This is a genomic window from Cupriavidus sp. 01L45 (assembly GCF_056399885.1).
In genome coordinates, this window is record NZ_JBFTSG010000072.1 from 1 (window position 1) to 40,587 (window position 40,587).

The 40,587-nt window shown below is 64.0% G+C and carries 25 protein-coding genes and 1 pseudogene; 19 read left to right on the forward strand and 7 right to left on the reverse strand.

From position 1 onward, the window contains the following. A pseudogene (locus tag AC1DT6_RS35390) lies at window positions 1-300 on the forward strand (L-asparaginase); the annotation flags it as partial. A 59-nt stretch (window positions 301-359) separates the two neighbouring features. On the opposite strand, the gene AC1DT6_RS35395 reads toward AC1DT6_RS35390, so the two are convergent. Beyond that, a complete protein-coding gene (locus AC1DT6_RS35395; RefSeq protein WP_441633492.1) occupies window positions 360-1,316 on the reverse strand; it encodes a LysR substrate-binding domain-containing protein in 957 nt (318 codons plus the stop codon). A gap of 315 nt (window positions 1,317-1,631) precedes the next feature. On the opposite strand from AC1DT6_RS35395, the gene aspA reads away from it, so the two are divergent. From aspA to AC1DT6_RS35470, 15 genes are all read left to right on the forward strand, one after another. Beyond that, the gene (gene aspA / locus AC1DT6_RS35400; RefSeq protein WP_441633447.1) at window positions 1,632-3,059 is read left to right on the forward strand and encodes an aspartate ammonia-lyase; all 1,428 of its coding nucleotides are present in this window, start codon (window positions 1,632-1,634) and stop codon (window positions 3,057-3,059) included. A 102-nt stretch (window positions 3,060-3,161) separates the two neighbouring features. Next, entirely contained in the window at window positions 3,162-4,490 is a 1,329-nt protein-coding gene (locus tag AC1DT6_RS35405; protein ID WP_441633449.1) for a dicarboxylate/amino acid:cation symporter, read from the forward strand. 202 nt (window positions 4,491-4,692) lie between these two features. After that, window positions 4,693-7,380, forward strand: a complete 2,688-nt coding sequence (gene aceE / locus AC1DT6_RS35410) for a pyruvate dehydrogenase (acetyl-transferring), homodimeric type (protein WP_441633451.1) — start codon at window positions 4,693-4,695, stop codon at window positions 7,378-7,380. Window positions 7,381-7,400: 20 nt separating this feature from the next. Beyond that, window positions 7,401-8,969 (forward strand): dihydrolipoyllysine-residue acetyltransferase, encoded by a 1,569-nt coding sequence (locus AC1DT6_RS35415; protein WP_441633453.1) that lies wholly within the window; start codon window positions 7,401-7,403, stop codon window positions 8,967-8,969. Between the two features lie 13 nt (window positions 8,970-8,982). Further along, window positions 8,983-10,725: a dihydrolipoyl dehydrogenase gene (gene lpdA / locus AC1DT6_RS35420; RefSeq protein WP_441633455.1), complete on the forward strand. Its 1,743-nt coding sequence runs from the start codon at window positions 8,983-8,985 to the stop codon at window positions 10,723-10,725. Between the two features lie 114 nt (window positions 10,726-10,839). Continuing rightward, window positions 10,840-13,137: an NADP-dependent malic enzyme gene (locus AC1DT6_RS35425; RefSeq protein WP_441633457.1), complete on the forward strand. Its 2,298-nt coding sequence runs from the start codon at window positions 10,840-10,842 to the stop codon at window positions 13,135-13,137. A 46-nt stretch (window positions 13,138-13,183) separates the two neighbouring features. Beyond that, entirely contained in the window at window positions 13,184-14,536 is a 1,353-nt protein-coding gene (locus tag AC1DT6_RS35430; protein ID WP_441633459.1) for a dicarboxylate/amino acid:cation symporter, read from the forward strand. 13 nt (window positions 14,537-14,549) lie between these two features. Then, on the forward strand, window positions 14,550-15,908 hold the full coding sequence (locus tag AC1DT6_RS35435; RefSeq protein WP_441633461.1) for an NAD(P)/FAD-dependent oxidoreductase: 1,359 nt from the start codon (window positions 14,550-14,552) through the stop codon (window positions 15,906-15,908). 72 nt (window positions 15,909-15,980) lie between these two features. Continuing rightward, the gene (locus AC1DT6_RS35440; RefSeq protein ID WP_441633463.1) at window positions 15,981-17,156 is read left to right on the forward strand and encodes an acetyl-CoA C-acetyltransferase; all 1,176 of its coding nucleotides are present in this window, start codon (window positions 15,981-15,983) and stop codon (window positions 17,154-17,156) included. A 28-nt stretch (window positions 17,157-17,184) separates the two neighbouring features. After that, a complete protein-coding gene (phbB, locus tag AC1DT6_RS35445; protein WP_441633465.1) occupies window positions 17,185-17,931 on the forward strand; it encodes an acetoacetyl-CoA reductase in 747 nt (248 codons plus the stop codon). A gap of 66 nt (window positions 17,932-17,997) precedes the next feature. Beyond that, window positions 17,998-19,398: a cytochrome ubiquinol oxidase subunit I gene (locus AC1DT6_RS35450; RefSeq protein ID WP_441633467.1), complete on the forward strand. Its 1,401-nt coding sequence runs from the start codon at window positions 17,998-18,000 to the stop codon at window positions 19,396-19,398. Between the two features lie 5 nt (window positions 19,399-19,403). Further along, window positions 19,404-20,399, forward strand: coding sequence for a cytochrome d ubiquinol oxidase subunit II (locus AC1DT6_RS35455; RefSeq protein WP_441633494.1), 996 nt, complete (start codon window positions 19,404-19,406; stop codon window positions 20,397-20,399). Window positions 20,400-20,616: 217 nt separating this feature from the next. Then, window positions 20,617-22,389, forward strand: a complete 1,773-nt coding sequence (locus tag AC1DT6_RS35460; protein ID WP_441633469.1) for an ATP-binding protein — start codon at window positions 20,617-20,619, stop codon at window positions 22,387-22,389. Beyond that, window positions 22,386-23,744, forward strand: a complete 1,359-nt coding sequence (locus tag AC1DT6_RS35465; protein WP_441633471.1) for a sigma-54-dependent transcriptional regulator — start codon at window positions 22,386-22,388, stop codon at window positions 23,742-23,744. Before AC1DT6_RS35460 ends, AC1DT6_RS35465 begins: the two co-directional genes overlap by 4 nt. Before the next feature lie 100 nt (window positions 23,745-23,844). Beyond that, window positions 23,845-25,086 (forward strand): polyhydroxyalkanoate depolymerase, encoded by a 1,242-nt coding sequence (locus tag AC1DT6_RS35470; RefSeq protein WP_441633473.1) that lies wholly within the window; start codon window positions 23,845-23,847, stop codon window positions 25,084-25,086. Between the two features lie 339 nt (window positions 25,087-25,425). On the opposite strand, the gene AC1DT6_RS35475 is transcribed toward AC1DT6_RS35470, so the two are convergent. The 6 genes from AC1DT6_RS35475 to AC1DT6_RS35500 all read right to left on the reverse strand — a co-directional run bounded on the left by AC1DT6_RS35475 (window position 25,426) and on the right by AC1DT6_RS35500 (window position 34,697). Further along, window positions 25,426-26,358, reverse strand: a complete 933-nt coding sequence (locus AC1DT6_RS35475; RefSeq protein ID WP_441633475.1) for an amino acid ABC transporter substrate-binding protein — start codon at window positions 26,356-26,358, stop codon at window positions 25,426-25,428. A 97-nt stretch (window positions 26,359-26,455) separates the two neighbouring features. Then, window positions 26,456-27,769 (reverse strand): dicarboxylate/amino acid:cation symporter, encoded by a 1,314-nt coding sequence (locus AC1DT6_RS35480; protein ID WP_477104347.1) that lies wholly within the window; start codon window positions 27,767-27,769, stop codon window positions 26,456-26,458. Window positions 27,770-27,984: 215 nt separating this feature from the next. Next, on the reverse strand, window positions 27,985-29,049 hold the full coding sequence (locus tag AC1DT6_RS35485) for a C45 family autoproteolytic acyltransferase/hydolase (protein WP_477104348.1): 1,065 nt from the start codon (window positions 29,047-29,049) through the stop codon (window positions 27,985-27,987). Between the two features lie 27 nt (window positions 29,050-29,076). Further along, window positions 29,077-30,531 carry a biotin carboxylase gene (locus AC1DT6_RS35490; RefSeq protein ID WP_441633481.1) on the reverse strand — a complete coding sequence of 485 codons (1,455 nt, stop codon included), beginning with the start codon at window positions 30,529-30,531 and terminating at the stop codon, window positions 29,077-29,079. Window positions 30,532-30,671: 140 nt separating this feature from the next. Then, window positions 30,672-33,572, reverse strand: a complete 2,901-nt coding sequence (locus tag AC1DT6_RS35495; protein ID WP_477115349.1) for an aminotransferase class I/II-fold pyridoxal phosphate-dependent enzyme — start codon at window positions 33,570-33,572, stop codon at window positions 30,672-30,674. 228 nt (window positions 33,573-33,800) lie between these two features. Then, window positions 33,801-34,697, reverse strand: a complete 897-nt coding sequence (locus AC1DT6_RS35500) for a carbon-nitrogen hydrolase family protein (RefSeq protein ID WP_477104349.1) — start codon at window positions 34,695-34,697, stop codon at window positions 33,801-33,803. A 249-nt stretch (window positions 34,698-34,946) separates the two neighbouring features. Here AC1DT6_RS35500 and pdxR point away from each other — a divergent pair, with 249 nt between their 5' ends. The 3 genes from pdxR (at window position 34,947) to AC1DT6_RS35515 (ending at window position 40,226) form a co-directional block, all read left to right on the forward strand. Then, window positions 34,947-36,461, forward strand: a complete 1,515-nt coding sequence (gene pdxR, locus AC1DT6_RS35505) for a MocR-like pyridoxine biosynthesis transcription factor PdxR (RefSeq protein ID WP_441633486.1) — start codon at window positions 34,947-34,949, stop codon at window positions 36,459-36,461. A 480-nt stretch (window positions 36,462-36,941) separates the two neighbouring features. Next, window positions 36,942-37,994, forward strand: coding sequence for a linear amide C-N hydrolase (locus AC1DT6_RS35510; RefSeq protein ID WP_477115350.1), 1,053 nt, complete (start codon window positions 36,942-36,944; stop codon window positions 37,992-37,994). A 648-nt stretch (window positions 37,995-38,642) separates the two neighbouring features. Next, window positions 38,643-40,226: an AMP-binding protein gene (locus AC1DT6_RS35515; RefSeq protein WP_441633490.1), complete on the forward strand. Its 1,584-nt coding sequence runs from the start codon at window positions 38,643-38,645 to the stop codon at window positions 40,224-40,226. Window positions 40,227-40,587 lie beyond the last annotated feature (361 nt).

Genomic DNA, 40,587 nt, shown 5'->3' on the forward strand with positions numbered 1-40,587 from the left:
GTGGATGCCGCCGTGAAGAACGGTGCCAAGGCCATCGTCTATGCCGCCACCGGCAACGGCAGCGTGGGCGACTACATGGTCGAGCCGCTCAAGGCGGCACGCGCCAAGGGCGTGCAGATCGTGCGCGCCTCGCGCACCGGCAGCGGCGCCGTGATCCGCAACGCCGAGCAGCCGGACGACAAGTACAACTGGCTGGTGACCGACGACCAACTGCCGCAGAAGGCGCGCATCCTGATGGCGTTGGCGCTGACCAAGACCAACGACACCCAGGAACTGCAGAAGATCCTGTGGAAGTATTGAGTTGAGCGCGGACGGGGCCGGGTACGACGGTGTCGTGCCTGGCCCTTTCCCATCCTGCCCTACAAGCCGCAGTCGCTCGATTCCGCCAGGCGTCCCATCGCTTGCGCGTCCGGTACATGGCTGATAAAGGCCCAAAGTTCATCGACCAGGGGCTTCGGATTGGTCGCCGAACGATACAGCCGGATATCCAGGCTCGTCGACCACGCCCCCGGGCCGGCCAGCACCAGCCGCCCCTCTCTCACCTCGTCGCTGACGCAGCTCTCCGGCAACCAGCCGACGCCATGCCCGGCCACGACCATGGCCTTCAAGGCCTCCGACATGTGCGTCTCGAAGCACCGTTGCAGCCCGTAAGGCTCCGGTGAATTGAGCAGGATCATCTCCACCACATTGCCCAGGAAGGCACCGGATGAATAGGCCATGAACGGCAACGGTCTGGCGCTCGTGCCGGGCAGGCGGAAAATCGGCTGCCCGTCCTTATCCGGCGCCGAGTACGGCTGGATGCGCTCAACGCCCAGCTTCAGGAACGGGAAGCCGTTAGGGTCCAGCAGGATCGGCAACTGCTGATGGTGGTAGCCCAGCAGGATGTCGCAATCGTCGTCGACCAGTTGCTGGACGCCTTCGGGCACATTCACTGCATGCACGCAGGCACTCAGCGCCCCGAAACTGCGGTGCAGGTACTTGAGCCAGGCCGGAAAAAAAGTGAACACCAGCGTGTGCGCCACCGAAAACCGGATGACCTTGTCGCTCTCGGCAAGGGGCTGCCGGCTGCTCAGCAGTGCGCGTGCCGCATAGGCGTCACGCAGCAGGTCGGCCGCCAGGCGGCGGAACAGCCAGCCGGCGGTCGTCAAGGTTGCCGGATGCACGCTGCGATCGACCAGGCTGACACCCAGCCACTCTTCAAGCGCCATGATGCGGCGGCTGAACGCTGACTGGGTGATATGGCGGTCGCCTGCCGCGCGTGAAAAGCTCCGCGTTTCCGCCAAGCACAGGAAGTCTTCAAGCCACTTGGTTTCCATGATGGAATCTACTCGGCATCGGGGTGGAAGGCGAAAGGTCTGAGTCACATCATACGGCAAGGCGATCACGGAATAATTGGTGGAACCCCGATACCGTGATGCAAATTTCGCGGCGCCGTATTCCAAATTTGCAACATCCCTCCACGTGCATCCGGGTTGTCTCGTAGAACCAGCAGGCACCGCTAATGGCGCAGCATCGCCGGCATGCATATCTCAATGCGCGTCATGACAAATTCGCATCAAGGTCGCAACGCGCCGGTGGCTTCCATAAGCTTGCACTCCTCTCATTCATCAAAACCTGCGAGGAGCACACCGATGACGAATGGATCTTTTAGAACCGAACATGACCTGCTGGGCGATCGCGAAGTCCCGGCCGATGTCTATTACGGTGTGCACACGCTGCGTGCAGTGGAAAATTTTCCGATCACGGGCACTCCCATCTCTATCTATCCGGATCTGATCAAGGCCCTGGCTTATATCAAGCAAGCAGCCGCATTGGCAAACCATGAACTCGGCCTGCTCGATGAAACCCGTTGCGATGCCATCGTCAAGGCCTGCGCGGAGTTGCTCGGCGGCAAGTTGCACGACCAATTCGTCGTCGACGTGATCCAGGGCGGTGCCGGCACCTCGACGAACATGAACGCGAACGAGGTGATCGCCAACCGCGCGCTGGAGCTGCTGGGCCACAAAAAAGGCGAATACCAGTACCTGCATCCGAACGAGCAGGTCAATATCGGCCAGAGCACCAACGACGTCTACCCGACGGCCCTCAAGGTCGCAACCTGGTTCGGCATCCTCGGGCTGGTGGACGCCATGTCGGTGTTGCGGCGGGCGTTCGAGCGCAAGGCCGAGGAATTCAAGCATGTGCTGAAGATGGGCCGCACCCAGTTGCAGGATGCCGTGCCGATGACGCTGGGGCAGGAGTTCAGCACCTATGCCGTGATGCTCGGCGAGGACGAGCAGCGGCTGCGCGAAGCGGCGCTGCTGATCTGCGAGATCAATATGGGCGCCACTGCGATCGGCACCGGCATTACCGCGCACCCGGACTATGCACCGCTGATCCTGAAGCGCCTGAAGGAGATCACCGGCATTCCGCTGATGACCGCGCCGAACCTGATCGAGGCCACGCAGGACTGCGGCGCCTTCGTGCAGTTGTCGGGCGTCCTCAAGCGCGTGGCGGTCAAGCTCTCCAAGACCTGCAACGACCTGCGCCTGCTCTCCAGCGGCCCGCGCGCCGGCCTGGGCGAGATCAACCTGCCGCCCATGCAGGCCGGATCGAGCATCATGCCCGGCAAGGTGAATCCCGTGATCCCCGAGGTGGTCAACCAGATCGCATTCGAGGTCATCGGCAACGACATCACCGTCAGCTTCGCCGCCGAAGCCGGGCAACTGCAACTGAATGCCTTCGAGCCGATCATTGCGCACAGCCTGTTCAAGAGCGTCAGCCATCTGCGCAATGGCTGCCTGACACTGGCCGAGCGTTGCGTCAATGGCATCACCGCCAACGAGGAACGCCTGCGCGCCACGGTGGAAAACTCCATCGGCATCGTCACCGCCCTGAACCCGTATATCGGCTACGCCAACGCCACGGCGGTAGCGCAAGAGGCCCACGCCACCGGCGGCAGCGTGTACGAGATCGTGCTGCAAAAGGGGCTGCTGTCCAGGGAGGAACTCGACCAGATCCTGCGGCCGGAAGTGCTGACGCAGCCCACTCCGCTGAGCCTGGCGCCGCGCGCCCGGTGAACTGAGTCACGGCGTCCCCAGCGCCGCAAGAAGCAGCGGGCCCCCGCCCCGCAAATCGACGGCCAGACAACGATCTGCCGCAATCCCCGGAGACACCGCAACATGAAAGCCAACAAGTTAACCACCCAGATCATGGTCGCCATGGTCCTGGGCATCGGGACCGGCTATCTCTGCAACACCCTCGCGCCCAATGCGGGGATGGCGAAAGAGATTGCCGGCTACTTTTCGATCGTCACCGACATCTTCCTGCGCATGATCAAGATGATCATCGCGCCGCTGGTATTCGGCACGCTGGTGGCGGGCATCGCCGGCATGAAGGACGCGAGCGCGGTGGGCCGCATCGGCATCAAGGCTTTGGGCTGGTTCATCACCGCATCGCTGATCTCGCTGCTGCTCGGCATGCTCTTTGTGAACCTGCTGCAGCCCGGCCATGCGCTGAACCTGCCATTGCCGGAGATCGGCACCGCCACCAATCTCAAGACTTCGTCGCTGAACCTGAAGGACTTCATTACGCACGTGTTTCCCAAGAGCGTGTTCGAAGCCATGGCGCAGAACGAGATCCTGCAGATCCTGGTGTTCTCGCTGTTCTTCGGCTTCGCCATTGCATCGTTCAAGGGCAAGGTGGGGCATCACCTGGTCGCGTCGATCGAGGAACTGGTGGCGATCATGCTGCGCGTCACGGACTTCGTGATGCGCTTTGCGCCGCTCGGCGTCTTTGCCGCCGTCGCCGCCGCCATTACCGTACAGGGTATTGGCGTGCTGTTCACCTACGGCAAGTTTATCGGCGGTTTCTACCTGGGACTGGTTGTACTGTGGCTGGTGCTGACGGGCGCGGGCTACCTGTTCCTCGGCGGGCGGGTCTTCACCCTGCTCAAGCTGATCCGCGAGCCGACCATCCTCGCCTTCTCCACCGCCAGCAGCGAGGCCGCCTATCCGAAGACCATGGAGCAGATGGAGAAGTTCGGCGTCCCCGACAAGGTGACCGGCTTCGTGCTGCCGCTGGGCTACTCGTTCAACCTCGATGGCTCGATGATGTACCAGGCCTTCGCCGCGTTGTTCATCGCGCAGGCCTACAACATCGAACTCAGCCTGACGCAGCAGATCACCATGTTGCTGGTCCTGATGGTCACCAGCAAGGGCATCGCCGGCGTGCCCCGCGCCTCCATCGTGGTGGTGGCGGCCACCCTGCCGATGTTCAACCTGCCCGAAGCCGGCCTGCTGCTGATCCTGGGCATCGACCAGTTCCTCGACATGGGCCGGACCGCGACCAACGTCATCGGCAACAGCATCGCCACGGCAGTGGTCGCCAAATGGGAAGGCGAACTGAGCCCGACGCAGTTGCCGGACACCGAAGACACCGAAGACATCGCCGAAGCACCCGCGCGGCAGCCCGGAGCAACTGGCCCCCGCGCAGACTGGGGTAATCCCTGATGCCCTCACATGAAATCTCATAACGATCCAGGCGCCGCAATATGGAATCACAACCGGGCCGCCCGGCCGGCACAAACAGTTTCCCGTTTAATCAACGACTTGCGATCCGTCCGCGGCCATCCCGGCAATGGCACGGCGATTGCTATATCCCTCTGCCGCAGCATCATCTGACGCACCTCAAAACAAAACACGTGGAGACAATATGAGCGCACGAGAAGCGGGCGATCTCGATCCTGTCGAGACCGCCGAATGGCTGGAGTCCCTGCAGGCGGTCACGCAGCATCGCGGCACCGAGCGGGCCAACCAACTGGTCAATGCGCTGGTCGATGAAGCGCGGCGCGACGGCCTCTATGTGCCGCGCTCGCTGACCACGGGCTACCGGAACACCATCGCCCCCAAGGACGAAGCGCAATCGACCGGCGACCGCGCCATCGAGCATCGCCTGCGCTCGATCATCCGCTGGAACGCGATGGCCATCATCCTGCGCGCCAACAAGGAGTCGTCGGAACTCGGTGGCCACATCGCGAGCTTCCAGTCGGCGGCGACGCTCTACGACATCGGTTTCGGCCACTTCTGGCACGCGCCCACCGACCAGCACGGCGGTGACCTGCTGTACATCCAGGGCCACAGCGCACCGGGCATCTACGCGCGCGCCTTTGTCGAAGGCCGGCTCACGGAGCAGCAGTTGCTCGGGTACCGGCAGGAAACCGGCGGCACCGGGCTTTCCTCCTACCCCCACCCCTGGCTGATGCCGGACTTCTGGCAGTTCCCCACCGTGTCGATGGGGCTGGGCCCACTGATGTCGATCTACCAGGCGCGTTTCCTCAAGTACCTGCAAGGCCGAGGGCTGGCGGACACCTCGGCGCGCAAGGTCTGGGCCTTCATGGGCGACGGCGAGATGGACGAGCCCGAATCCCTGGGCGCAATCTCGCTGGCCGGCCGCGAGCGGCTCGACAATCTGATCTTCGTCATCAACTGCAACCTGCAGCGGCTGGACGGCCCGGTGCGCGGCAACGGCAAGATCATCCAGGAACTGGAATCCGTCTTCCGCGGCGCCGGCTGGAACGTGATCAAGGTGGTCTGGGGCGGCGGCTGGGACAAGCTGCTTGCCAGGGACAAGAGCGGCCTGCTGCTAAAGCGCATGGAGGAATGCGTCGACGGCGAATACCAGGATTTCAAGAGCAAGAGCGGCGCTTATGTACGCGAGCACTTCTTCGGCAAGTACGAAGAACTCAAGGCGCTGGTCGCCGACATGAGCGACGACGAGATCTGGGGCCTGACGCGCGGCGGCCATGATCCCGAGAAGGTGTTCGCGGCTTACGCTGCCGCCGTGAAGCACACCGGGGAGCCCACGCTGATCCTGGCCAAGACGGTCAAGGGCTATGGCATGGGCGAATCCGGCGAAGGCCAGATGATCGCCCACCAGGCCAAGAAGATGACCCAGGACGCGTTGCGCGGTTTCCGCGACCGCTTCCAGATTCCGGTCAGCGACGCGCAACTGGCCGACATCCCCTTTATCAAGCCGCCCGAGGACAGCCCCGAGATGCAGTACCTGCGCGCGCGGCGCGCGGCGCTGGGCGGCTACCTGCCGGCCCGCCGCAGCAAGTCGCATGCGCTGGAAATTCCGCCGCTGTCCACGTTCCAGCGCCTGCTCGACAGCACCGGCGAGCGCGAGATCTCCACCACCATGGCCTTCGTGCAGATGCTGGGGACCCTGGTGCGCGACAAGGCCATCGGCAAGCATGTGGTGCCCATCGTGCCCGACGAATCGCGCACCTTCGGCATGGAGGGCATGTTCCGCCAGCTAGGCATCTACTCATCGGTCGGGCAGCTCTACAAGCCGCAGGACGCCGATCAGCTCATGTACTACCGGGAGTCCAAGGACGGCCAGGTGCTGCAGGAGGGGATCAACGAGGGCGGCGCGATGTCGAGCTGGATTGTTGCTGCGACTTCGTACAGCACGAGCAACGTGCCGATGATCCCGTTCTACATCTACTACTCGATGTTCGGGCTCCAGCGGGTCGGCGACCTGGCCTGGCTGGCGGGCGACATCCGAGCACGCGGCTTCCTGCTCGGCGGCACCGCCGGGCGCACCACGCTCAACGGGGAAGGCCTGCAGCACGAGGACGGCCACAGCCACATCATCGCCGGCACCATCCCAAACTGCGTTTCCTACGATCCCACCTTCGCCTACGAGGTGGTGACCATCGTGCGCGACGGCATGCGCCGGATGTACCAGGACCAGGAGGATGTGTACTACTACATCACCCTGATGAACGAGAACTACCCGCACCCCGGCCTCGCGGACGCGGGCGAAGGCGCGGAGGCCGGCATCCTCAAGGGCCTCTACAAGCTCAAGGACGGCGGCAAGGCCGGCAAGGGCGGGCTGCGCGTGCAGCTCATGGGCTGCGGCACCATCCTGCGCGAGGTCATCGCCGCCGCCGAGCTGCTGAAGGCGGACTTCAACGTCACCGCCGACATCTGGAGCGCCACCAGCTACAACGAGCTGCGCCGCGACGGCATGGCCGCCGAGCGCTGGAACCTGCTGCACCCCACCGAGCCCCGGCGCAAGAGCTGGGTCGAGTCCAGCCTGGAAGGCCATGAAGGCCCGGTGATCGCCTCCACCGACTACATGCGCAACTACGCCGACCAGGTACGCGAATACGTGCAGGCCGCGGGACGGCGCTACGTCGTGCTGGGTACCGACGGCTTTGGCCGCAGCGACTACCGCGCCAGGCTGCGCAGCTTCTTCGAGGTCGACCGCTACCACGTTGCCATCGCCGCGCTCAAGGCGCTGAGCGATGACGGCGCGATCAAGCCGGCGGTGGTGGCCGAGGCCATTGCCAAGTATGCGGTGGACACCGAGCGCGCAGCGCCGTGGACGGTCTGACACGCCAAGGATTGAAGACTATGAACCAAGCCATTGATATCAAGGTGCCCGACATCGGCGATTTCAAGGACGTGCCGGTGATCGAGTTGTTCGTCAAGGTGGGCGACCTGGTCAAGCCCGAGGACCCGCTCGTTTCGCTGGAATCCGACAAGGCCACCATGGACGTGCCGGCCCCGCAAGGCGGCGTGGTCAGGCAGATCCACGTCAAGCTGGGCGATGCCGTCAGCGAGGGCAGCCTGCTGATGCAGTTCGAGGGCATGGGCTTGGCGGTGCCGGCCGGCACCGCCAAGCCCAGCGTAAGCGCGCCGCCCTCGCCGCTCAGCGCGCCTGCGGGGCTGGCCGAAGTGCGCATCCCCGACATCGGCGACTACAAGGATGTGCCGGTGATCGAAGTCTTCGTCAAGGTCGGCGACACGGTGAAGGCGGAGGATCCGCTGGTGTCGCTGGAGTCCGACAAGGCCACCATGGACGTGCCGGCTCCGCTGGGCGGCGTGGTCAGGGAGATCCACGTCAAGGTGGGCGACACCGTCAGCGAAGGCAGCATCATCATGGCACTGGCTACCGGCGACGCACCGGCGGTGGCATCCGCGGCGCCGGCTCCGGTCCTCGCGGCGACGCCTGCGCCCATTACGCCAGCTTCGAGTGGCGTGGACGAACCCGCTTTCGCGCTCGCCTACGCCGGACCGGCGGTGCGCAAGCTCGCCCGGGAGACCGGCGTGGGCCTGGGCAAGGTGCGCGGCAGTGGCGAGCATGGCCGCATCCTGCGAGCCGATGTCGAGGCGTTCGCCCGCTCGGGAGGCGCCATAACGCCCGCCGCCAGGCCTGCCGCCGCGCCCGCTGGTGGCGGCGCGGGCCTGGACCTGCTGCCGTGGCCCAAGGTGGACTTTGCCAGGTTCGGCCCGGTCGAGCGGAGGGAACTTAGCCGCATCAAGAAGATTTCCGGCGCCAACCTGCACCGCAACTGGGTCGTGATCCCGCACGTCACCACGCATGACGAGGCGGATATCACCGATCTCGAGCAGTTCCGCGTGCAGATGAACAAGGAGCTGGAAAAGAGCGGCATCAAGATCAGCATGCTGCCTTTCATGATGAAGGCAGCGGTGGCCACGCTCAGGAAATTCCCGGAATTCAACGCGAGTCTGGACGGCGACACCCTGGTGCTCAAGCAGTACTACCACATCGGCTTTGCCGCCGACACGCCCAACGGCCTGATGGTGCCGGTGATCCGCGACGTCGACAAGAAGTCCATCCCCGACATCGCGCGGGAGATGGGCGAACTGGCCAAGCTGGCGCGGGAAGGCAAGCTCAAGCCCGACCAGATGTCGGGCGGCACCTTCACGATCAGCTCGCTCGGCGGCATCGGCGGGATCAACTTCACGCCCATCATCAACGCACCCGAGGTTGCCATCATGGGTGTCTGCAAGAGCTTCTGGAAGCAGCACTCCGGCGATGGCAAGAACTGGGCCTCGCGCCTGACCCTGCCGCTGTCGTTGTCATGGGACCACCGCGTCATCGACGGGGCCGCGGCTGCCCGCTTCAACGTCTATTTTGCCAACCTGCTCGCCGATCTGCGGCGTGTGCTGTTCTGAGGGGCGCGCTGCAATGACCCAACGTGTCGAAGTCAAGGTGCCGGATATCGGCGAGTTCAAGGACGTCACGGTGATCGAGGTCATGGTCCGGCCCGGCGAGACCATCGCCGTGGACACCAGCCTGATTGCCGTCGAATCCGACAAGGCATCGATGGAGATCCCCTCCTCGCATGCCGGCGTGGTGAAAGAGATCCTGGTCAAGGTCAACGACAAGGTCAGCGAAGGCTCGGTGATCCTGATAGTAGAGGCCACGGGTGTGGCGGCCGGCGCGGCGCCGACTGCCGCACCGCCGAAGGCTGCGCCCTCCGTGCCGGTGCCTAACGCCGCGAGCTATAGCGGCACGGCAGACCTGGAATGCGAGATGCTGGTGCTAGGCGCCGGCCCCGGTGGCTACTCGGCCGCGTTTCGCAGCGCCGACCTGGGCTTGAAAACGGTGCTGGTCGAGCGCTACGAGACGCTCGGTGGCGTCTGTCTCAACGTCGGCTGTATTCCCTCCAAGGCGCTGCTGCACACAGCCTCGGTGATGGATGAGGTTGCGCATCTGCCCGACCACGGCATCAAGTACGGTGCGCCCGAGGTCGACCTGGACAAGTTGCGCGCGTTCAAGGACAGCGTTATCAAGAAGCTCACGGGCGGCCTGGCCGGCATGGCCAAGGCACGCAAGGTCGAGGTGGTCACCGGCGTGGGCAGCTTCCTCGACCCACATCACCTCGAAGTCGTGGCAGCCGATGGCGCAAAGCGCGTCGTCAAGTTTGCAAAGGCCATCATCGCTGCGGGCAGCCAGGCGGTGAAGCTGCCGTTCATGCCCGACGACGAACGCGTCGTCGACTCCACCGGGGCGCTGCAGCTGAAGTCGATCCCGAAGCGCATGCTGGTGGTGGGCGGCGGCATCATCGGCCTGGAAATGGCTACGGTGTATTCCACGCTGGGCACCCGCATCGATGTCGTGGAAATGCTCGATGGCCTGATGCAGGGTGCCGACCGCGACCTGGTCAAGGTCTGGGAGAAGAAAAACGCTCACCGCTTCGACCACGTCATGCTGAAGACCAAGACGGTTGGCGCCAAGGCCACGCCGGCAGGCATCGAAGTCAGCTTCGAGGGTAAGGAGGCGCCCGCGCCGCAGGTATACGACGTGGTGCTGGTCGCCGTGGGCCGCAGCCCCAACGGCAAGTCCATTGCCGCGGAGAAGGCCGGGGTGGCCGTCACCGAGCGTGGCTACATCGAAGTCGACAAGCAGATGCGGACCAACGTCTCGCACATTCACGCCATCGGCGACATCGTCGGCCAGCCGATGCTGGCGCACAAAGCCGTACACGAAGCGCACGTGGCGGCGGAGGCGGCGCACGGCGAGCCCGCCTTCTTTGACGCGCGCCAGATCCCGTCGGTTGCCTACACCGACCCCGAAGTGGCCTGGGCCGGCAAGACCGAAGAGCAATGCAAGGCCGAAGGGATCCAGTTCGGCAAGGCGGTGTTCCCGTGGGCCGCCTCCGGGCGCGCCATTGCCAACGGACGCGACGAGGGCTTCACCAAGCTGCTCGTCGACAGCACCACGAATCGCGTGATCGGCGGTGGCATCGTCGGCACCCATGCGGGCGACCTGATCAGCGAGATCTGCCTGGCCGTGGAGATGGGCTGCGAGCCCGCCGATATCGGCAAGACGATCCACCCGCACCCGACGCTGGGTGAATCGATCGGGATGGCCGCCGAGGTGTTTGAGGGCCATTGCACCGACCTGCCGCCGGTGAAGAAGAAATAAAAGGAAATTGACACGGGCACACGACGCAGCGCTTTGCGTCGTGCCGCCACACACAAGAGATTGCACGAACGTCTGCCGCCGTTCCGGCGCCCCGACCGAGCCACAGAGACAACCATGACCGACAACCTTCGCGAAGCCGCACTCGACTACCACCGCTATCCCACGCCCGGCAAGATCTCCGTGACGCCCACCAAGGCGATGGCCACACAGCGCGATCTCGCTCTGGCCTACTCGCCCGGCGTCGCCGACGCCTGCATGGAGATCGTGCGCGATCCGGCCGAGGCGATGAACCTCACGTCGCGCGCCAACCTCGTCGCGGTGATTACCAACGGCACCGCGGTGCTGGGTCTGGGCAACATCGGCCCGCTGGCCGGCAAGCCGGTGATGGAGGGCAAAGGTTGCCTGTTCAAGAAGTTCGCGGGCATCGATGTCTTCGACATCGAGCTGGCGGAAGACGACCCCGATGCGCTGATCGAAACCATCGCCCGCATGGAGCCGACCTTCGGCGGCATCAACCTCGAGGACATCAAGGCGCCCGAGTGCTTCTATATCGAGAAGAAGCTGAGAGAGCGCATGAAGATCCCGGTCTTCCATGACGATCAGCACGGTACCGCCATCGTGGCCGCCGCCGCCATCCTCAACGCGCTGAAGCATGTCGGCAAGGATATCAGCGAGGTCAAGCTGGTAGCGTCGGGCGCAGGCGCGGCCGCCCTCGCCTGCCTGGACCTGATCGTGAGCCTGGGCCTGCCCATGGGCAATGTGTTCGTCTCCGACAGCAACGGCGTGGTCTATCTCGGCCGCAAGGAGCAGATGGACCCGAACAAGGCGCGTTATGCGCAGGACACTTCCGCGCGCACGCTGGCCGACATCATCGGCGGCGCGGACATCTTTCTCGGCCTGTCGGCCGGTGGCGTGCTCAAGCCAGAGATGGTCAAGACCATGGCGCGCGACCCGATCATCCTGGCCATGGCCAACCCGACGCCAGAGATCGCGCCGGAGGATGCGCTGGCCGTGCGCCCCGATGCCATCCTTGGCACCGGGCGCTCGGATTATCCGAACCAGGTCAACAATGTCCTCTGTTTCCCGTTCATCTTCCGCGGGGCACTGGACGTCGGGGCCACCACCATCAATGAAGAGATGAAGCTGGCCGCCGTGCGCGCCATTGCCGAACTCGCCCATGCGGAGATTCCGGAGGTGGTGGCCCAGGCGTACGGCGCGGTCGGCCTGCGCTTCGGTGCCGAATACCTGATTCCCAAGCCGTTCGACCCTCGCCTGATCGAAGCCGTCGCGCCCGCCGTCGCCCAGGCGGCAATGGACAGCGGCGTGGCCACGCGCCCGATCGCGGACATGGAGGCGTATCGCCAGCGGCTCGGCCAGTTCGTCTACCAGTCGCGCAGCGCCATGCAGCCGGTATTCGCCGCCGCCAAGCGCGCGCCGAAGCGGGTGATTTACGCGGAAGGCGAGGACGAGCGCGTGCTGCGCGCCGCGCAGGTGGTCATCGACGAGGGCATCGCGCGCCCGATGCTGGTGGGCCGTCCCGACGTGATTGTCCAGCTCATCGCGCAATTCGGCCTGCGCTTGCAACCGGGCGAGGATTGCGAATGCATCGATCCGCTCGATCCTGCCGTCTACCGCGACGCTGCCGAGGCGTACTATCAGATTAGCCGCCGCGACGGCGTCTCGCGCGCGCTGGCACAGGCGGAGGTGCGCAGCCGCGGTACGCTGCTGGGCGCCATGCTGGTTCGGCAAGGCCAGGCCGACGCGATGCTGTGCGGCACCGTGGGCCGTTTCCAGGACCACCTGGCTTATGTGCGGGACACGATCGGGCTGAAGCCCGGCAGCGAGACGCTTGCCGCCATGCAGATGTTGATGCTGCCCGGCCGCCAGCTGTTCATTTGCGACACGCACGTGAACCTCGACCCGACGGCGCAACAGATCGCCGACATCGCGCTGCTGGCCGCCGAAGCCGTCCGCCGCTTCGGCATCACGCCGAGCGTGGCCTTGCTCTCGCACTCCAACTTCGGCGGCTCCACCGCCCCGGCCGCGGTGAAGATGCGCGAGGCGCTGGCGCTGGCGAAATCGCGCGCCCCGTCGCTGGCCATGGAAGGCGAGATGCGCGGCGATGCGGCGCTGTCCAAGCCCATCCTGGACCAAGAGTTCCCCGACTCCGGCCTGGTCACGGAAGCCAACGTGCTGGTGATGCCCAACGTCGACGCCGCCAATATCTCCTACAACCTGATGCGCATCGCGGCGGGCGGCGGCATCACGGTTGGCGGCATTCTGCTTGGCGCCGCGCGCCCCGTGCACATCCTGACCTCATCCTCGACCGTTCGCCGCATCGTCAACATGACGGCGGTGGCGACGGTCGATGCCGGCTCCCAGCGCGCCACGGCGCAGGCGGCAGGGATCTAGCATCTGAACGCCGACAGCGATCGCGAACCAAAAACAGGAGACCACCATGGACAAAGACAATCATCCGAAGCCGTTCTACAGATCCCTCTATTTCCAGGTCATCACCGCGATCGTCATCGGCGTCATCCTGGGCCACTTCTACCCGCAGACCGGCGAGGCGATGAAGCCGCTGGGCGATGGTTTTATCAAGCTGATCAAGATGATCATCGCACCGATCATCTTCTGCACGGTCGTGGTGGGTATCGCCGGGATGGAGGACATGAAGAAGGTCGGCAAGACCGGCGGGCTGGCGCTGCTGTACTTCGAGATCGTCAGCGGCGTCGCGCTGGTGGTGGGCCTGGTGATCATCAACATCGTCAAGCCGGGCGCCGGCATGAACGTGGACGTCAGCACCCTCGACACCAAGAGCATCGCCGCCTATACCGAGCCCGGCAAGATGCAGGGCACGGTGGACTTCCTGCTGCACGTGATCCCGAACACCGTGGTGGACGCCTTCGCCAAGGGTGAGATTCTCCAGGTGCTGCTGTTCGCGGTGATGTTCGGTTTCGCCCTGCATAAGTTCGGCGGGCGCGGCACGCTGGTGTTCGACTTCATCGAGAAGTTCTCGCACGTGCTGTTCACCATCGTCGGATACATCATGAAGGTCGCGCCCATCGGGGCGTTCGGTGCCATGGCCTTCACCATCGGCAAGTATGGCGTGGGTTCGCTGCTGCAACTGGGCCAGTTGATGGCGACGTTCTATGCGACCTGCCTGTTCTTCATCTTTATCGTGCTTGGCGGGATCGCACGAGCCCACGGCTTCTCGATCTGGAAATTCATCAGGTACATCAAGGAAGAACTGCTGATCGTGCTGGGCACGTCTTCGTCGGAATCGGTGCTGCCGCGCATGATGGCCAAGCTCGAGAACCTGGGTGCCCGCAAGTCTGTCGTCGGGCTGGTGATCCCGACCGGCTACTCCTTCAACCTGGATGGCACCTCCATCTACCTGACCATGGCGGCGGTGTTCATCGCCCAGGCAACCAACACCGACATGAGCCTGACGCAGCAACTCACGCTGCTGGCGGTGCTGCTGCTCACGTCCAAGGGCGCTGCCGGCGTCACCGGCAGCGGCTTCATCGTGCTGGCGGCCACGCTGTCGGCGGTCGGGCATGTCCCGGTAGCAGGCCTTGCCCTGATCCTCGGCATCGACCGCTTCATGTCGGAGGCGCGCGCCCTGACCAACCTGATCGGCAACGGCGTGGCCACGGTGGTGGTGGCTAAATGGACCGGCGACCTAGATGTCGAACGGATGCATCGCACGCTGGACAACGAGTCGGACAGCGAGGCCGACGACCCCGAGGTGGTGCTCGACCAGGCCGCGACGCACATGCCGGTTGCCAGTACCACATTGAACCGGTGAACGGCGGACCGTGATGACATCAGCCCCCAACCATCGGAGCCCGTCCACGGCGTGGCCCCATCGCATCGTCATCGTCGGCGGCGGCGCGGGCGGACTTGAACTGGCCACGCGGCTGGGCGACACGCTCGGCCGGCGCGGACACGCCGAAGTCACCCTGATCGAGAAGACCCGCACCCATGTGTGGAAGCCCAAGCTGCACGAGATCGCCGCCGGCAGCATGGACATGAGTGCCCACGAGGTGGGCTACCTGGCGCAATCGCATTGGCATCACTTCCGCTACCGCGTCGGGGAAATGGTGGGCCTGGACCGGGAACGCCGCGAGGTGCTCGTGGCGCCCTACGTCGACCATGAAGGACACCAGATCACACCGCAACGCACCTTTGGCTACGACACCCTGGTCATCTCCGTCGGCAGCCAAAGCAATGACTTCGGCACGCCCGGCGTCTATGAGCACGCCATGCGGCTGGAATGTCCCGCCGACGCGCTGCGCTTTCACTCGCGCATGGTCAATGCCTGCATCCGCGCGCACGCGCAGGCCACGCCCCTGCTGGCCCAGCAACTCCACGTCGCCATCATCGGCGCCGGCGCGACGGGGGTAGAACTGGCGGCGGAACTGCACCGCACCACGCGCGAGGTTGTGGCCTTCGGCCTGGACCGCGTCGATGCGGACAAGGACATCCGGGTCACCCTGATCGAGGCCGCGCCCCGCGTGCTGCCGGCCTTGCCCCCGCGCTTGTCGAGCGCCACGGAAGCCCTGCTGCGCAAGCTCGGCGTGGAGGTGCTGACCGGCGCCAAGGTCGCCGAGGTGCTGTCCGATGGCGTACTGCTCGGCGATGGCCAGCGCCTCGCGGCGGAACTGGTCGTGTGGGCGGCGGGCGTGAAAGCGCCTGATTTCCTCAGGGATATCGCGGGCCTGGAGACCAATCGCGTCAACCAGTTGATGGTCCGGCCGACGCTGCAGACCAGCCGCGACGACAACATCTTCGCCATCGGGGATTGCGCTGCCTGCGCCTGGCCCGAGGCCAATCAAGGCAAGGGGGGCTTCGTGCCGCCGCGCGCGCAAGCCGCGCACCAGCAGGCTTCGCACATGGTCAAGCAGATCCGCCGCCGCATGGCCGGCAAGCCGCTGACGGACTACCGCTACCGCGACTTCGGTTCCCTGGTATCCCTGGGCGGGTTCAGCACGGTGGGCAGCATGATGGGGGGGCCCATCGGCGGCAGCATGATGGTCGAGGGCCGCTTCGCCAGGCTGATGTACCTGTCGCTCTACAAGATGCACGAGCTGGCACTGCATGGGTTCGCCAAGGTCGCGCTCGACACGCTGGCCCGCTCGATCGTCCGGCGCACGGAACCCCATGTGAAGCTGCACTGAGTTCCATTCCAGGATCGGGCGGCGACATCCGGCCGGTCCGTCAGTCCCTCTTTTTCTACGCAGGAGAATCGTATGGAAGACGTCGTTATCGTTGCCGCCGCCAGAACCGCGGTCGGCAAGTTTGGCGGTTCGCTGTCCAAGGTCCCGGCCCCGGAACTCGGTGCTACCGTGATCAAGGCCTTGCTGGAGCGAAGCGGCCTGAAGCCGGAACTGGTCGACGAGGTCCTGCTCGGCCAGGTGCTGACCGCAGGCAGTGGGCAAAATCCCGCACGGCAGGCTGGGGTCAAGGCGGGGCTGCCGGTCGGCGTGCCCGCCATGACCATCGGCAAGGTCTGCGGCTCCGGCCTGAAGGCGGTACACCTGGCGGCCCAGGCCATCAAATGCGGCGATGCCGACATCGTCATCGCCGGCGGCCAGGAGAACATGAGCGCTTCGCCGCACGTGCTCCTGGGTTCTCGCGACGGCCAGCGCATGGGCGACTGGAAGCTGACGGACTCGATGATCGTCGATGGCCTGTGGGACGTGTACAACCAGTATCACATGGGCACCACGGCCGAGAACGTGGCCAAGGCCTACAACATCTCGCGCACCCAGCAGGACGAGTTCGCGGCCGCATCGCAGCAGAAGGCCGAGGCCGCGCAGAAGGCCGGCAAGTTCAAGGACGAGATCGTGCCCGTCTCCATCGTCTCAAAGAAAGGCACGGTGGTATTCGATAGCGACGAGTTCATCAAGCACGGCACCACGGCCGAAGCCCTGGCGGGCCTGCGGCCTGCCTTCGACAAGGCGGGCACCGTCACCGCCGGCAACGCGTCCGGGCTGAACGACGGCGCGGCGGCGGTGTTGCTGATGTCGGCGAGCAAGGCGCGCGAACTGGGCCTGACCCCGCTGGCGCGCATCGCGGCCTACGCGTCGGCAGGGATCGATCCCACCATCATGGGCATGGGTCCGGTGCCGGCTTCGCAGCGCTGTTTGCACAAAGCGGGCTGGATCGTCAACGACCTCGACCTGATGGAAATCAACGAGGCCTTCGCGGCGCAAGCCTGCGCGGTCAACCAGGAAATGGACTGGGACACCCGCAAGATCAACGTCAACGGCGGCGCCATCGCCATCGGGCACCCCATCGGCGCTTCCGGCTGCCGCATCCTGGTCACGCTGCTTCATGAAATGGTCCGCCGCGACGCCAAACGCGGCCTGGCCTCGCTCTGCATCGGCGGCGGCATGGGCGTGGCGCTGGCCATCGAGCGCTAAGACAGCATCCCACAACAAGGAGAAAAACATGAGCAAGCAACACGTAGTACTGATCACGGGCGGCATGGGCGGCCTTGGCGAAACCATTTCGACCAAGATGGCCGATGCCGGCTACAGGGTCGCGGTGACCTATTCGCCCGGCAATACCACGCATGGCGAATGGGTTCAGCAGATGAAGGCACGCGGGTACGACATCCTTGCGGTCCCCTGCGACGTGGCCGACATCGACTCATGCGCGCAAGCTGTGGCAGCGGTCGTGGAGCAGGCCGGCCCGGTCGACGTGCTCATCAACAACGCCGGCATCACGCGCGACATGACCTTCAAGAAGATGGACAAGGTCAACTGGGACACCGTACTGCGCACCAACCTGGACAGCCTGTTCAATATGAGCAAGCAAGTGGCCGATGGCATGGTGGAGCGCGGCTGGGGCCGTATCGTCAACGTGTCGTCGGTCAACGGCTCCAAAGGCGCCTTCGGCCAGACCAACTACTCGGCGGCGAAAGCCGGCGTGCATGGTTTCACCAAGGCCCTGGCATTGGAAGTGGCCAGGAAGGGCGTCACGGTCAACACCATTTCCCCGGGCTATATCGGCACCAAGATGGTCACCGCCATTCCCGAGGACATCCTGAACACGAAGATCCTGCCGCAAATTCCGGTGGGCCGGCTGGGCAAGCCGGAGGAAGTGGCGGGCCTGATCATCTACCTGGCCTCCGAGGAAGCCGCCTTCGTGACCGGCGCCAATATCGCCATCAACGGTGGGCAGCATATGCAGTGACGCGCAACGGGACGCCGCGCCTTTCGCAGCGTCCCCATCATCCCCCCACGGAGGAGACCCGGACACATGGATCCCATCCTGCTGGCACGCACGCAGTTCGCGGCCAACATCACCTTCCATATCCTGTTCCCGACCATCAGCATCGGGCTGGGCTGGCTGTTGCTGTTCTTCCGCTGGCGCTACCTCGCCAGCGACAAGCCACAGGTCCGCCATGCATGGCTGAATGCCTATCGCTTCTGGACCAAGGTGTTCGCCCTGACCTTTGCGCTGGGCGTGGTCAGCGGCATCACCATGAGCTTCCAGTTCGGCACCAACTGGCCGGGTTTCATGGAAACGGTGGGCAACATTGCCGGGCCCCTGCTTGCCTACGAGGTGCTGACCGCGTTCTTTCTCGAAGCCGGCTTTCTCGGCGTGATGCTGTTCGGGCACGGCAAGGTGAGCGAACGTGTCCACCTGCTGTCCACCTTCTTCGTTGCGTTCGGCACCACGCTCAGCGCCTTCTGGATCCTGGCGCTTAATTCCTGGATGCAGACGCCGCAAGGCTACGAAATCGTCAATGGCGAGTTCCACGTCAGGAGCTGGATCGAGGTCATCTTCAACCCCTCCTTCCCCTACCGCTTCGCGCACGTGCTGCTCGCTTCCACTCTGACCTGCGCCTTCCTGCTCGCGGGGCTGAGTGCCTGGCAATTGCTCAGGGGCACGGCGCCGCTATCGGCGCCCAGGGTCTTGCGCGTCGGACTGACGCTCGCCGCCGCTGCGATCCCGTTGCAGATCGCCGTGGGTGACATGCACGGCCTGAACACACTCGAACACCAGCCGCAAAAGATCGCCGCAATGGAAGGCGTTTGGGACACGGAGCGTGGCGCACCCTTGCTGCTGTTTGCCATCCCCGACGAGAAGTTGCGTACGAATCACGCGGCGATCGAGATCCCCAAGCTGGCCAGCCTGATCCTGACGCATCACCCGGACGGCGAGATTCGCGGCCTGAATACGTTCGATGCGCATCCGCCCGTCCTGCCGCTGTTCTTCGCCTTCCGCGTGATGGTGGGCATGGGGATGCTGATGCTGGCCAGCAGCTGGCTGGGCTGGTGGCTTTACCGCCGCGCCGGCTGGCAGCCGCACCGCCTGCCGCGCGCGCTGCTATGGGGCTTTGCGGGCATGACCTTCTCCGGCTGGATTGCCACGGTGGCCGGCTGGTACGTCACCGAGATCGGCCGCCAACCCTATATCGTCCACGGCCTGGTACGCACCGCCGACGTAGCGTCGAACGTGCCGGCGCCGCATATCGCACTGACGCTGTCCCTGTTCGTCGCGGTCTACCTGGCGCTGATCGTTGCCTATGTCAGCGTACTGAAGTACCTGGCGGAAAAGCCGGAGGCGCTGCCTGGCGGCGATGCGGCCGCGCAGCCCGCCACGCCATCCGGCGCTGTTGCCCCACATGCCTTGCCAACCGGGAGCCCCCTATGACCTGGATGCGTCTAGACGACGCCCTGCCTGTCATCTTCATGGCGCTGATGGGCGTGGCCATGCTGGTCTACGTGATCAGCGACGGCTACGATCTCGGGGTCGGCATGCTGATGCACCGGGCCACGCCCGCCGAGAAGGATGTCATGGTGGCTTCGATCGGTCCGTTCTGGGATGCCAACGAGACCTGGCTTGTGCTCGGCGTCGGCATCTTGCTGGTGGCTTTCCCCAAGGCGCACGGTTTGATATTGACCGCGCTTTACCTGCCGGTCACGCTGATGCTGGTCGGCCTGATCCTGCGCGGCGTGGCGTTCGACTTCCGCGTCAAGGTGAGGAGCGCGCACAAGCCGATGTGGGACAGGCTCTTCTTCGCCGGCTCGACCCTGGCATCGGTCTCGCAGGGCTGGATGCTGGGCCGCTACATCAGCGGCTTCGGCAACGGCTGGAACTACCCGCTGTTCGCGGCGGCCATCGCCATTGCGCTGCCCATGGCCTATGTGCTGCTCGGCGCGTGCTGGCTCATCATGAAAACGGAGGGCGAACTGCAGCAGCGCGCCATACAGTGGGCGAAGATCGCATGGGCGCCAATGGCCTGCGGACTCGCGCTGATCTCCGTGGCCACCCCCTGGATCAGCGCCGTGGTGCGCGAGCGCTGGTTCGTGCTGCCGCAGATCATCGCGCTGCTTGCCATCCCGATGGCAACCGGCGTCATGCTGATGGCCGTGCGCTTGTTGCTGAAGACCCGGCTGGTGCGCGGGCCTGTGGCTTGGCTGCCCTTCGTGCTGCTGATCGCTGTCTTTGTACTCAGCTTCATCGGCCTGGCCTACAGCATCTTCCCCTATGTCGTCATCCACCGCTTGACGATCTGGCAGGCCGCCAGCAGCCCGGAAGCCCTGAAGGTGATCCTGGTGGGCGTTTGCATCTCGGTGCCCGCGATCGCCGGCTACACGGTGTTCTCGTACCGGGTGTTCCGCGGCAAGACGCGCGAACTCCACTACGCTTAGCCGGGCCGCAAGAATGCTGCATCGCGACACCGCGCAAGATCCTGTCTTCGGGTTCTACCCGGGTGCTGCCCGGGGAGGTTCCGGGAGTACACTTGATCATCCTGATTTGCATGACTTGCATGACTTGTATCAGGGCGGACAAGGGTTGTACCTCCCCCCCCAGTACCGGGACGAACCATCCTGCGAGTTCGAGGACCGCGGAGAAAGGGCACGCGACATGAATCTGGGCCGTATGCGCATGATGATCGGGTGCGGTATGGCATTGATTGCGATCGCTCTGTCCGCCTGGCTCTCCTATGCCATGGCGTTGCGCGTCGGTCTCGATCAATTGCGCGTTGCGGCACAGCATCGGCTTGACGTCGTCGCCGCACGGCTGGACGGTGAACTGTCGCGGTTCGACTACCTGCCCTCGCTGCTGGAATCCACCACCGAAGTCTTCGACCTGCTCGCCCGGCCCGAAGACGCGGCGCTGAAACATCAGGTCAGCCGCTACCTGCACGGCATCACCGCGACCGCCGGCGCCGACAACCTGTACGTGACGCAACGCTCCGGCATGACGCTGGCCGCCGCGGACTGGGACCAGCCGGGAACGCCAGTGGGCGCCGACCTTTCGTTCCGCCCCTACATGCGGGATGCGCTCGCGCACGGCCAGGGCCGCTTCTATGGCGTCGGGTTTACTTCCGGCCGGCCCGGCTACTATCTCGCGTACGCGCTGCAGCAAGGCGGCACGCAGCGCGGCGTCGCCACGGTCAAGGTCAACCTCGACGCCGTGGAGCGGAACTGGATACAGATTCCCGGCAAGGTTCTTGTCGTCGACGCACGCGATGTGGTGATCCTGGCCTCGCTGCCGCAATGGCGGCTGCGGCCCCTGGCGCCCATGACGGCGGCAATGCTGGCCGAGGCCGCGCAGGCGCGAACCTATGGCAAATCCGACCTGATGCCGCTGGAATGGCAGGTACGCGCCAGGCTGGACGAACACACCCGCCGCGTGCATCTGGATGCCGTGGACTACCTGGCGTCCGAGCGCACGGTGAACCACGGCCTCTGGCGCATCGTGCTGCTGGACGACGAACTGCCCGCGCGCACACTCGCCCGCAATGCCGCCATCGGCGCCCTGCTGGCCTGCATGGTCCTGCTGCTGCTGATCCTCGTCGTTGCCCAGCGCCGGCGCGCCGCCCAACAGCAAAAGGCCGCGCAGCGCGCGCTGCGGGAAGCCCACGATAGCCTAGAGGCCAAGGTGCTCGAACGCACGGCCGAACTGCGCGCGCTGCAAAGCGACCTCGTCCATGCCGGCAAGCTGGCCGCGCTCGGGCAGATGTCCGCCGGGGTCGTGCACGAGCTGAACCAGCCCCTGGCGGCAATGCGCACGCTGTCGGACAACGCTGCCGTGCTGCTGGAAAAAGGCAGGCTCAAGGATGCCGCGGGCAACCTCCAGCGCATTGCCAACCTCATCAACCGTCTTGGCCGCCTGACGCAACAGCTGAAAGTGTTTGCGCACAAGTCCCAGGAACCCTTGCGGCCGGTCGTAGTACGGCAGGTGATACAGGACGCGCTCTTTGTCGTGACCAGCCGGATGCGGGAACTGGATATCACCGTCAACGTAGCGATTGCCCCGGATGACATCAGCGTGCTGGCCGACGACGTACGCGTGGAGCAGGTCCTGATTAACCTGCTGGGCAATGCCGCGGATGCGTTGTCGGACGCTGCGGCCAGGCGGATCGACATCCACGCGGCCGCGCACGAGGGGCAATGCCAGCTCACCATCCGCGACTCGGGCGCCGGCATCCATCCCGATGTGCTGCCGCGCCTGTTCGAACCATTCGTGACAACCAAGCCGGCGGGCAAGGGCCTGGGACTCGGCCTGATGATCTCGGCGCACATCGTGCGCGAGTTCGGCGGCCGCTTGTATGCCCGCAACCTGGCGCAGGGAGGTGCCGAATTCGTCGTCGAATTGCCGCTGGCGCCGCCCACCAAAGGGGAACATCAATGACCGACACCCATCCCATCCGCGTGATCTTCGTCGAGGACGAAGAGGATGTGCTGATAGGCAGCTCGCAGGCACTTGAGCTGGCAGGGTTCGAGGTCGACGGCTTCGCCTCGGTCGAGCAGGCGCGCAGCAGCATCAGCCTCGGCGCGCCCGCCGTGGTGGTATGCGATGTCAAGCTGCCGGGGATCAGCGGCGTGGCCTGGCTAAGCGAGCTGCTGGGCCTCGACAGCGACCTGCCCGTGATCCTGATGACCGGCCATGGCGATATCTCCATGGCCGTGCAAGCCATGCGCGTGGGCGCCTATGACTTTATCGAGAAACCGTGCTCGTCCGATCATCTTGTGTCTGTGGTCAGGCGCGCGGCCGACCGCCGCAAGCTCAGCCTGGAGGTCCGCGGCCTGCGCGAGCAACTGGAGGGCTGGCGCGGGATCCAGGCCTGCCTGATCGGCCGTTCCGCCCAGATGGAGCGCGTGCGCCGCGCGGTACGCGCCCTCGCCAATGCGCCCGCCGATGTGGTGATCTACGGAGAGACGGGGACCGGCAAGGATCTCGTCGCGCGCTGCCTACATGACCACAGCGCGCGCCGGAGCGCCAACTTCGTGCCATTGAATTGCGGCGGCTTGCCGGAGGCGCTGGCCGAAAGCGAACTGTTCGGGCACGAGGTCGGCTCGTTCACCGGCGCCACGCGCCGCCGCTGCGGCAAGTTCGAGCATGCACAAGGCGGGACGCTGTTCCTCGACGAAATCGAGAGCATGCCGTTGTCGGTGCAGGTCAAGTTCCTGCGGGCGCTGCAGGAGCGATCCATCGAGCGCGTGGGCTCCAACGAATCCATCGCGGTGGATTGCCGCGTGATCGCCGCCAGCAAGGAGGACCTGAAACTGCTCAGCGAGCAAAAGAAGTTCCGTGCCGACCTGTACTATCGCATTGGCGTCGCCTTCATCGACCTGCCGCCCCTGCGCGAGCGCCGCGAAGACATCCCGCTGCTGTTCGAGCACCTCATCCTGCAGGCGGCAACGCGCTTCGGCCGTCCGGCGCCTGTGCTCGAGAACGCCCAGTTCGACGTGCTGCTATCCCATTCCTGGCCGGGCAATGTGCGGGAGCTGCGCAATGTCGCCGACCGCTTCGTGCTCGGCCTCTTGTCCGACGATTTCGATCTGCATCACAGCCACAGCGAACCCGGCAACAGCCTGCCCGAGCAACTCGAGCAGTTCGAACGGGTCGTTGTCATGGAGGAACTCAAGCGCCACAACTGCGATGTCGCCGCCACCGCGAAGGCACTGTCCATACCGAAGCAGACGCTGTACTCCAAGCTGCGCCGGCTCCAGATCGCTTACGACAAGGTGCAGGCGGAGGAGTAGCGGCCGAACTCCGCCAGCCCATATCCGTTTCCCGCCGCCGGCCGGCTGACGCCGGCAATCCGGCCCGTTTCTCACACTAGATCTTCACAAGGCATTTCTCATGCTGTACCAGTTCCACGAACTCAAGAGCGCCATGCTGCTGCCGCTTACCGCCCTGGCGCAAGCGACGTCGCGGACCCTCACCAACCCCCTCAGTCCGCTCTCGCTCGTGCCTTGCGCCACGCGGCTGGCGGCTGGCTATGAACTGCTCTACCGGCTGGGCAAGGATTACAAGAAGCCCTCGTTCGATATCAAGTCGGTGCAATGCCACGATCGGGACGTCCCGATCGTGGAGCAGACCATTGTCCAGAAGCCGTTCTGCAAATTGCTACGCTTCAAGCGCTATGCGGATGATCCTGCGACCATCCGGCTGCTGAAGGACGAGCCCGTGGTGCTGGTGTGCGCCCCGCTATCCGGCCACCATGCGACGCTGTTGCGCGATACGGTGCGGACCTTGCTGCGCAACCACAAGGTCTATGTGACCGACTGGGTCGATGCCCGCATGGTGCCCGTCGAGGAAGGCGCCTTCCACCTGACCGACTATGTCCGCTACATACAGGACTTTATCCGTCACATCGGCGCGGAGAAGCTGCACGTGATCTCGGTATGCCAGCCAGCGGTGCCCGTGCTGGCGGCCATTTCCCTGCTGGCTTCGGCGGGCGAGACGACGCCCAGGACCATGACGATGATGGGCGGCCCGATCGACGCGCGCCGCAGCCCGACCGCGGTGAACACGCTGGCCACCGACAAGTCCTTCGGGTGGTTCGAGAACAATGTGATCCATACCGTGCCGGCCAACTATCCGGGCCACGGGCGCAAGGTCTACCCGGGGTTCCTGCAGCATGCCGGCTTTGTAGCGACAAATCCCGACCGTCACCTCTCCTCGCACTACGACTACTACCGCAACCTCGTCGAGGGCGATCTCGACGACGCCCAGGCGCATGTGAGTTTCTATGACGAGTACAACGCCGTCCTCGACATGGCGGCCGAGTACTACCTGGACACCATCCGTGACGTGTTCCAGGAATTCCGGCTTGCCGAAGGCACCTGGGAAATCGATGGCAAGCCGGTGCGCCCCGCTGACATCAAGGGCGCGGCGCTACTGACCATCGAGGGGGAACTGGACGATATTACAGGTGCGGGCCAGACAGCCGCCGCACATGCCCTGTGCGCCGGCATTCCGGCCACGCGCAAACAGCACATCACCGCGGCGGGTTGCGGTCACTACGGCATTTTTTCGGGACGGCGGTGGCGCGAGGAGATCTATCCGCAGTTGCGCGATTTCATCGCCAGGCACCGCTGAGCCGCGGGACCCCGCTCCCCGGCTACCGGGGAACGGGCTTCCGGCTGGCGGCGGCCAGGCCGGAAGCGCTGAGAATCAGCTCGCTGGACGCCGCCCGTGGCTCGCGCCTCCAGCGCAGCAGGCCGGAACGAACCAGCCGGAGGATCTGCCACTGCGGAATATGCAGCAGTCCCCCCGGCCTCCCCGGCTCATCGAGGAAGGCCCCCTGGATCGGGACGCCCCAGGGATTGCACGAAATGCGCAGGCGGGCTCCCGTCGCCATTCTTGAGAGAAGCTCTGTCTTGTTCATCATTCGTCCGAATGGCGCGAGGGACTGACCGTCCCGCCATGCCGCATCGCTTATTCCGCCCGATCCGGCGTCGCGCGAATGAGTTCATCGAGCTGCGCGCTCATCGGCAAGCCCAGGCGCTCGCCGGTGGGCAGCTTGTCCATGAACCATTGCTTGTACATTCGTTCCAGCTCCCCGGACGCGGCAAGATCCCGGACAGCCTTGTCGACCACGGCGGCAAACTGCGGATCGCCCTTGCGGAACATGATCGCGTAAGGGTCGTACGAAAGGAAATCGCGCGTCACCACAAACTTCCCCGCCGCCGGACCGCCGCTGAGAAAGCCGTACAGCAACACATCGTCCCCCGCATAAGCATCCGCACCATGGTGCAGCAATACCTGGAAAGCGTCGGCGTGATCCCGCGCCTTGATGATATTCAACTGCAGGCCGAAACGGGCGGAGAGCCGTTCGAGCGCGTCCACATTGGTAGTACCGCCGGTGGCGACGACAGACTTTCCCTTGAGGTCCCGGAAGGTCTTGACCTGCGAGCCGCGCGGCACCATAAGCTTGGTCCCGGCGACAAAGATCACCGGGGAAAATGCCGTGCGCTTCAGGCGCTCGCCGTTCCTGGTGGTCGAGCCGCACTCCAGGTCGGCCTTGCCGGAGATGACAGCGTCGAAGCGGCTTTCCGACGTGACCGCCACCCATTGAATGCCCACGTCGCGTCCCACCTCGGCAGCCGCCGCCTGCACGATCGCCCGGCAGATGTCGATGGAATAGCCAACAGGTTTGCCCAGCTTGTCGAGATATGAGAACGGCAGGGACGATTCGCGATAGGCAATCGTCAGGGTACCGCCCTCCTTCGCCTTCTTGAGCGCACCGGAAAGCTCCCCGGCCTGCTGCGCGAAAGCGGCTCCGGTGAAGAGCACCGCGCACAGCGCGGTGACAGCCCACACCGCAGCTTGCCGGAATCGGCCTTGCCCGCGTGCTTTGTTGGAATGCATGGATTCTCCTACGCTGATCGTTGGCGCGAGGCTGCCGATATGGCCTATGGCCTATGGCATATGGCAGCCCCGGTTTGCTCCCGGATACCGGCACCGGCTATGCCTGCGCCGCCCCCGGCTTGCCGAGCGGAGCCCGCGCATCCGGGACATTTCCGCCGCCCTGGGCTTCCAGCTCCGACTCGCTCGCCAGCTGGCCTTCCCATTTCGCAACCACCGCCGCGGCGATCGAATTGCCCACTGCATTGGTCGCCGAACGCCCCATGTCCAGGAACTGGTCGACGCCCATGATCAACAGCAGGCCGGCTTCCGGAATACCGAACTGGTTCAGCGTGGCCGCAATCACCACCAGCGATGCGCGCGGCACACCCGCCATGCCCTTGGAGGTCAGCATCAGCAACAGCAGCATGGTGATCTGCGTACTGATCGGCAAATGAATGTCGTACGCCTGGGCGATGAACAGCACGGCGAACGTGCAGTACATCATGGTGCCGTCCAGATTGAACGAATAGCCCATTGGCAGCACGAAGCTGGAGATCTTCCGGCTGACCCCGAAGCGGTCCAGCGCATCGAGCATCTTCGGGTAAGCGGCCTCGGAACTCGCGGTGGAGAACGACAGCAGGAAGGGTTCGCGGATCAGGCGGATCAGCGCGAACACCCGCTTGCCGAGGAAGAAGACCCCAGCCAGGATCAGCAAGCCCCAGAGCACCAGAAGACCCAGGTAGAARCTGCCCATGAACTTGGCGAAGGTGATCAGGATGCCCAAGCCCTGCGTGGTCACGGTCGAGGCAATCGCCGCGAACACCGCCAGCGGCGCCATCCACATCACCGCGCCCGTGATCTTGAGCATCGTTTGCGCAAGATCGTCGATCACGCCGGCCAGCCGCTTGCCGGTCTCCCCGAGCGCGGCCAGCGCGGTGCCGAAGAAGATCGAGAACACCACGATCTGCAGGATCTCATTGGTGGCCATGGCCTCCGCCACGGACTTCGGTACCAGGTGCGTGATGAAGTCTTTCAGCGTGAACGCGTTGGTCTTCAGATTGGTCGCCGCGCCCACGTCCGGCAGCGGCAAGCCGATATTGTGTCCGGGCTGCAGGGCCGTGGCGAGTACCAGCCCAAGCGAAAGCGAAAGGAACGAAGCCACGATAAACCAGCCAAGCGCCTTCACGCCAACGCGGCCCACCGTGCTCGCGTCGCCCATATGCGCGATGCCGACCACTAGCGTCGAGAACACCAGCGGCGCGATGATCATCTTGATCAGCCGCAGGAAGATATCGGTAAAGACGGAGATATAGCCAGCGATCTCCTTGGCGGTGCCGGGGTCGGGGAATGCCTGGTGACAGCTGTAGCCGACAAGGACGCCGAGTATCATCGCAATGACGATATACGTGGTGATTGGACGCTTCTTCTTCATGATTGCTCCTTGGATATTCTTCAGCCCGTGATCCGCAGTGGATACCCACCGCGTGTCTTGCAGGCAATACGGGGCCCCCGCGGTCCGGTCCGGATCGCGTCCTGCTTGTGTCCCAGGTAATGGATGGCCGGTGCGTGGCCGGGGCGCACCCTGGCTGCACATCCTTGCCGCTACTTGATCGTTCCTATGCATCCATGGCTACGCGCCCGCCAGGCTCATTGAAAGCTGCCGACGTCGTCGAGCGTCCACCGGCGTGCCGGCACCACCGCATGGGGCAGCGCCGTGGCTTCCAGGTCGAACTCGATCATGCGGGCACCCGGCAGGAAATGCTGGCATGATTGCCGCCACAAGGAATCGGGCCAGACCATTTCGACGGAACCGTCATAGGGGTGATAGACCGCGGTGTACAAAGTGCCGTGCCCGCGCCCGTAGGACGTCTGAAGCAGGGGCGGCCGCAGCAAGGCGCGCAGGACATCCTTGGAGTCCTCGGCCTGCCGCACCGCCACCGCCAGTGCTTCCTCCCTGATCTCGGCCCGCGTCGCGGTGGCGTGCGCCGCCCACTCGACGCCCTGCTGCAGGTTGCTCACCGCCTGCTTGCGTACCACTTCGACCGGCTTGTCCGGGGTCACGAAGACCGTGGCCCAGTGCTCCCGGCGATCGAGCAGGCTCACCGTATAGCTCATGTGCACGGGAATGCGCGAGAGCATCTCCACGGCATCCTCGACGCTCTCGGCGAACTCCAGCACATAGCGCAGCACCAGCGGAATGCCGAAGCCGTGGCCGACCGCCTGGCGGCCCCCGAAGGACAGCGAAGCGGCAAGGCCGCTTTCGTTGATGCCGTCAAGCGCGCCCCACAAGCAGTCGTTGACCGCCACGACCCGACGGCCATGCCATCTCGATGCGAGCCACACGCCTTCGAGCAGGGCTGGCGCGAAATCGTAGTTGCGCAGTAGCGCCGGCGTGGCGCCTGCGGTCTGGCGGCCCGGCACGGGCAACCAGACCGCCTGTGCGCAACCCGCGATGTAGGGGGGCGGCCCCCACATCGACAGGAAACGCGCCTCGACGTCGCCGCCGCCGGCAAGCTCAACCAGCCGCTCCCAGGTGGGAACGAGTTCCGGCATATGGTTGCGCAAGGCTTTGCGACACATCAGGAAGCCCGGGCGGGCGCGGTCCCCGTCGCGCAGATACCATTGCCGGTATCCGGGCCAGAACTGCCGGAAGACGTTCTGCCATTGCGCGCCGGGCAAATCCTCGCTGATCGCTTCGAAAGTACAACGCATGAATGTCTCACCCCCGGGGGATTGGACCTACAAGATCTTGAACGCACCAGGCTGCGGCGCCATCTCGGCTTGCGACGACACCAGGGGCTTGGCGGCGTAGTACTGCTTGATGCCCCGGATCCAGTGATGCGCGCGCTCGTTGAGCTTGAAGTCATCGTCCATCGAGCGGCCGCGCGTAATCAGGATGCCAAGGTCCGCGCCCTCATAGCGGTAGTCGCCCGGACCGGTGATGCGCAGGAAGAACGCCTCGCGCTCGCTCTCGATCTCGCGCCGGTTGAAGTCGAAGCGGTGATAGGACACCGAGCTGTCGGCAGCCATGCGGTAGATGCCGGACGGCGGCGCGTGCGTCACCACGTCGACATTGTCATCGGTGTACTTGATGACGAGCTGGGACCATCCGTCGATAAACGATTTCTCGGCCCAGCGCTCGTTGAGCTCGCGCACATTGAGATCGAAGGGCACCCCCGAGAACTCGAGCAGATGGAACAGGAACAGGGGCGTATCCGCATACGCGAAAGCCGCATGGTTGGTCATCGGGCTGGCGCCGCAGATGCGGGGATTCAGCTCGCCGAGATACACCTCGCCACTATCGACGTCGATCAGGAAATCAAGATCGAAATAGCCGCGATACCCCTCCTCCAGCAACTGGTTGCCGAAACGGAAGGCCATGTCGCGCGCCTTCGCCCTTACCTCTTCGGAGAAGGCGCCAGGGAAGATCTCATTGCCGCACCAGCCGCCCTTGTAAGGGGTCAGCTCCCGCGCGCCCACCACCTCCGTCAGGAGCGGGCCGACCAGCGTGCCGGACTGCGTTGCGCACGCTTCCAGCGTCGCGCCCCGGCAGTTGATGCGCTTCATGATCTTGACTTCGGGGTCATTGACGATCTCATCCTTGTGCTTGTTGAAATCGTCCTCGTTCGCGATAAAAAAGGTGGTATGCCCGGAATCGCCGAATGCGCTTTGCACCACAAGATCGCGCCCCAGCCCGTGACGTTCCGCGATCTGCATCAGATGTGCATAGCTCTGGACCTTCTCCAGCGCATTAGGTACCGACGCCACCCCGGCCTTGTTGCCGATGCGTACGGTTTCCATCTTGTTGTCGCAGCGGCTGCGCAGCGCCGCCGGGGGAAACCAGACGTCGAGACCCAGCTCGTCGGCGAGCTCCTCCGTCTTCTCGTCGAACATCAGGAAGGTGGCGGCGGGCTTGCCGCCGCGCTGCTCGATCAACTCCACCACATCCTTGTGCTGGAGCAGATAGTTGTTGATATCCTCGATCGAGGTGAACTCTTCATGCGGCAGCGCTGGCGGGACGAAGACGTTCGGATGGCGGCCGTCGAAGCAGTCGATGTAGTTGATGTACTTGAAGCGGTTGACCCACTGGTCGATGCCCAGGAGGTTGAAGTTCGTGGCACTGATAAAGTAGATTGGCCTCTCGTTCCGGTGGAACATCAGGCGCAGATCTGACACATTACGGACTTTTTCCATTGCGGTTTTCTCCTGGCGAATGCCGCACCGGCTGGACGCGGGAATCCCGCGGCCCCTGGGATTCCAGGTCCGGCACTTTTCTTCTTTCGATTTCGGCTCTGTCGCGGGAAGCCGGGCGTCGATGCCGGCCTCCCGCGCCTCTACTTTTTTGGTGCCGGACGGTCTCCCGGCGCCGCCGAGGCAACCTCATCCACCGTCGCCGTGGACACCTCGACGACCGTCGAAACCGACGCCTTCGCGGCGGCGGCAACCGCTGCGGCGGCTTCACCCGCGGCCTGTAGCGCCAGCTGTTGAAGCGCGCCATCGTTGAACACGCGGAACCCGAGTTCCGGGCGGTAGCCGTGGATTTCGCGCACATCCAACGCTTGCATGAACTCCAGGATTTCCGAGCTGATCACCTGCCCCGGCACCAGGATCGGGAATCCCGGCGGGTACGGGATGACAAACAAGGCCGATACCACTTCGCGCCCCTTGCCGATTGCCCTGGCCACCTCGGCCATGTTGAGGTACTCGCAGTTCTCCTCGTCGTAGGACATGAAGAACGCCTTGCGGATATCGCCGTCCGGCGTCTCGATCTGGCCGCTGTTGCAGACGCTGCGAAACGCGAAGTGGAAATGCGAGAAGTCCGGCAACGGCGGCAGCTCCTTCGTCAGCGAGGACACGCGTTTTTCGTGCAGGCGGCGCTCGATCATGCTCATATCCCCCGTGCGCTCGTCCAGCTCCCGGGCAATCTTGATCAAGACCTCGATCAGGTAGGCGACGGACGATCGCGTGGTGCCGATATTGGTCATGAACAGGACCGTATTCCTGGAGGTCTTGTTGATCTGGATGCCGTACTTGTCCATCAAGTACTTGTTCTTGAAGGTGTCGCCGTCGATACCGGATGTGCCGATAGACAGCGTCAGGCGCGTGGGATCCAGCGCGAACTCGTCGACCCGCCAGGCGGCTTCCATATTCGCCCAGCCGGATTCGGGGCTGTAGTACGCATCGATGCCCGAAGGCCGGTAGGCGGCAGGTACCACGCGCGAGACATTGAGGAACTGGAAGTACTTCTTCAGCAACGGATGCGAATGAATCCATTCCCGCAAGGTCATCGCCAGTTCAACCTGCCGCTGGACCAGTTCATAGCCTTCGAGCTCCACCTGGCGGCGGCCGACATCGAGCGAGGCCAGGATCTGGTAGTTCGGCGAGGTTGAGGTGTGCGTCATGTATGCCTCATGAAACGCTTCCTCGGCCTTGTCCTTGAAATCCTGGTCCCAGACGTGGATCATGGACCCCTGCCGCAATGCGGTCAGCGTCTTGTGGGTGGATTGCGTGGCGTAGACCCGCACGCGCGCACGATCCGGGTCCGGCATCAGGCGCGTCGCGACGACCTTCTCTTCATCGTCCCAGTCCGTCCCGGAGAACGACTCGGTGAACGCTTCGTAGCGGCGGCGGTACTCTTCGCTGTCCAGTTCGCGGCGCAGCCGCGACGCGGAATCCATGCCGGTACGCTGGCGATAGGTCGGGTGAAAGCGCGCAAATGCGAACCAGGCCTCGTCCCACAGGAAGATCAGATCCGGCTTGATTGCCAGGCACTCCTCCAYCACCCGCTTCACATCGTAGACCACGCCATCGAAGGTGCAGTTGGTGAGCAGGACCATCTTCACCTTGTCGAGCGTGCCTGCCTGCTTGAAGCGCAGCAGCGTGCGCTTCATCTGGGACACCGGCACCGCGCCATACATCGAATAGTCGTCCAGCGGATACGAGTCGAGATAAGCGACCTTGGCGCCCGCCAGCACCATGCCGTAGTGGTGCGACTTGTGGCAATTGCGGTCCACCATCACGATGTCGCCGGGCTTGATCAGCGCCTGGACCACGATCTTGTTGGCCGTGGAAGTCCCGTTGGTGGCAAAGAACGTGCGCCGCGCGCCGAAGGCACGGGCCGCATACTCCTGCGCGACCTTGATGGGGCCGATGGGATCGAGCAGCGAATCCAGCCCGCCGGAGGTGGCCGAGGTCTCGGCCATGAACAGGTTCAGGCCATAGAACTGCGCCATGTCCTGGATCCAGTTGGAGTTCATGATCGACTTGCCGCGGGCGATGGGCAAGGCGTGGAACACGCCCGTCGGCTGCTTCGAGTATTCCTTCAGTGCGGTGAAGAACGGCGTCTTGTAGCGCTCCGAGACGCCCTTCATGATCGACATGTACAGCTCGGTATGGTCTTCTTCCCGGAAAAAGATCCGATGAAAGACTTCACCCAGGCGCGACGCGATCTCTTCCGCCTTGACGTCCGTGACCAGGTACAGGTCCAGCTCCGGCCGCAGTTCCGCGATCTTCTGACCCAGCAGAGGACCACGCTCGGACTCGGGTTGCTCTTCGATGCCCTCGTCGAGGCCTTCCAGGAACGTGCGCAGCAGGTCCAGCTCGTACTCCGACTTGAACGGAAAGCCATGCCGGATCACGCAAGCCTGCAGATTGAAGTTGAACAGCGTGGCAATCAGCGCATCTTCAAAACTGGGCACGACAACGATATCCCAGACAAAGGGATCATCCACGCGCTGCTTGCGTTGCACGCGCCGGCGCAGGGCTTCTTCGTCTTCCCGCGTCATATTGTCGACAATCAGCACTTCAAAGTACGGCCGCGCGATCTGCGCCTGCAGTTCCTCCTCGGTCTCGATCTCGGAGGGCTCTTCCGATTCCGCATCCAGGGACAGCTTCTGATGCCGATAGGTATCGCTCGCCAGCATGCGATTGATGCGATGCACCGCGATATTCAGCCGGATCAGGTCACCGGATTCGAACCAGAGGATCAGTTGCTCGAACAGCCGGTACCCGGGAAACGCCCAGAACCTTTCGATCGGCTCAAGCGTGGTCAGCGTCTCTTTCACCCGGGCGTGGCGCTCGATGAATTCCTTGCACTCCTTCCCAAGATTGACCAGCCGTCCAAGATCGTCGGTCAGGTTCATCCAACCATCCGCGCGCATCTCCCAGACGCTACGGTATCGGTTCAGGGAAGTACTCTGCCCGGTCTTTACTTTGCGTGCCGTGCTGCGTGCCATGGTGTTCCTCTGCTATCGAAATAGGCTCAACAAAACGTTCGGATTTCCGAACGAATTCATTGAATGACGGTACTTTTTTGTTTGTATCTGGATTAATCCTTATCAATCAGGAATTATATCCATCCGATTTGATGAAAACACTCCCGCCATGATCCAGCGGTCTCCGCGGATTCACCTGAATCTTATAATCATAATAATGTTAATCCGGCGGACTTCCCGCAAGCGAATCTATTCTCCGACGGGACCGGTTATTTCCGGCTCCGCGTTTTCCATGGCCCCCGGCTTGACGAGTTTTCCAAGGGTGTGAAGATACGCATCGGCGCCGCTCCCGCGCTGATAAACCGGAAATTCGACCTCGCGATCCCGGAAGCTCTTCAGCGCCTGGCCAAGGCCGCGCAAGCCGCGCTCGCGCTCGCGGCGGATTTTCTCGAAATCGATCTCCACGGGAATGATCTCCGCCGTGCCCGGCCCCGCCTCATGCAGCACATAGCCGGAAGGATCGACCACGATCGAACGCCCCACCCCGCCGTCCCCGACCCCGTTGATATCGAAGAAGTAGACCTGGTTCGTCGCCGCCGACGCGCGCGCAATCGACAGTTCGACGTCGCGATCGATGGTGTCCGTCATGGTCGGATGCAAGATCACCTCGGCACCCATCGCGGCCAGTGTCCGGGTGGTTTCGGGAAACCACATGTCATAGCAGATCGATATCCCAAAGCGGCCCGCGCCCGGCACATCGAACACGACAAACTCATTGCCGGCGGCGATACCCTGCTCGTAAGGCCGGAACGGGAACAGCTTGCGAAACCGCGCGACCACATTGCCCGCAGGATCGATGACCGGCGCCGTGTTGTAGACACGGCCGTCCAGACGTTCGAACAGCGATCCGGGGATCAGCCACAGGCCGTACTTGGCCGCCAGTCCGCAAAGCCGCGCTTCTGCCACACCGGGCATCTCCTCGGCCTTCGACGGGCTCGGACCATACGCCGCCAACTCGGAGAACATCACCATATCGACCCACGGAAAGCGGTGCCTGACATGCGCCAGGTATCGGTTCATCTGGCTGATATTCTCTTCAAATGCCGAAACCGGCATCTGGATTCCTGCTACTGCAAAACGCTTCATTTATTGCCTCTGCAAACACCCCAAAAATGGGCACGGTAAATGCGCCATTCTGGTGAGGCCACGCAACGCGACAACGAGTCATCGACCTACCTGACGGTAAATATTTTCTCTGGATGCGGGTTGCGGCGGCACTCGGTTATTCAATTGAAATTCTTCTGTGGTAATGCCGCGACATGATGGGATCTACTCTACAAGCGCGCTGGCCCCACTGTATAGTGCCGGTACAAATTTTCAGATGGAGCCAAGGAATTGAAAGAGACGCCGTTAATTGACTGGCTTCTCGCGCGCAGTCACTGGAGCCACCCCGAACGATCAGGGGCTCCATTGAACAGGCAGTTGTTTGACGACATCCGCGAAGCGATTCTCGCCGGCCAGTTATCCCCGGGTACGCGCCTGCCCCCTACGCGCGAACTGGCCAGGGAACTGCGCATTGCCCGCAACACCGTGTTGTATGCGTATGAGCGCCTCACCGACGAAGGCTATACCCAGACACACGGCGGCAGCGGCACCTATGTTGGCGATACCGCCCCCGACCCAGCCGTGCTCGACCGCGTGCCGGATCTGAGCCAGCAGGACAAGATTGAACAAGCCAGCGACGCAACGCGCTTGTCGGCGCGCGCGCGCGAGTTGCTGGCGGGTGCCGGCGCGTCGGACCTGCAGGTAGGCGCTTTCGTGCCCGGCATTCCGGATGTCAGGCAATTCCCGCGTGGCGTCTGGCAACGCCTGATTACCAAGGTCTGGAAGTCAGCCAGCCAGGAACAACTGGGCTATGGCAGCCGGCATGGCTACCGGCCGCTCAAGCGTGCGCTGGCGGAGTACCTGGCACTGGCGCGCGGGGTCGATTGCGCGCCGGAGCAGATCGTGGTGACGCAAGGCAGCCACCAGGCGATCGATCTCTGCGCCCGATTGCTCGCCGATCCCGGCGATCGCGTATGGATTGAAGACCCTTGCTATTGGGGAGCGCGCAGCGTGTTTCGCGCGGCGAGCCTGCAGATGGATGCCGTACCGGTCGACGAGCATGGCATGCTGCCTCCGATCACCCCCGAGGTCAGCCCCAGGCTCATCTTTGTCACGCCATCTCACCAATACCCGAGCGGCGTGGTGATGAGCCTCGCACGCCGCCGCCTGCTGACCGAGCTGGCGCATCGGCACAATGCCTGGATCATCGAAGACGATTACGACAGCGAGTTTCGTTATCATGGCGCGCCCCTGCCTTCTCTCCAGGGCCTGGACCCGCATCAAAACACCATCTATGTCGGCAGCTTCTCAAAGGTGCTCTACCCCGGGCTGCGGCTCGGCTTCCTCATCGTGCCGACCGCCCTGGTGGATGCCTTCGCGCTGGCGCAATCCGAACTGCATCGGGGCGGACAGTTGTCAGTACAGACCGCGCTTGCCGAGTTCATTGCGGACGGCCACTACGCTGCGCATGTGCGGCGCATGCGCAAGATCTATGGCGAACGGCAAGCGATGCTGACACAGGAACTGCGACGCAAGCTCGGTGACGAGGCCGAGATCGTCGGCACGGATACCGGGCTTCACCTGACCGTGGTACTTCGCCACGCCAATGATCAACTGGTCTCGCGTTGCGCGCTTGCCCACGGCGTCGTGGCGCGCCCCCTCTCTTCTTACTACGCCAGTCCGCTACGCTCGCAAAACGGCCTGGTCCTGGGCTATGGCGGGGTCAGTGACCAGGAGATTCCGGCCGCGGTCGGCAAGCTGGCGACGGCCGTCGAGCTGGTCAACCAGGGCTTTGGCAAGGATTGAGCGGCTTGCACAGCGCGGAAGGATCTCTTCAAGTTGGCGAGTCCGGTGCCTTGTCGCGGCGTTTCTGCAGCGGGATATCGCACATCGCTCACGACGGACCAATCATGCGGTTCTTCTATCGAGTCCACTACGAGCAGAGTTTCAGAAACCCTGGCCGCCGCCGTAATACCGATGTGGCACCGGCGGTGCATTTCAAAACCAACGCTATGAACGGCATATGAACACCAGGACCCAAGCTTCAGCCCCACCCTATTGAGTGATGATTCCTGCGCATGCGCTATGATGCGCATGCTTGGCATATGCACCGTTTTCGCAATGATCTGGAGACTGGGACGGATTGCCCTTTGTGTGCGAACGGTGCCGGCTAGCGAGACGTCAATGTTGTTCTTGTTGTTCTAACAGGCAAGCTTCAAATAAAAATAAGGGGTAATCGTGGCGTATAAATCACACAAAGTTTCGGGTCGTATGAAGGCGGCGGCAATGGCATGCCTGATCGCCTTTGGCGCACAGGCAAATGCCTGCACCAATTTCCTGCTGAAAGCGGCAGACGGCACGCCTGTCTATGCGCGCACCATGGAGTACAGCTTCGAGCTGCAGCCGGATGTAGTCGTGGTGCCCCGCAATTACGAGTATGTCGGCACCGGCCCGGGCAACAAGCCTGGCATCCGCTGGAAGTCGCGTTACGCTGTGGTGGGCGTCATGTCGGGCGGACAGCCGGTGCTTGCCGACGGGATGAACGAGAAGGGCCTTGCGGGTGGCAACCTCTACTTCCCCGGTTTCGCCGGCTATACCGATCCGGCGAAGGCCGATCCGGCCAAATCCATCGCGTCCTGGGAGTTCCTGACCTGGGTGCTGACAAACTTTGCGACTGTCGCCGAAGTCAAGGCGGCACTCAACAATGTGTCAATCGTCGACATCAAGGCGCCAGTGCTGGACATGGCATTGCCTTTCCACTTTCCCCTGCATGATGCGACCGGCGCCTCGATCGTGATCGAGCCTATCGGCGGCCAGTTCAAAGTTTACGACAACCCGCTCGGCGTCCTCACCAACTCGCCGACCTTTGACTGGCACCTCAACAATGTCAGGAATTACGTAAAGATTTCGCCTGTCGATGCCGATCCGATGAAGATTGCCGGGCAAACCTTCGAGCCTTTTGGCCAGGGATCCGGTCTTCTTGGCATTCCAGGCGATCCCACGCCGCCGTCCCGCTTCATCCGGGCCCTCGGCTATGTCGCGTYGGCCAAACAACTTCCCGACGGCCCGCAAACGATCAAGCTCGCAGAGCATATCCTGAATAATTTCGATATTCCGGTGGGCTCCATTTCCACGGCGCCCAAAGGCGGGCAGCTCGAATATACGCAATGGTCGTCGATCGCCGATCTCAGGGCAAAGCGCTACTACATCAAGAGCTATCAGGATCAGACCCTGCGCGTCGTGGACCTGGCGCATTTCGACCTGGACGGGAAGACGCTTTCGATCTCGCCGTTCAAGCCGAATAACGCGCCGCCGGCACTGAATTTCTCAAAGAGCTGATTCACCGGGGTAGCGCCGGGCGCCGTGCAAAATCATTGCCCTTGCACGCGTGCCTGCCGCACCTCCGCCAAAGCCGCCGGCTGGGCTTATCCGCCCGGCCGGCAGGCGCGCCCGCCAGGGCGCGTCTTGCGCCCTCGCCTGCCCGGCCGTCCGGCGCAGCCTCCCCCCTGAACGCCTGGTGCCACTTGCCGGCGAAGAGGACTTCCCGCACAAATGCCTTCATGTCACCGCGCGAATGTCGGAATGCGGATTCGTTTCGTCCGACATGTCCGCCAGGCTCGGTGCATTCGGCAAAACACGCCTTCAGCCTGGCAGGATCAGTGATCTCGCCCGTGCGCGGCCTTGCGTTTTTCCCGGGCCGCGCGGCGGCGGCGGAAACCATGGTAACGGCTCGGCAAAGCGGGGACAGACCCTAGCAGGGGAAGGGAACGCAGCAACCCGGATGCGCCCGGTGCCGCTCATTCGTCGTTACAGGATCGATGGGACAGAATCCGGCGCACCCCGCTCTGCGCCTGCGCAAGCGGAAAGCTTGCACGGATTCACGCCAACCAAGCAGGTTTCGTCGCTTTGGACGAGGCGCACGCACTCGGTGGTCGCAACACTGAACGGGTTTCCCCGATCAGCCCGCCGATGGAAAGCCCGAGCGCCATGAGCCACGCAGACAAAACGAGCCCCAAACCGCTGACGCCCTTCGAAGGCAGCGACTTCCGCACCCTGATCGACGAACGGATGGCCAGTCGCGGCGCTCATCCCTTCCTGATCTGGGAACCCTTTGAAGGCGAAGGCAGGACCTGGACCTATGCGGACTTTGGCGACGGCGTGCGCCGCTTTGCGGCCGGCCTGCAGGCGCGAGGAGTACGGCCGGCGGATCGCGTGCTGGTCCACCTGGACAACTGCCCGGAGGCGGTCATCGCCTGGCTGGGCTGCGCTTACGCGGGTGCCGTGGCCGTGTCGACCAATACCCGGTCGAGCACCGACGAGCTCGCGTACTTCGCCAGTCACAGCGGCGCCGTCGGCGCCATCACCCAACCGCGCTTTGCCGCCATGGTAAAGGCCGCGGCCCCATCCCTGGCCTGGCTGGCCGTCACCGGGACGGATTGCGGCGCCGCCGCCGGGCCGGACCTCGCCGGGTTCGAGCCGTTCGCCGCCATCTCCGCCGATCCCGCGCAACTGATCGAGCGCCCGCACGACCCGATGGCGCCGTTCGGCATCCAGTACACATCCGGCACCACGGCCCGGCCCAAGGCGGTGCTCTGGACCCATGCGAACGCGCTCTGGGGCGCGCGCCTGTCCGCCATGCACGAGGACCTGCGGCCCGAGGATGTGCACCTGGTCCACCTCCCCCTGTTCCACACCAACGCGCAGATCTACTCGGTGGCAGCCGCGCTCTGGGTGGGCGCCACGGTGGTGGTGCAACCCGGGTTCTCCGCATCACGCTTCTGGCCAGTCTCCGTCAAGCATGGTTGCACCTGGACCTCGATGGTGCCGTTCTGCGTCCGGGCGCTGCTGACCCAGCCCAGGCCGGCGCGCCACAGCTACCGCTTCTGGGGCAGCGGCGTCTGCGCGCCGGCCACGGATGCGCACTTCGGGGTCAGGACGATCGGGTGGTGGGGAATGACCGAAACCATCACCCACGGCACGATAGGTTCCGCGCACCTCGCAAACGCCCCGATGTCCATGGGCAGGCCGTCCCAGGCCTATGCGATCCACGTGCTGGATGATGACGGGCAGCCTGTCGCCCCCGGCGAGACAGGCAACCTCCATGTGGGCGGCCACCGTGGCGTTTCCCTGTTCCTGGAGTATGCGGGCGACCCGGCGGCGACGGCGGCGGCCTTCCGCGACGACGGGCTCTTCATCACCGGCGACCGGGTCCGCCTGGGCCACGACGGCTTCCTGTACTTCTCGGACCGCGCCAAGGACATGCTCAAGGTCGGCGGGGAAAACGTGGCAGCCTCGGAAATCGAGCGCGTCATCGCGCTGGTCGAGGGCGTAGCGGAAGTCGCCGTCGTCGGCAAGAAGCATCCCATGCTGGACGAAGTGCCAGTCGCCTTCGTGATCCCGCACGCCGGCACCGGCCAGGCCCTGGCCGAGCGCATCCTGTCCGCATGCAAGGCGCAACTGGCGGGCTTCAAGCATCCGCATGACATCAGGCTGGTTGAGAGCCTGCCCCGGTCCACCCTGGAGAAAGTGGCAAAGAACCAACTGCGCGCCCTGCTCGCGGACTCGCCATGAGCCATGAACCAGCCGCCGCGCCGGCACTGCACACCGCCGGGCGATGACGCTCCGGCGAAACAGAGCGCACGCCGTCCGCCCATGCTCATATACTTTTTCCAACGCCCCCTGCCCCCGCCTTGCACGTGCACCAAAAGGCGCAGGGCGGGCCGCCCCCTAAGCGCCTCCCCCCCAAGAACCTCCGACAACCCGTTGTTTTTTGTATAGCCCCAACGCGATGCGAAGCGAGCCCCCCAAGCGATGCGAAGCGAGCCGTCAAGGTGTACCAGGCCGTATGGGGCGCCTCGGGATCCGGCGAAAAGAGCGGAAAAGAGGGACCCATGTTTGAGTATCGCCTTAAGGCGATGCGAGTTTGGGTCCC

Coding starts and splice junctions, on each gene's coding strand:
- AC1DT6_RS35435 (WP_441633461.1), top strand. CDS start 14,550: ATGACATCAGCCCCCAACCATCGGAGCCCGTCCACGGCGTGGCCCCAT.
- AC1DT6_RS35485 (WP_477104348.1), bottom strand. CDS start 29,049: ATGCGTTGTACTTTCGAAGCGATCAGCGAGGATTTGCCCGGCGCGCAA.
- AC1DT6_RS35450 (WP_441633467.1), top strand. CDS start 17,998: ATGGATCCCATCCTGCTGGCACGCACGCAGTTCGCGGCCAACATCACC.
- AC1DT6_RS35515 (WP_441633490.1), top strand. CDS start 38,643: ATGAGCCACGCAGACAAAACGAGCCCCAAACCGCTGACGCCCTTCGAA.
- AC1DT6_RS35405 (WP_441633449.1), top strand. CDS start 3,162: ATGAAAGCCAACAAGTTAACCACCCAGATCATGGTCGCCATGGTCCTG.
- AC1DT6_RS35395 (WP_441633492.1), bottom strand. CDS start 1,316: ATGGAAACCAAGTGGCTTGAAGACTTCCTGTGCTTGGCGGAAACGCGG.
- AC1DT6_RS35455 (WP_441633494.1), top strand. CDS start 19,404: ATGCGTCTAGACGACGCCCTGCCTGTCATCTTCATGGCGCTGATGGGC.
- AC1DT6_RS35470 (WP_441633473.1), top strand. CDS start 23,845: ATGCTGTACCAGTTCCACGAACTCAAGAGCGCCATGCTGCTGCCGCTT.
- AC1DT6_RS35465 (WP_441633471.1), top strand. CDS start 22,386: ATGACCGACACCCATCCCATCCGCGTGATCTTCGTCGAGGACGAAGAG.
- aspA (WP_441633447.1), top strand. CDS start 1,632: ATGACGAATGGATCTTTTAGAACCGAACATGACCTGCTGGGCGATCGC.
- AC1DT6_RS35500 (WP_477104349.1), bottom strand. CDS start 34,697: ATGAAGCGTTTTGCAGTAGCAGGAATCCAGATGCCGGTTTCGGCATTT.
- phbB (WP_441633465.1), top strand. CDS start 17,185: ATGAGCAAGCAACACGTAGTACTGATCACGGGCGGCATGGGCGGCCTT.
- AC1DT6_RS35490 (WP_441633481.1), bottom strand. CDS start 30,531: ATGGAAAAAGTCCGTAATGTGTCAGATCTGCGCCTGATGTTCCACCGG.
- AC1DT6_RS35460 (WP_441633469.1), top strand. CDS start 20,617: ATGAATCTGGGCCGTATGCGCATGATGATCGGGTGCGGTATGGCATTG.
- AC1DT6_RS35440 (WP_441633463.1), top strand. CDS start 15,981: ATGGAAGACGTCGTTATCGTTGCCGCCGCCAGAACCGCGGTCGGCAAG.
- AC1DT6_RS35415 (WP_441633453.1), top strand. CDS start 7,401: ATGAACCAAGCCATTGATATCAAGGTGCCCGACATCGGCGATTTCAAG.
- AC1DT6_RS35430 (WP_441633459.1), top strand. CDS start 13,184: ATGGACAAAGACAATCATCCGAAGCCGTTCTACAGATCCCTCTATTTC.
- AC1DT6_RS35475 (WP_441633475.1), bottom strand. CDS start 26,358: ATGCATTCCAACAAAGCACGCGGGCAAGGCCGATTCCGGCAAGCTGCG.
- AC1DT6_RS35425 (WP_441633457.1), top strand. CDS start 10,840: ATGACCGACAACCTTCGCGAAGCCGCACTCGACTACCACCGCTATCCC.
- lpdA (WP_441633455.1), top strand. CDS start 8,983: ATGACCCAACGTGTCGAAGTCAAGGTGCCGGATATCGGCGAGTTCAAG.
- aceE (WP_441633451.1), top strand. CDS start 4,693: ATGAGCGCACGAGAAGCGGGCGATCTCGATCCTGTCGAGACCGCCGAA.